Raw genomic sequence first — 57671 nt, 5'->3', positions numbered from 1 at the left:
CGGATCTCATCCGGTGCATAGATAAAAGCCCGGAGGAGCTTGATATCTTTGCTGTCCTTTAAGATGTAATCCGCGGATCGTCCGATGATGACGCAGGCCTCTTTTTCTGCCAGTTTCCGGATGATCTGCTTCTGTACATGAATCGCACGCTCGGTCAGGTCCGCATATTTGGAGAAGGATCCACGGACATCGCCCTCGGCTCCTTTTCCGGCAATCGTACCGCCCTCTTCTACACGGTTCATGATGTCTTTCGGAATTCCGACTTCTTCAATAATCTGATCCACCAGTTCGCGGTCGTAGAACTTAATTCCGAGATCCTCCGCAATTTTCCTGCCGATGGCATTTCCTTTGGCTCCGTACTCGCAGCCGATTGTGATAACCAGATGTCCCATACCGTTTTCCTCTCACATTTAATTTCTCTGTTTTACCTGTTGTTTCCGATTCACAGAATGAAAAGAAAAACAGGACAGGGGCGAAGCATGGTTCTTTGCTTTTTGACGTCCTTGTCCTGTTCTTTTCACGCTATGAGATTTTCTTTGTTTCTATAAGAATTCTTTATTTTTCCAGAGCTTTTACGGTTTCTTCGATGATAGCAACTGCCTTGTCGCAGTCCTCCTCGGTTACGATAAGCGGAGGGATCAGACGAATGATGTGCGCTCCGATGGCTGTGATCAGCAGATGGCGGTCAAGGCAGCCATGTTTGACTTCTACGCCGCTGATGGTATCATCAAACTCTACGCCGACCAGCAGTCCCTGATGTCTGACTTCTTTGACATGCGGCAGTTTTGCTAATTTTTCTGCGAAGTAATCACCGACTTTCTTTGCATTTCCGGCAAGGTCGCGGTCGATCAGTTCGTTGACTTCTGCCAGTGCTGCTGCACAGCTGACTGGATGGCCGCCGAAGGTAGTTCCGTGAGATCCCGGGGTAAAGGCTTTTGCTACTTCAGCTGTTGCGCAGATTGCGCCAATCGGCATTCCGCCGCCAAGACCTTTTGCCATGGATACGATATCCGGTTTGATGCCGTAATTCATGTAAGACATTACCGCACCGGTTCTGCACCAGCCGGTCTGTACTTCATCAATCAGAAGCAGCATGTCGTTCTCATCACAGAACTTCCGGAGTCCCTGCATGAACTCTTTCGTTGCCGGATGAACACCGCCTTCGCCCTGTACCGGCTCAACCATGATGGCAATGGTGTTTTCGGTACATGCATCTTTGAAGGCCTGCAGATCATTGTACGGTGCGTAGGAGAATCCGTAGGTCATCGGTCCGAATCCAACCTGGCATCCGTTGCCCGGCTGACCGGTTGCAGACATGGCACCGAAGGTTCTTCCATGGAAGCCCATCTTTGCGGTTACGATGTGGTAACGGTTCGGGCCGTATTTCTCGATGCCGTACTTTCTTGCCATTTTGATCATGGCCTCGTTCGCCTCGGTACCGGAGTTCTGATAGAAAATCTTGTCCATGCCGATGGTCTCGCAGACTTTCTCAGCAAGCAGTGCCTGCGGGATGGTGTATGGATAGTTGAAGGTATGCATGATATCGTCGAGCTGCTCTTTTGCTGCTGCAACAACTTTCGGGTTTCTGTTTCCGGCGTTGTTTACGGCGATGCCTGCGTAAAAGTCAAGATACGGCGCTCCGTTTTCGTCGTACATATACATCCCCTCTGCGGTTTCTGCAAGGAAATCGAAACGCTCGTAAGTCTCGATCATGTACTTGTTTACTTTGTCTTTGATGTCCTGAACCGTTAATCCTGTGTCTTTTAATCTCATAGTGTTATCCTCCCATAGCGTTGAAAAGATTTTTTAAATAAAAAACAAAAAAGCAAAGACTACTCGTTGGTAAGCGTCTTTGCTTTGTTTTTCGTTTATTATTTTGTACAACCATACAATAGCACCACTCCCTATATTTGTCAATTACTTTTTTTAAAAAAGTTTTTTATTTTTGCTTTTTCTTTAACACCCGCTTTTTCTATTCTTTTTTGATGTTTTTTCGTCTTCCACCGTATTTTTTTCATATCCGTTGTTTTTTATTCTGATGTTCCAGTGGACTTCTGTCCATTATATTGAACAGTTCATTCAAAAAAAGAAAGCCTGTTATTCTGCGGCTTTTAGTGATAGTCGAGAAAGAAACACATGCAGCTCGTCTTCTCCGTCCCTCTGTTGCGGTAGATGTGGGTCTGGTCTGTCTCGAAACGGAATGCCTGCTTCAAGTGGATCTCATGCTCTTTTCCATTGCACTCCACGGTCATCACGCCGTCTGTCACCACCAGGTACTCTCTTGTTTTCTCTCCGTGGCCGCCGCTCACATACGTTCCGCCCGGTTCGATGTCGATGCGGTAGATTTCCACAAGCCGCGTGTCCTCATACGGAAAGCACGTCCACACAGTGTACTGCCCCTCCAGCTCTTTCGTCGGAACCAGATCCTCCGGTGTCACAAGATAACTATCCACCAGCGGCGTTGCAATCAGCTCCTGAAATTCAATCCGCAGGCCGCTCGTAATCTTCCCGAGCACGCCAAGCGACGGGTTCGCCGTTCCCTTTTCGATCTGCGAGAGCATACTCTTGCTGACCCCGGTCTGCTCCGAGGCCTGGTCGAGACTCATCCCTTTCGACTGCCGGATCCGTTTCAGATTGACCGCCACATTTTCTGTCAGATAATCCATGTTCTTCCACCTGCCTTTCCTCGTATTTCGCTTATTGTAGCACACCTTCCTCCGATATTCCAGTGAATATTTTCAAACTTTCTGCCGCCTTTTCCCGCTTCGCCTTTCTTTTCTTCCTTTATCCGCCCGGGTTTCAGGCGCTTTTCTCTGCCTTTCCCAGGAAAAGCGCCCTTCCGCCGGATTTGTATTTTTGTCAGACCTTTTCCATCCGCATCTGCCGCAGAATCTTCTTTTCCATCCGCGACACCTGCACCTGCGAAATCCCCAGTTTTCCGGCGATCTGCGCCTGCGTCATGTCCTGAAAATAGCGCATGTAGATGAGCTGCCGCTCCTTCGCGGGCAGTCGTCCCAACAGCTCTTCCAAGAAAATCCGGTTCAGCAGCTTTTCCTGTCCGTTCTCTTTTTCCGGAATGCGGTCCATCAGAGAAATATCGTGGTTTTCCCCCTGATAGATGGTCTTCTGCAGCGATTCCACCTCCGCACCGGACTCCATCGCCTCCACGATTTCCTCCACGGTAACATCAAGCTCCCCCGCTATCTCCGCCAGCGTCGGATCGCGCCCGTTCTCCCGCTCCAGCCGCTCCCGCACCGCATACGCTTTCCACGCCAGTTCCCGGATCGGGCGGCTCACCTTCACCATCCCCTCCGACCGCAGAAACCGCCGGATCTCCCCCGCAATCATCGGAACCGCATACGTCGAAAAACAGACTTCAAACGAAGGATCAAATTTATCAATCGCCTTCAACAGCCCAATGCTCCCGATCTGGCACAGATCCTCCATCTCCACCCCGCGGTTTGCAAACCGCCTCACCATGCTCCAGACCAGTCCCATATTTTCCTCTGCCAGTGTATCCCTTGCCGCTTTATCCCCTTCGTGTGCCTTTTCGATCAGGGCAAGCGTATGTTCCATGCATTCTGACTCCTATGACTTCCGATCCGGCCCTTACATTTCCGGATGCACACCGATTTTCCGTTTCATCACCACTTCCGTCCCCCATCCCGGATGCGACCTTACTTCCAGCTCATCCATAAACGCCTCCATAAACGAAAACCCCATCCCCGACCGCTCCAGCTCCGGGCAGGTCGTAAACATCGGCTCCATCGCCTTCTCCACATTTTCAATCCCGACGCCGGTATCTTTTACCGTCACCTGAAACACCTTCTCCTCCAGATCCAGCACACACTTCATCTGAATTTTCCCTTTTTCCTGCCGGTATCCGTGAATCATCGCATTCGTAACCGCCTCCGAAATCGCCGTCTTGACATCCGCCACTTCCTCCACCGTCGGATTCAGCTGCGCCAGAAACGCCGCCGCAGACACCCGCGCAAAACTCTCATTGCAGGGACGGCTCTCAAATTCCAGCGTCATCGTATTCCACCGCATCTTCTCTTCTGTTTTCATCCTTTCTCGCATCATCCCATTCCCCTTTCTGCCCACTCCCCGTCCAAAACCTACTTCCACGTCTTCTCCTCTTCCACCTCAATCACCCGCGTCACCCCCGACATCACCAGAATCCTCCGCATCCGCTCTCCCACATGCACCGCTCTCACCTTCCCGCCAATCAGCTCCATCTCCCGAAACCTTCCCATCACCAGTCCAATCCCCGAACTGTCCATAAACACCGTCTTCCGAAAATCAAACACCACCTCCCTCACATTCCTCTCCACCAAAATCTCCCCCGCCTCCTCCCGAAGCCGGTCAGCCACAAAATGATCCACCTCTTCCGGAAGCCGAATCGTCATCACCGCATCCTTCACCCAAACACGATTATCCATTTCCCATCCTCCCTCTTTCCTGTCATAAAATAAAAAACACAAAAGATTTTTCGCCGTAAAGCGAATTTCATCTTTTGTGTTTTATCTTCTCACTTTTATACTTTTTTGCCCTTCGTCCCACGCACCCTCCGCGTAGTCAGTGGTATCAGCCCGACGAAACAGCGCCGCATCTCCTGCGGCATTCTGACCCGTGGGCGTCCGTCCTCACTATTCCTCCGTCTTCACAGTCCCCCCCAGCGCCTCAATCTGCTGCTCGGCCTTAGTAGCCTTCTGGGTTCCCGGGAACTTATCGATGATCTCCTGGAACACCGAAATCGCATTATCGGTATCCCCACTCAGCCGATACGCATGCGCCAGATAGTTAAGCACCGTATAGTCACTGTCGTTGATATTCTTAGCCTTCGAAAGCTTATCAATCGCCTCAGTGTAATTCGCATCGTCAAATGCATTCACACCCGACTGCGAAAGCTCCTGGAACATAGACGACTGCATGCTCTTGTAAATAGTGTCATACACAGCCTTTGCGTCCACAGAAAGCACCTCCGGGTTGACCTCGGTCAGTGCGTTTGTTGCGTTGCTCGTGTTGCCCTGCTGCTGCGCTTCCACAGCCTTTAAAAGGTTCTCATAGGAAGCCGCCGTATCCTGTGCCGTCTGGATCTGCTGCTGCGCAGAAGCCGTCGTTTCGTTCAGAGAATCCACCTGGCTCTGGAGCTGGTTCAGCTGGGCCTCCTGGCTCGCCATCTTGCCGCTGTATTCCACAACCTTCTCGTCCGCCTGCCGGTTAATTCGCTGCGTATTCGCAGGCCCGATCAGAAACCACACAACCAGTGCGCCAAGCACCAGCCCAATACCGATATTCAGCATCGTTGCCGCTGTAGACGTCTCGCGGAACGTCGGCGGAATAATCACCGTATCCCCGCTTACCACACGCTCACGCTCGTCCTCGCGCTGCTCCTCCGTGCGCTCCCTGCGGCCGAACCGCCGCGGCTCCAGCGACGTCTGCGTACCCGTCTGGAAATCAACCTCCTTCAGGAAACGAAGCGTCGTCGAGTTCGTCTTGTCAATTTTCGCCGCCTTTTTCAGAATCTTCCGCGCTTTCTCATACTCACCCTTGTGAATATAAATCAGCGCCAGCAGATGATATCCCTTGATCAGCTTCGGATTCTGGTTCAGAATCTTGCGCAGCTGGATCGCAGCCACATCCTCATTGTTCTCGCGGCAGCATTTCAGCGCACTGTTGTATTTCTTGATCGTCTGATTGATCATATCCAGCTTCGCCTGCTCCGCCTGCAGCGTCGCAATATACTCCGTCGCCACATTATTCTCCGGCATAATATTCTTGCTGATGATCCACTCACTTAACGCCGCAACCGCTTCACCCGTCTCAAAATAGACAAGGCCTAACAAGTTCCGCGCATGGATATTGTATTTGTTAAACTTCAGGCTCCGCCGCAGCATATCGATCGCTCCGGAAAGATCCCGGATCTCTGCCTTGTCGAGGCCCAGATTGTAGTACATATTCGAAAGAGAAAAACATTTTCTCTGTACTCTCAGGTTAAAACCACAGTTGGGACAGATCTCCATTCCGACGTCCACAACCGATTTACAATTCATACAGTTCATTCCGGCACCTTACTCTTCCTTTTCCGCTTCTGTCTCGTTTTCCTGTTCCGGCTTGTCGTTTTTCATCATTTCTTTTAAGATGTCGATCACATCCGTCAGATCACGGCTGTAAATCGCATCCTCCACCTCGTCCACATCGAGACACGGTTTAAACTTCTTCAGTTCTTCTTCGTAATTTAACATAAACAAAAAATTCCTTCCTGTATTCGCTAACCATTCCGCTTTGCAAGATATGCTTTCAGTTCGCCCGCCAGATACAGAGAACCCACGCAGAACAGCATGCCGCTGCCCTTTTTGCCCAGTGCCTTCTCATACGCTGCCCCGATCTCCGGTTCCGCGCAGACATCCGTGCATCCTGCTTTTCTGAAGTCCTCTGCAAGCACTTCCGCCGGTACGACGCGGCTTCCGTCGATCTGCGTTGCAACAACATGGGACGGATGGATGCCCTCGCAGATTTCACCGATCATCTCATGATAGTGCTTGTCTGCAACTGCCGTGAACAGAATCGTGATCTCGTTTTCTTTCGCAAAATAGCCTGCCGTGCTGACAAACTGTGCAATGCCGTCCTCGTTGTGCGCGCCGTCGATGATGACGCCCGGCGCAGCCATTTCCATACGGCACGGCCATTTGATCTTCGAAAGACCTTCCGCAAGCACGTTCTTAGGAATGTCGTGCACGTCCTGCAGAATATGCATCGTGTAGAACGCAAGGCTTGCATTCATCATCTGGTATTTTGCCACGTACGGAATCGCAAGCTCTGCTTTTTCGCCGCCCGGGTATGCAAAGGTAAAGGTGATGCCCTCGCGGCTCTGTGTTTTCATCTCATAGAACGACGGCTCCATCGGCCATGCCGGGCTTCCCATCTCTTTCGCCTTTGCGGCAATGACAGAAGCCGGACCTGGCTGGCTGGCGTCGTAGATCACCGGGACACCGGCTTTGATGATGCCGGCTTTCTCTCCCGCAATCGCCTCGAGGGTGTCGCCGAGATACTCGGTGTGGTCGCGGCTGATGGACGTGATGATGCATGCCAGCGGCTTTTCGACCACATTTGTCGCATCCAGCCGTCCGCCAAGGCCGGTCTCCATGACCAGGTATTCCACGCCGGCTTCTTTGAAAATCAGCATTCCCATCAGGAACAGCGTCTCAAAATAGCTCGGATGGCCTTCGCCCTCCGCCTCGTATTCTTTGGCTGCTTTTTCCACTTTGAGAAATGCGTCAAGAAACTGCTCATCCGACACATCTTCCCCGTTGATCTGGAACCGCTCGTTGATGCGTACAAGGTGCGGGGAGGTAAAAAGTCCTGTCTTTTTGCCGCCTGCAAGCAGCATCGCATTCAAGTACGCGCAGACGCTTCCCTTTCCGTTCGTGCCCGCCACATGGATAATTTTGATCCCTTCCTGCGGATTCCCAAGGCGCGAAAGAAGCTCCCTCGTATGTTCCGGCGGATGCTTCACCGTAAATTTCGGTATTGTTTCGATATAATCAACTGCTTCTGTATAATTCACCTTATTTCACCATTCTTCAGTATTTTAGGGCTGCTTTCAGACCCTAGTATCATTATAATCGAGTGACCGGATATGTCCATAGCAATTTTCAAAATTTTGTCCCGACTTTTCGACTTTCCCCGTAAAAAGATACAGTGGGACGTCAAAATCCGCCCCACTGTATGATCTTTCGGACACTCTTTTTAATTCTGCAGACCGCCGTCTTCGGCCGGTTTATCGCTGTTTTCTGTTTTTGACGGCTCAATCTTGTCGCCTTCGCCCTCCGGCGCACCGGACGGCGCTGCCGTCAGTTCATCCTGCGGCGCAGTGCTCGTATTGGCATTTTCCTGCGTCACATCTGTTTTCGTGCTGTCCGGGTTCGGCGTCGACGTCGGTGTAGATACCGTTTTTGGCTCTTCATACATCATCGGCTCTGTCCTTGTCAGCACCTTCTTCGTCGAGCTGTTGCTCTGCTGCGCGATTGTAATCTGATCACCGTCTTCCAGGGTCAGACTATGCACCATCAGAATCGACGGGCTGACATAGACGGTATCCTGTATCTCCTCGTTGACTTCCACACGGCTCGATGCCGTAAAGTTTTCTCCGTAAAAATACCAGGTATCTTCTCCGGATTTTTCGATTCGTTCCAGTGTTACCGGCAAAGCACCCATCTGCAGCTTCACACGCTCATACGGTGTCTCTCCGTCTTCTCCGTAAACGTACCGTTTTCCATACAGCATATCATACTGCAGCACCTCGAGATCCACCTGATAATTCTTCGTATTCCGTCTCGTCTGATGATACCGGAAAATGGTTCCGTCATGAATTCCCACACGGTTCATAACCTCTGCTGCAATCTGGTAGGAAGCAATGTTTTCCTGTTTTCTTTTCAGTCCCATATTATCCCAGATTACGTATTCGGTCTGATACAGATAGCGGTTCTCCAGATCTTCTACTTTCAGTCCCATCGTTGGCAGATGGTCCCCGTACATCACAAGTACCACCGGCTCCGGATAATCCGCAAGCTTTGTCGTCAGCTCTTTGACAAATATGTCCATCTCATGAATCTGATTTACATAATATTCCCAGGAGTAATTATTTTTTTCCCGGTCTTCCGCGCCTGTCACTGTAATCTCCGGATCGTCAAGCACCGGCTCTGTCGGATAATCACCGTGGCCCTGTACCGAAATCGTATAGATATAATCCGGTTCGTCTGTCGCATCGAGCGTTTTTATGATCTCTTTTGTCAGAATATGGTCTTTTACCCATCCTGTCGCCGTCACATCCGAGATATCCGGCATATATTCCTCCGAGGTAAAGGTATCAAAACCAAGACGTGAGAACACACTTCTTCTGGAATAGAAGTTTGCTTCATTGTTGTGGATCGCATGGGTCGCATAGCCAAGATTCTTTAAAACATACGGCGCACTCTCACACGTCTCCTCTGAAAGCACCGATTTGTACGGATACTCACCCGCTCCGAAATACCGGAGGCTCATGCCGGAAATAGTTTCAAACTCTGTGTTTGCTGTTCCGGCTCCCACCACCGGCACGCGGAGATAACCGGAAGAATAATCCTTCATCAGCTGCCGGTAATACGGGATCGGATCCTCGGAAATGTTGAGGAAATTAACCAGCTCCGGATCGAAAAAGGACTCCAGCTGCAAAAAGATAATATTCGGTTTTACCGTATCATCCTCTTTTTGTTCGCCTTCACTCGTCTCAATCTGTTTCACGAGCTGTTCGGAATAGCCGTTCGGCTCTGAAATTCCCGTATCAAACAGGGTGACTGCCAGACAGTACGGATAGCCGTAATCCTGGTAGGCAAATGCGATGTTGACGAAATAGCTGGAAAGCACACGCTTTGCAAGCGCCAGATTCGTTGCTCCCGTAAAGAGTACAATTACCAGAGCAATCAACGGCACATTCAGATACCAGCGGATTTTCCCCTGAAATTTCGGTCCTTTGATCCAGACCCATACAAAAAATGCCAATAATGCCACAAGAGCTGCCGCAACGAGAATCATGGTACCTTTCGACAGATACTTCGTCACGACCTTGGCACCATCGCTTAAGTTCCGCAAATCCGGCCCGGTAAACGGTGTGACGCGGTTCGCCAGAATCACACCGTTGATGATACCGAGCAGCAGCCAGAAACAGCTCATCACCAGCCGTACCAGCACACGTCTGCGGAACAGATAAACTACCATAAAAGTAGTGAAGATCAAAAATGCATTGTACAAAAAGACCCATGGGCTTTCCACCATGTAGCTCCATGCAGATGCCAGCGAATGGCGGGAAAATGCTTCAATCACCAGATACAGAATACAGCATCCCAGGGCCTGCAGCGGCAAAGAGAGCCAGTTGCAGACTTTCACTACGGTTTCCTTGTTTCCATGCAGTTTTTTTCCTTTTTTCATTTATTTTTTCAGCTGCTCCAATCTTGTCTGAACCTGCTCCATCATCTGCTGATAGTTCGCCAGTTTTTCTTTCTCTGCCTGAACCTTTGCCTCCGGAGCTTTGTTAATAAAGTTCGGGTTGCCAAGCATGCCGTTGGAACGTGCGATCTCTTTTGTCAGACGCTCTTCCTCTTTCGTAAGGCGGGCGATCTCTTTTTCCAGGTCAACCAGCTCGGCAAATGGAATGTAGATCGTTGCCTGCGGGATCACTGCGGATACCGCATCGTCTGCGATGCCGGCTTTGTCTGCCTGTACGTGAACTTCGCTTGCTCCTGCCAGAGTTCCGAAGAATACAGCACCATTTTTGAAGGTTTCCTGTACAGCAGCATCTTCGGTTACAACGAATACGCTTGCTTTCTTTGACGGCGGTACATTCATGCTGGTGCGTACACCACGGATGCTTCTTACGGCCTCTTTCATCATCTCAACAGCTGCCTCATCCTCTGCGTATGCAAAGTCTTCGGTCTCTTTCGGCCATGCGGCGATCATGATGGAATCCTCGTCCGGATTCAGTGTGCAGTAGATTTCCTCTGTGATGAACGGCATGAACGGATGCAGCAGCTTTAATGCATTGCCAAGAACGGTTTTTAAGGTCCACAGTGCAGCGCCCTTCGTCTCGTCGGTCTCGCTGTACAGACGCGGTTTTACCATCTCGATGTACCAGTCGCAGAATTCCTCCCAGATGAAGTCGTAAACTTTCTGTACGGCGATGCCGAGCTCGTAGCGGTCCATGTTGTCCGTTACTTCCGTTGCCAGGGTATTGACTTTGGAGAGAATCCATTTGTCTGCCAGTGTCAGTTTGTCTTTTGGCATCTTGGACGGAACCTCTGCTTTTTCCAGGTTCATCATGATGAAACGGGAAGCGTTCCATACTTTGTTTGCGAAGTTACGACTGGCTTCTACACGCTCCCAGTAGAAACGCATATCGTTTCCAGGTGCATTACCGGTCATCAAAGTCAGACGGAGCGCATCTGCACCGTATTTGTCAATGACTTCGAGCGGATCGATACCGTTTCCGAGGGATTTACTCATCTTGCGTCCCTGGGAATCGCGAACGAGTCCGTGAATCAGTACGTGGTGGAACGGAACCTGTTTGGTCTGCTCCAGTGCGGAGAATACCATACGGATAACCCAGAAGAAAATGATGTCATATCCGGTTACGAGAACATCCGTCGGATAGAAGTAATCAAATTCCGGTGTTTTCTCCGGCCATCCTAACGTGGAGAACGGCCACAGAGCAGAACTGAACCAGGTGTCCAGGGTATCCGGGTCCTGAGTGAGATGGGTGCTGCCGCATTTCGGGCATTTTTCCGGCATTCCGCCTCTTACAACCGTGATCTCGCCACAGTCATCACAGGTATAGGCCGGGATACGATGACCCCACCAGAGCTGACGGGAAATACACCAGTCGTGGATATTGTTCAGCCAGTTCTGATAAATCTTGCTGAAACGATCCGGGATGAAGTTTACTTCCCCGTTCTTCTCTGCTTCGCTGGCAGCGGCAGCCATATCCGCCATTTTTACAAACCACTGTGGTTTGATCATCGGCTCTACGGTTGTCTTACATCTGTCGTGGGTTCCTACGTTGTGAACGTGATCCACTACTTTTACAAGAAGGCCAAGCTTCTCGAGATCCTCTACCATGGCTTTTCTTGCCTCGTAGCGGTCCATGCCGGCGTATTTGCCGCACTTGTTGTTCATGGTTCCGTCATCGTTTAAGATGTTGATCTCTTCGAGGTTGTGGCGTTTTCCTACCTCAAAATCGTTCGGGTCGTGTGCCGGTGTGATTTTTACGCATCCGGTTCCGAACTCTTTGTCTACGTAAGCATCTGCGATAACCGGGATCTCACGGTCGGTCAGCGGAAGCTTCAGCATTTTTCCTACAATATCTGTATATCTTTCATCCTCCGGATTGACAGCTACGGCAGTATCGCCGAGCAGAGTCTCCGGACGGGTCGTTGCGATTTCTACGAAGCGGCCTTCTTCTCCAACTACCGGGTAGTTGATGTGCCAGAAGTGGCCTGCCTGCTCCTGATATTCAACCTCTGCATCGGAGATGGAAGTCTGGCATACCGGGCACCAGTTGATGATGCGGCTTCCTTTGTAGATCCATCCTTTTTCATACAGACGGCAGAATACTTCTTCTACGGCTTTGGAGCATCCCTCGTCCATGGTGAAGCGTTCTCTCTCCCAGTCTGCGGAGGAGCCGATCTTTCTTAACTGGCTGTTGATGCGTCCGCCGTACTCTTTTTTCCACTCCCAGCAATGCTCCAGGAATTTTTCGCGTCCGATTTCATCTTTGTCGATGCCCTGCTCTTTGAGCATATTGGTAACCTTTACCTCGGTTGCAATCGCCGCATGGTCGGTTCCCGGCTGCCAGAGGACTTCATATCCCTCCATCCGTTTGAAACGGCAGAGAATATCCTGCATGGTGTTGTCGAGTGCATGGCCCATGTGAAGCTGTCCGGTTACGTTCGGAGGCGGCATCATAATGGTAAACGGTTTTTTGTTCGGGTTTACAGTGGCGTGGAAATATCCTTTATCCAGCCATTTCTGATACAGTCTGTCCTCGAGTCCTTTCGGATCGTAGGTCTTTGCGAGTTCTTTGCTCATGAGATCCTCCTTTTATGTTTGGTGTATTGTGGTATTTATTCCCGCAGAGGCTTGTCTTAAATCAAAAACGCCCTTCACATACACATAACATGCATGCAAAGGGCGAAAATTCCGCGGTACCACCTTAATTTGTATCTCGTTTCGGAGTCTGTAACGTGACTCATGCGTGAGAACCTAATCATCACATCTTCTGTGCTTTTCAGCTCTCCGGTTCAGAAGCTACCTTCCATGACCACCTTCCCGGACAGCCTTTCAGCCGGTGAACCGTCCTCTCTTTTGGGGCCTGCCATGTACTCCTCTTCCTCATAACCTTTTCTTTTTCTGTTGGAATAGAAACTGCATTTATCATAATCGCGTTTTTTTATTTTGTCAAGCCGCCGCGGGCAAAAACCTTTCTTCTTATGGAAGTTTTAAGATTTCACGCGCTTATTTTCGGTGAATCCGCGATGCACAGTACTGCATTTCTGCGCGGCCGTACGACGCGTAGCGGACCTGTTCTTTCGAAAACGGCTTCGCATTGCTTGGCCGTCCTAGGTTTTCGCCGTGGATCACCTGATCCACAAGGTCGATGAGATCTGCGAGAACGCCGAGGCTGAGCGGATTGTAAACCGGATGCGCCGTCGATTCAAACACCTGCGTGTGATGACCGCCGAAGAATTTCATGCGGCCGCCCTTTTTCACCAGCCACGCCATCAGACCAACCAGACCATCGTAATACTCTTCCAGGCTCGTTCCGCCCGGCACCTGCATCCAGACACCGCAGCCGCTTCCGATCGCATCTCCGGTGAACAGGTAATTCTGTTTCGTCTCCAGCACGACAACACTGCCCGGCGTATGGCCCGGTGTCTGACAGACGGCCAGCTCTGTGCCGCCGAGCGGAATCACGGAATCGGTACGGATGTCATGAATCTCCTCCCACGGTTTTAATTTTCCCGCTGTCAGTACGCTGAGCGTCTCCGGGTCCATCTTCTTTTCGTCGTGGCACATGTAAACCTCGTTGAACTCATCGATATGATACATGTGATCCGGGTGCGCATGCGTGATAACCAGCAGCAGAGGCTTATCTGTCAACTCCCTTATCACCGGCAGAATCTTTGCGCCTGCTGTGATGCCGGTATCAATCACAGCCGCTTTCTCTTCTCCTTCTACCACATAGAATGACGAATTTCCCGCGTCAAGAATACAGTAAATTTTTTCTCCGATTTCTGTTACCTGAAAACCTTCCATTTTGTAAAACCTCCCTTTTGTTCACCGGAACATACTGAACCCTATGTTAAATAAAATCCCCATAACAATAATAATAACCCAGATCAGAGCTGCAATTCTTGCTTTTGGCGTATGGGACTGTGTTCGGAGCGGCTCAGGAAATTCCCCTTTTTTCTCCCAGTCGGCAATCCGTTTTTTTGCCTCCTCTGCCTGCTCTTCCTTCACATAAACAACGCGTCCCTGATACGGTATTCCAGTTGTAATCTGCAGAATTTCTCCGGCTCCTTCGCTTTTTCCATAAGCCATGATTCCATGACGCTGCAGCATCTTTACCATCTTTTTTGTAGTCTGTTCATCTACCGTACGATACACCTTTCGATACCCCATATCTTTCCCTCCTGTGCTTTGTGCCTTAGATCCACCTTCCGCTATTTTATGCTATTTTCTTTTTTTCTCTCAGCATCATCACCCACGCAATCCGTAATCGAAGTTGATTGTGAGCAGCATCGTAATCTGGCCAAGTGAAATATGATATCAATGTCCTGCATTCTCTTCTCCGATGATAATCGAAAGCAGCGTATGATCCAGCATGATCGTGCGGTTCCACGGATTGAAAATCACACCGCTGATCTCCTTTGTTTCGGATGCCATGTGGATCAGCTGTTCCAGACTCACGAGAAACGTAGATTTCACGCTGCTGCTCCCCTTTAATTCCTCATCAAAGCTCGTAAACGCGGCCCACCAGACTTTTCCGTCTGCGCTCTTTACCGTTCCGATCCGGATCTGATCGTCGCCGGATGGCGGTTCCACGGAAAGAATCGCCTGTCCGCCCTCTTTCATTCTGCGGCGGATTACCGTCAGCACATGTGCCAGCAGTTCCGGCGTCGGCTCCTTTTGCAGTCCCAGAATTGCTTCCTCTATCGTTTCATTCCCCTGCAGCCCTTCGTCCTTTGGAGTTTCCATTTTTTTTGCCATTGCTCTTGTCCTTTCTTTTTCGCTTTTCCCACACAGAATCTGTGTACCATCATCCCCGGCAGCTTCGGCACTTCCGATGACCTTTACTCTGCGCCTACCCAGATGCCATCTTCCCCGCAGAATCTGCACTCTTTTGATAAATCCAAAACGTTTTCCATCCGCTTTAAGATCTGATCGTACTTCCCTTCCCGCATCAATGCAATCGTCACCTGATCCGTTCCGATCTGCAGATGGCGGAAGCCGCGTTTTCCTTCCTCCGTCCACGGCAGAGTCAGCTCCAGTTCAAAGCCGCCGCTGCTTCCGTACAGCTCACCCGGCTGTTCGTCCGCAAACAGCTCGAAAAGCGGCTGATAATATGCTTTGAAATAATTCTCCTCTGGAAACCAAAGTGTCCCGTCCCCGGTCCGCTCCGGCTCTTTTACAACGGCATTCAGATAGCCTCTCTCGTAATACGTCATGCACGCCGCGCTCTTCGCCAGCGGATTTTCATTGATCTTCTCGATCTCCGACGCCGCCCGGCATCCGTTTCCAAAGGCCGCCTGGCTGTTCTCGCTCCTGCCGACCGGCTCCCAGACGCTCCATGCGTTCTGCTTTCCGTATCCGATCAGATCCTGGCGGTATGCACCGTTGTATTTTACAAATTTTTTCTCCCCCGGCTGCTCGATCAGGTTCAGCGGTACCATACAGTCAATTCCGTACAGCTTCTGCGCAATCAGCCGCGTGTAGATGATGCCGAGATAATGACAGATTGCACTGCGCTCCGCCGTGTCGAGATACATAATCTGCTCCGCTTTTGTCAGCTGGTCGCCGCGTGTTTCGAGCACACTCTCCACCATCGCAATCCGTGACTGCAGCTCCGCCTTCCGTTTTCCGCGGTAGCGCGCCGACAGACGGCCGTACGGCATCGTGCTTGCAAGAACCGCGTGCAGCAGCTCCAGATTCGTGTATTTGATCATAATATCTTTCTTATTTAAACCGAGCTCTGCGTCGGTATCGACTTCCGTCACATTGATGATATATGTTTTTTCTTCGGTCAGTATCATTTGTTTTGCCTCTCTTTTTCAGTACTCTCTTCCATGCTCCTTCAGCCAGCTCTGCCACACTTTGTAATCGGGCATCTGCTGTGCCACCACCGCGTAAAACCGCGCGGAATGGTCCATCTCTTTCCGGTGCGCCAGCTCGTGGATAACGACGTAATCCATCACGTGCTCCGGCATCAGCACCAGCTTCCAGTTGTAGTTCAGGTTTCCGGCGCTGCTGCAGCTGCCCCAGCGGGTTTTCTGCTCACGAATTGTGATTCTGCCATACGTTACGCCCATCTCTTTTGCAAAATGTGCCGTCTTTTCCGCCAGCATCTGCGCCGCACGTTTAACCGCCGCTTTTCGTTCTGCTTCCGTCAGACGGTTCGCTGCTTTCTGCTCTGCGGCCGCCAACGCTTTTTCCCGGTGTGTGTGAATCCAATCCTGTTTTTCTTTTAAGAATGCTTCGATTTTGTATTTTGCCATCCGTTTCGGTGCGCGCACCACCACGCTTCCATCCGCTTTGACCTGGACGGCGAGCGTTTTACGGGCGGAATACACGATCTCATAGGGAATCTGTTTTAAAATCCGTTCTGCGCTGTCTTTCTGTTCCATTTATTTTTCCTCAAAAGCTGTCTGTTTTACCATTTTTTTGCCTGTTTTTCATTATACCTTTTTCCCGGCGGAAACGCAATCGGATTGCTCACAGAAAAAAACGCGAGCAGAATCACCGTTTTTCTTCCGGCAATTCTGCTCACATTTTTCCTTCTCTTATTTCAGCTCAATTTTTTTCTGCTTTCTTCGGATGCACAGCCTCACAAATAAAATCGCCGCCTGCACACAGAGAATCATCACCAAAATTCCAATCATGGACAGCGCTGTTGCCCCCAGTCTGATCAGTTTTCCCATTCTTTTTTCCTCACTTTTCTTTCTATCGTGCCAGAACCGGATCGGCTGCCGCATCCCACAGCAGGCTGTCCGTCTCACTTTGTTCCAGGTATCCATATTTTACCATTGCCGCCAGCACCTGCTTTTCCCGCTGCAGCGCCAGATCCGCGTGGCGCGACGGTGCGTAGGCGGACGGTGCATTCGGGATTCCGGCGAGGAGAACGGCTTCGCTGTCGGTCAGATCCTGCGGCTCTTTTCCGAAATAACCACGCGATGCTTCTTTGAGTCCGTAATAGCCATCCCCGAAATAAATAGTGTTGATGTACAGCTCCAGAATTTCTTCCTTGGAGAGCTGTCGTTCCACATAGAGTGCTGTCCACGCCTCTGCCGCTTTTCTGGCAAGTGTCTTATTCTGATCGTAATACATGTTTTTTACCAGCTGCTGTGTGATAGTACTGCCTCCCTGCTCCGGTTTCATCACGCGGATGTCATGTACAACCGCGCGCGCCATGCTGATCCAGTCTATCCCGTGATGTGTGTAATACCGGTGATCCTCGACAGCAAGCACCGCTTTTTTGTACAGCTCCGGCACCTGTTTCAGGGGAACCCACTGTGCTTCGCTTCTGATTTCCTCTACCGCCTGCGCGAGCGGCTTTTCCTTCACTGCCTTCTGATAGGAAACATATCCCTGGATTGCCCAGAACATTCCGGCCATCAGCAGGATCAGGCAGAAAAATGCCAGAAAACCTCCAACCATTTTTCCCGCTGTTCCCCGGTGTTTTCGTGTTCTTTTTCTCATAGTTTCAAACCCCTTTGTTGTTCTTTCCTGCTTTCTATCCTACCATATCTCCCTTAACGCCTTCTTGCCTCTTTCTTAGGAATTCATTAAAATTTTGAAACTGTATGAAATGCATTTTGCACGTTTTTTCAAATAACCGCTGCTGCTGCGGAATACTTTAACCGAATCAGGCAAGTAGCGAAGCGGATTGCGAATATCCGCTTGACAAAACAGAAAAAGACAGACACCTGGCAGATTGTCAGGATGCCTGTCTCTTGTTTTTATCTTTTGGTTTTTCAGAAACGCTCTGTGATTATGCTGCGGTTCCGTAGTTCATTACATGAGCTGCTGACAGTGCTTTTCGAACGGCTACACCGAGAATTTCAGCTACTACAACGGAAATCACATCTTTTACGATGTACGGAACGGAAACTGCCAGGAACGAAGCCGGGATCGTGTTTCCTGTTACAATGGAAAACTGTACCACACCGAATGCGTGACATACCGCAAGACCTGCGATTCCAAGAACGAATGGTTTGCCCGGGAAGCCTTTTTTAATTCCGGCACCGCAGAGCATTGCCATCGGAATAAATCCGAAAATAAAGCCGCCGGCCGGTCCGAGAAGAGCGCCGAATCCACCGCTCATGCCGGCATAAACCGGAACGCCGATCGCGCCGAGGATCAGATAAAGAGCGGACGATGCACCTCCCAATTTCCAGCCAAGCACGTAGCCGCAAAATGCCATTGCAAAGGTCTGCAGCGTCACCGGAACGCCGGTCGGAAGCGGAATCGTCACAATGGACAGTACCGCAAGCACTGCCGTCATCATGCCGGTCAGTACAATCTGTTTTGTGGTAAGTTTTGATTTTTTCATGAATGTAAATCCTCCTCGCAGGTTCTTGTATCCAATTCTTTCTGCTTTTGAATTGTTAACCTTGTTTCAATATAGGTTAATATTTTATTTTTGTCAATCCCTTTTTTTAAAAACACAGAGTGTTCTGCTACGATTCTGTTACACTTCCTGAAAATAACGGTCACCCTCTTGTTTTCTGTTTTCTTTCTATGGTATACTGTATAGTCTCGGAGTTTTTCCGTGAATGTTCACCCGATACAAACGATGAATTTTTATTCCATTTGAAAGGAGATACCCTCTATGAAACCTTCCGAAAATCCTCTCGGCTCGGAACCGGTCAGCTCTCTTTTGCGGCGTTTTGCGATTCCGAGCGTCATCGCGATGCTCGTCAGCGCCCTCTATAACATGGTAGACCAGCTCTTTATCGGTCACAGCATCGGCGTGCTCGGAAACGCAGCGACCAACGTAGCGTTCCCACTCAGCATGGTCTGCACATCCATCGGTCTGCTCTGCGGCATCGGCGGTGCTGCAAATTTCAATCTCTGCATGGGCAGAAAGGATCCGGAGCACGCGAAATCCTATGTTGGAAATGCCATCTCCATGCTGGCAATCCTCGGTGTGATCCTCTGCGTTGCCGTTCAGCTTTTTCTGCGTCCGATGATGCTTCTCTTTGGTGCAACGCCGGATGTCATTGATTATGCCTGTACTTACACCAGAATTACCTCCATCGGATTCCCGTTTCTGATCATCACAATCGGCGGCTCCAACCTGATCCGCGCGGATGGCAGCCCGAAATTTTCCATGCTGTGTAACCTGATCGGCGCGATCGTCAACACGATTCTCGACCCGCTGTTCATCTTCGTTTTCCACATGGGCATGGCAGGTGCAGCGCTCGCCACGATCACCGGACAGATTTTATCGTTCGCGCTCGTTGTCTTCTATCTGCGCGGTTTTAAAACGCTGCCGCTTTCTCTTTCCGATCTGAAGCCGAAAATAGCCTGCTGGGCACGGATCGCTGCGCTTGGTGCAACTCCGGCATTCAACCAGGTGGCAATGATGGTTGTTCAGATCGTTATGAACAACACACTGACCTACTACGGCTCCAATTCCGTCTATGGAAGCGACATTCCGCTTGCATGCGCCGGTATTATTTCAAAGGTGAATATGCTGTTCTTCTCCTTTGTCATCGGCATTTCCCAGGGACTTCAGCCGATTGTCAGCTTCAACTTCGGTGCACAGAAATATGACCGCGTGAAGGACGCCTATAAAAAAGCAGTTTTTGCGGCGACTGCCATTTCCATCGTCGCCTTCCTCTGCTTCCAGTTCTTTCCGCGCCAGATTATCGGCATTTTTGGTTCCGGTTCAGAAGAGTACCTGCATTTTGCAGAGCGGTACTTCCGCATTTTCCTGTTTTTCACATTCCTGAACGGTATCCAGCCGGTCAGCTCGAATTTCTTTACCTCAATCGGAGCACCGAAGAAGGGTATTTTTCTTTCGCTGACGAGACAGATTATTTTCCTGCTTCCGCTGCTGCTGATTTTTCCGTATCTCTTCGGCATTGACGGCGTGATGTACACTGCACCGATTGCAGACCTTGCAGCCGCATCAGTCAGCATCGTTATGGTCGTGCGGGAATTTAAGATTATGGCAGAGCTACAGAAGGCTGCCGCCTGAAAACAGTTTTTTTCCTGTAGTTTCCGCTCGTTTTTACTGCGCTGCGGTCGCCAGAGTCTTGCTACAGATCATTGCCGTGTAAACAGGAAAGAATCCTGTCCGGAAAGTAAAAAATCGTATGCTGTTGCTTTTTCCACAACAGCATACGATTTTTTTATGTGTTATCCACACTTTTCTTTATTTATTCACATGCATCCACATCAGTCCATGCGAAGAATCATGGTCAGGATTCGTTTTGCACAAAGAGCGATTTCGTCGCGGGTGATGTATCCCTTCTCAAATGCCTCCTGTACGCGCTCCTCGTATCCGTTTGCCATCTTGATATCATTTCCGGCTTTTGTCTCACGGTAATGCTCGCCGTGGGTCCACCAATCGGTCGTTACCATTCCCTTAAAGTCCCACTCACCGCGCAGAATACCGGTCAAAAGATCCTTGTTCTCAGATGCCTGAACGCCGTTGATCAGGTTGTAGGACGACATGATTGTGTATGGATCTGCCTCTTTTACGATGATTTCGAAGGCTTTCAGGTAAATCTCACGCAGCGCACGCTCGGAAACGCGGGAATCGCTGTCTTTTCGGTTTGTTTCTTTGTTGTTGCAGCAGAAGTGTTTCACACTTGCCCCGATATGCTCGGACTGCATACCGCGTACCATTGCCGCACCGGATTTTCCGGCTACAAGCGGATCCTCGGAATAATACTCAAAGTTTCTTCCGCAGAGCGGGCTTCTGTGAATGTTGACAGCCGGGGTCAGCCAGATGCCGATGTTGTTTTCTTTGACTTCCTCTCCGCCGGCTTTACCGATTTCTTCGATCAGCTCCGGATCCCAGGTGCAGGCAAGCAATGTTGCGCACGGCCATGCGGTCGTGTTGACGCCACACTGCGGCTGAATGCGAAGGCCTGCCGGTCCGTCTGCGGTCATGATATTCGGGATGCCGTACTCAGGCAGATTTCCCATGCCAAACGTATTGGCAACTCCTGTGTTCGGCTGACCGCCGAGCAGATGAATAAGTGCTTCTGTCGGAAGCTTATCTACAAACTCGTCGAGCGTTTCTTTTCCTTCGACCACATTCATCAGGTTCGGATTCGTCTTTGCTGCTTCCATAAGCTCGCCAAAGCTCTTTCTCTCCTGTGCTTTGACTGCCGGGAGGAAGCCTTCCAGAGTCAGCTTATCCTGACGCTCCAGTCCTTCTTCCTCGACAGGGCCGTTATCGGTCGGAAGCGCTTCGTAGGTTCCATCCGCAAGGAGACGTTTTTCCAGCTTATGCGGAGCGGCAAGGCTGGTGTACTGTGCAGTCACTTCTGCCTCTGCCAGATCGTAGGTGAAGTCCAGTTTCTTCGCATCTCTTACATTGTTTCCAACGTAGAAGACGTAGCTTCCTGCCTCAAGAACATAGGCAGATTTTGCAACCTTTCCAAGGTCATCAAAAGATGCCATATCTTCCACTGTAAAGGAAAGAACGACTCTCTGTGTCTCGCCTGGCTGCAGCAGTCTTGTTTTCCGGTAAGCGCCAAGCTCTTTGGCCGGCTTGCCAAGCTTGCCCTGCGGTGCGCCATAGTAGAGCTGTACAACTTCTTTTCCGGCACGTTTTCCGGTGTTGGTAACAGCTGCTTTTACAACAATCTTTCCATCCTTCTCTTCTGCCCCCAGAACTTCTGTCTCAAAGCTGGTGTAGGAAAGGCCGAAGCCGAACGGATAATTGACCTTCTCCGCTGCGCCAGGAATCGTCTCGAAATAACGGTAGCCAACGTAGATATCCTCGTTGTAATCCACGTAATAAACGGATTTATGGAAGTTCTCGGTGGATGGATAATCCTCGAGGGTTGCTGCGTAGGTATCAACCAGTTTACCGGATGGGTTGACGTCGCCTGTTACAACGTCCGCTGCCGCGAGGCCGCCTTCCATGCCGCCCTGCCATGCCATCAGCACCGCCGGAATCTCTTTGCAGTCTTTGAACCAGCTGGTATCAACCATACCGCCGACGTTCATGACAACGATGACATTTTTAAAGTTTGCTTTTACTTTTTCTACCATGGCTGCTTCGCCGTTTGTCAGGCAGAAGTCGCCGTTTTCGAAGATGCTGGCGCTCAGCTCGATCTGTTTTTTCTCATCCTCAAACAGCTCATAGCCTTCCTCGGTGATCTGGCATTTGCGGTCCCAGCCCTCGCCGGAGAAACGGCAGATGGTGATGATTGCGGTATCGGTATATGCTTTTGCTTTCTGTACCAGCTCGTCCGGTACTTCCGGCTCTCTTGTCATGCCCGGTACAGCGCCTGCAGCATACTGCTCTTTTACATTTTTCTCATAGAATTCCGGCAGCTCATGGAACAGAGAAACCTCCCCCTCGGCTTCTTTGATCTTCATGCCTTCGTAGAAGTTGCGGATATACTCGACCGTAACGTCACCGCTTCCGCCGCCGCCTTTTACGTAATCAATCGTTCCTTTTCCAAATAAAGCTACTTTTGTGCCTTTTGCGAGCGGCAGTGTGTCGTTCTCGTTTTTCACCAGAACCATACCTTCTCCTGCTGCTTTTCTGGAAAGTGCGATATGTTCCGCGCTTCCTGTTACTCTTTTTCCGTCTTTTCCCAGCGGCAGAACCGGCTGGTAAAGACTTCTCTGCCATTTACCCATTTTAAGCTTACCTCCTGTATTTTCCGGTGCGCAGATTGCTTTCCGAACGCGCCCCATTCTGTCTTTATGATACGAAGTTTTGGAGTGGATGTCAATTGATTTTTCAGCATTTTATCCTGTTTTTCGTTTCTTTTTCTTTCGATTTTATTCTATTTTGCCAATTTTTCAGGCATCCGTCGTTTCTTTCCTTTCTCTCAATATCTTGATCCGTAGGTGGATGCTCCGTCTGCGTCTCCCCGGTGTTTCTGCTGCCTGCCGCTTTTCTGTTATATCAGACACTTTTCTCATTTTGTGGATTGTCCGAAAAATAACAGCGTTCTATACTAAAGCGTGTCTGAAAACAAAACATCGGCATCCCCTTTTTCAGGTTCTCTTCGGGATACAACAAAAGAATGGAGTTTTCTTATGAAGGTACTGATTTTATCCTGCAATACTGGCGGTGGCCACAATGCTGCGGCCTCTGCATTAAAAGAAAGTCTGAATTTTTATCACCACGAAGCCGAGGTTCTGGATCTGATGAGCCTCGGGCGAAAGCATACCTCCGCACTGGTCGGCGGAGCTTATGTGAAGCTTGTCTCCGTTTTTCCGGCCGGCTTCGGCGCACTCTATCAGCTTGGTGAGCTGGTACGGAAATTTCCCTGGAAATCCCCCGTTTACTATGCAAATGCGCGGCTTGGAAATGCGCTTGCAGATTATATTGATCAAAACCATTTTAATGCCGTTGTCACCACACATCTTTATCCGGCGGAAACACTGACCTGGATGAAACAGAAAGGACGGCTGACGATTCCCTGCGTTGCCGTTGCCACCGATTACGCGTGCATTCCGTTCTGGGAAGAGACGAACTGCGATTACTATGTGGTTCCGCACAAGGATCTGATCCCGGAGTTTGCATCCTGCGGTATCCCGGAAGAAAAACTGCTTCCTCTCGGTATTCCGGTGCGGCCCGCATTTGCGCGCCCTGCATCCAAAGAGGATGTGCGCCGCCATCTCGGTCTTCCCGAGAATGCTCCGCTGTTTCTCGTCATGAGCGGCAGTATGGGATTCGGCAAAGTGCATCTGCTCGCACATGAACTCGTTTCCCGGCTGGAAAACGGCGAACAGGCTGTGATCATCTGCGGAAATAATAAAAAACGGATGCGTTCGCTCCGGCTGCAGTTCCATAAGAACCCAAATGTACATATCATCGGTTTTACACGCCACGTTGCGGAATATATGGCCGCTGCCGATGTGCTGTTTACAAAGCCCGGGGGCTTAAGCAGTACCGAGGCCGCTGTGCGGCGCGTTCCGCTCGTACACACTGATCCGATTCCGGGTTGCGAAACAAAAAACCGTGCTTTTTTTGTCTCACGCGGAATGTCCGTGACCGGCGCACATCAGAAAGAGCTGGCAGAGGCCGGTATTTCGCTTGCCTGCGATGATGCACGTCAGATTGCGATGCGCGATGCCCAGCATCAAAACAGCCATCCGCAGGCGGGAACGTCAATTACACACCTTTTGGAAAAATTAATTTCGGAGTAACTGCTTATGATGCTTACTGCTTATCTGTTTTATAGTTTCTTCGGGTACCTCTCGGGCAGCGTACTGTATTCGTACCTGATTCCAAAATACTTCTGCCACGTGGATGTCCGAACTGTGAATGAAGATCAGAATCCCGGTGCCTTCAACGCCTTTTCAGTGGCCGGACCGCGGATTGGACTGCTCTGCGTCCTGTGCGATATCGGGAAGGGATTTCTGCCGGTGTTTCTGGCGGCGCACAGTTCCGCTGTTTCGATGGGTTCCTGGATTTTCGCCCTGATTCTGCTCGCCCCGGTGGCCGGACACGCATGGCCGTTTCTGCAGCCTGCGAAAGGCGGAAAGGCGATCTCTGTCTCGTTCGGCGTGCTGCTCGGCCTCCTGCCGGATCTGCGGCCGGCGCTTCTTCTGGCGGCGTTTTATCTGACGTTTTCGTTGATTCTCATTATCCAGCCACACAGTCTGCGCTCGATCGTTTCGTTCTCCGGGTTTGCCGTTGCCGCACAAATTTCCCGCTTTCTTCCGTCCGTGCGGCTCGGCAGTCTGCTGATATCACTCGTGGTGTGCTTCCGCCATCTTTTCAGCCTGCGGGAGCATGAGACCGAAAATGCTGCATTTACAATTCAGTCTTTGTCTGCTAAAATAAGGAAAAAGCAGAAAAAAGAATAATATTTACAGTTCATTTAAAACAGCGGCAAACAATTTACTTCAGGAGGATTGACACATGATTTCAGAAAAAATGGTAACTCTCGGCACAAAAAAATCGGTAATCCGCGAGATTTTCGAATACAGTAAAAAACGCGCTGCCGAGATCGGATCAGAAAATGTCTTTGATTTCAGTATCGGAAATCCAAACGTCCCGGCTCCGGTCTCCGTTCATGAGACCATCAAGGAGCTGCTTGATTCCAAAGACGATTACTATCTCTTCGGCTACACCTCCGCGCAGGGCGATGCCGATACCCGCGCCGCCGTTGCAGCCGACCTGAACAAACGCTTTGGTACCGCGTTCCATGCCGACAACTTCTATATGACCTGCGGTGCAGCCGCTTCGCTCCGCATCGTCCTTGGCGCTTTAACCGTTCCGGGCGACGAGTATATCGTATTTACCCCGTACTTTCCGGAATACCGTGTTTTCATCGAATCTGCAGGCGCAGCCATGATCGAAACGCCGGCTGATTCTTCCACGTTCCAGATCGACTTTGACCGCCTCTCGGCCGCTGTCACAGCGCACACCAAAGGCGTTTTCGTCAATTCTCCGAACAATCCGTCCGGCGTTGTCTACACAGAAGAAAGCATTCAGAAGCTCGCTGCTTTTCTGGAAGCAAAATCTGCCGAATACGGCCATCCGATTTATCTGATCGTTGATGAACCGTACCGCGAGCTTGTCTACGGAGACGTGGAAGTTCCGTATCTGACAAAATATTACAAAAACACGCTGGTCTGCTACTCCTACAGCAAATCCCTCTCCCTGCCGGGCGAGCGTATCGGCTACGTTCTCGTTCCGGATGAGGTCGATGATGCAAGAACCATCTACGCAGCCGTCTGCGGTGCCGGACGCGCCCTCGGCTTCGTCTGCGCACCAAGCCTGATCCAACACGTCATCGCCAAATGCGCAGGACAGGTTTCGGATCTTTCGGTCTACAAGAAAAACCGCGATCTGCTGTATGATTCATTAACCGCCTACGGCTTCACCTGCGTTCACCCGGACGGCGCTTTCTATCTCTTCATGAAAACTCCGGAACCGGACGCGTATGCATTCTGCGAGAAAGCGAAAAAACACGAACTTCTTCTTGTACCCGGCGATGACTTCGGTGCACCGGGATTCGTACGGATCGCGTACTGCGTTACTACTGCGCAGATCGAGCGGGCACTGCCGGCGTTTAAGAGGCTGGCTGGAGAGTATTTTGCATAATTTTTCAACTGTCAACTTTTCTTAAATAGATGTTGGGGGCAAAGGGCTTTTTGACCTTTTGACCCCGGTATCTTACATATAGTAAAAAACGGACACTGCTTCATCTTTGAAACGCAGCGTCCGTTTTTCTTTTATTCTCCTACATCCTGTTTTCCAATCACAACTTTACATCTTTTCTTCCACATCCCTGTTCTGACACACGCATACCGCTCGCTTTCGATGATCTGTTCCATCGCTGCCGCTCCTTTCTTCTGAGCTATCTCAATCGCATAAGGCGGGCAGGACTTGAACCTGCATTCTGTGCCTTATCCTCTACGAAAAATTTGCTGTACGTTCCACAAACATGAAACATTTTTCTGCACAGGTTTTGCCCGGTCAAGCGGATATTCGCAATCCGCTTCGCTACTTGCTCATAACCGAATAACTGCTCCGCAGTTTATCAGAAGGAGCTTACACTCCTCCTGATACAAGCAAGTCCCCACCCACTGCTTATTGCTTTTCGCACTGGAAACAGGGGACTTACTTGATTCGGTTAAACTACCGCCTTATTTTCAGCCACATTTTTTGTGGATACTGATGTGTATCAAATGCTGTTCCACTCTGACTTGCTTTATATCATCGGTGGAGATGCTATTTTCCTGCCTCAGCCTTCTCTCTAAAGCTCAGGATTTCCTTCAGAGACCTTGGTTCATAATTCATCCATGGCTTCATACATCCCACATTGTATGCCTGCGGTCTGCACTCATAAATGTGTCTGCTGCTTTCTGCACGTCTCTGTTCTTTTTGTGAATGTCCGTGCTTTGTTCTGTATATACTATATTACATATTTTCGATTTTTGCCTTTAACTTCTGGTTTAATTTTTCATGTGATATATTTTCTGGTTTTTCCCAGCTCCACACAGTACTGTCCAGACCTGATTTTCCTTTGGACAGTGCTTTTAGCTCTTCCACGCAGAATTCCGTCGCGCGTACGATGTACTCGTCGGCCATTTGTCTGGTAAGGATGGACAATTTCTCTTCTTTTCTCTGGACGAATTCCCCGCGGACTTCTTTTATAAGACCTTTCACATCGAATTCAGCAAGCTGTGCCAATGGCTCTTCTGTAAGATCCAGCTCCTGGATCATTTCCTGGGAAAGGCCATATTTTTTCGAAACATATTCATTTAATATCTCGTAGTCCCGATGCAGTTTTTCTACATTTCCAGGAACGCTCGAATTCCAGCCATGCTCCCCGTACATAAATCTCCGATATAGCATATCCTGGATCAGATGAAAATAATAGCCGAGATATAAATCATCCTTCTCCATGTATTTCCCGTATCTGTCGCGGAAACATTCGAGATCGTACGTGTATCTGGTATTTTCGCAGATTTTCTTCTTTAAATGGCTATTTCCCGCCACCGCCCCATCCGGCAGAATCACCCCAAGAAACAGGCAGTTAATATCTCGAAATGATACTTCCTTTCTCATCCCCTGTACAATTGCCAAGTGAATCATGCTTGATGCCATAGTGTCCTCTTTTCCTTTATTCTTCTACATTCTATTTTCCAATATCAGCTTTACATCTTTTGAAAGCTTTCTATCCATACTGCTAACTTTAACATTTCCTCTATGTATTTCATATCTTTTCTGCTTGCTTTGTGAATTTTTCTTTTTATTAAAGTTGACTTTATAACACTGTTCCTTCTATTCTATGATTATATCAAGATATCTTGATATAATTCAAGATATCTTGAATGAAATAGCAGCTATCGTTAATATTTTTTTCAACTCCTTTTTCCCTTCCAGTCCCTCAGCCGTATCCATCATATCCCAATTTTTCTTGCAAATGATACGATCTCGGAGTGTATATCAAAAAAACAAGGATAACAAGTACGAAAGATTTTCTATTTTCAATGTTTCATGTGCAAAAAGGGCGGAGGAGGATCTTTCGGTTCTTCGGATCCTCCTCCGTCCTTTTTATGCCGCATTTCCAGTTCTGACGCATGCGTACCGCTCACTCTCAATCACTTTTTCCATCGATTTGACCGGTGTGCTGTCAATATTGTTCAGGAGATTCTGGAATGTCGTAACCGACTGGCCGCTGTATAGCTGGACACCTTTTCTCCGACTGTCGGCATGGAAAATATCGTTTCGGCTGTCTACATTCCAGAAAATAATATTCGGCAATTGGTAGCCGCAATACTCGTACTTTTCTTTCATATGATCATAAAACATCCAATTGCGGTCTCCGCATCTGTCGATCTCCATGTCAGATACAACGATCAGCGCTTTCGGCATTTCTTCCGGCGGTACATCGTGATCCATCGCTGTTTCCAGAACCCGCTCAAATGCAGCCTGAAGATTAGTATTCATCCCCCATTCCGTACGCTCGACGTATTTGATTTTCTGCAACAGGGTTTCCCCTCTCAGAGAAACAAATTCCGGCTTCTGGCTGAACGTCATGAAAAGATTGTGGTAAGCGCCCCGGTTCCGCTCTGCAAAGTAAATAGCAAGACCAATGGATGTCGCCAAGGGTCTTCCACTCATGGAACCGGAAACATCTGCAATGACAATTGCATTCGTTTCCTGCGCCACATAATCCGGCAGCTGCCTCCACTGCGCCTCCAATACCTGATTCCATTGACGTCCATACAGAACTTTTTCCACGAGATCATACGGGTACAGCGTCTCCGCATGAATCTTTTCTTTTCCATCCAGTGCCTTCGCCAGATACTGGTTAAAACGCTTTTCATCATGTTTTCGAAATGCGTTCCTGTAAATCATCATGGCTCTTCCGGAGACCTCCGGGTAAACGATCTCCTCCCACTTTCTTTCTGACATTTTCACTTCCAGCACACCGATATATTTCCGCAGAGAACGGACGATTCTTTTGAAGTTGTAAACAGGATAGCCGAGTTTCTGCGCCGTCAGAATGCCGAGTTTTCTCGTCTCCGTATTTTTAGAGTCTGCCGTTTTGATCCATTTAGCAAGCAGGGAAACGCTTTTTCCCTCCTGAAAGTTTTTCAGATCTGCTTCCAGCTGCTGCTTCATGGCACTCCACATCTCGTCCTCAACGCCAGTTCCGATCAGGCAGTACCAGTCGTCAAAACGGCCGAAAACACCAATCAGATCAAGGTTGGCAATAACTGCCTGCGGATGGTACTCGGCAAGATACTGTAGTAGAATCCGAAAGACACGTCTCTCGCCGAGACCTTCCCGGATATCACGCGCATAAAACAGGATTTTCAATGCGAACAGCGGGTCTGCCTGATATGCTTCCGCAAACAGAAGCTCAATTCTTTCCGGATCCGCTCTGCGCAGGGATCCAATTGTCGCAAACAGATCCAGCCGCGCATCGCCGGTTGTGTTCCGTGCTGTTGCTCCATTTTCTGTATAAGTTTTTGTCGCCTGCTCCCGTATCCATTCTGCAAAATCCATCGCTGCCGCTCCTTTCCTTCGTTCCACTGTTTTCTCCAGACATCCTTTTCTGGATCTATGGACTCCATTCTTTCTCGTTTGCTCTTCTGTTTTTTTCTGAGTGAGGGCCGGATTTGAACCGGCATCTTCGCCATTACCACTGGAAAAAAGTTTGCCGTTACGGTCACGCACATGACCGTTTTTTCGCGCTCTTTCTTTTAAGCTACCTCACTCGCGTAAGGCGGGCAGGACTTGAACCTGCATTCTGTGCCTCCCTATTCTCCTCAAAAAGTTGCTGTGTGTTCCACAAACATGAAACCTTTTTTTCTGCACAGGTTTTGCCCGTTAAACTACCGCCTTATTCTGTTATTTTAGTGTTTCTGTCTTCTGTCCCCAGCTCAGGATTTCCTTTCGGGATCTTGATTCATAATTCATCCATGGTTTCATGCATCTTTTCCAGATCATTTTCTGTAATAGCATTTTTCCCAGTGATTTTTTTCTTCCCGATTCGGATTTCAGGGTCTCTCACCGTAAAATTTTCAGTCGCAGATATCCCATGTCTCAGAAATTTTTCGAAATGCTTTTGATTTTCCCCACAGTGTTTTCGCCCGTCGAACCCTCTTATTTGCCGCGCGCTTTGCCCAACGGGAATTTTTGCATCGGCCTTTGCTGACGGGCGTTTTTTTACAGCTTCGGCTCATCAGCCTACTCCCCATCCAGAATTTTCCGATAGAGAAGTCTGCCTTCCTCACCGGCAAGCCGTCCGCAGATTTCTGCACGTTCGGCGATAACAGGGATCTGGATATGTGCTTTGGCATCTGCCGTCTGCAGCAGCATCAGGTTTTGAAACATCGCAAAGCTGGCCATTTTTTTGTGGCGTCTGACGTGCTTTAATTTCACACTGACATGATCATCGTGATATTTCACGTAATAAAGGAGTTCCTGTACATCGAAACACGGAATCACATACCCCTGCCGGTCCAGCTCCGGGATTACGATGTCGCGCACGATTTCCATACTTTTTTCGGGATGACCGTAGTAATGCATGTCCGGATCACACTCGCGTTTTCCCCTGCCTTGAGCTTCCGGCTTTCCGATATCGTGCAGCAGCGCAGCCAGATAGACCATATCATTTTCCATCCTCCGCGGAAGATTGCAGACCACATGGAGGGAATGCATCCATAAGTCATACTGATGTGCACTGTTCTTCTGATCATAGCCGAACATGGTTCGTACGGCCGGAATCAGTGCTGCGATTTCTTCTCGTCTCACATCCATCTCTTCCGCAGTTTCTGCTGTTTTCAACACATTCAACAGCTCGCTTAACTTCATGTGTTCATTCCCCCTTTCTGGTCTTTTTGTGAATATCCGTGTTTTGTTATGTATAGATGTTGGGGTCAAAAGATTTTTTGACCCCTTTGATACCAGATTGCTACGTGCTTTGCACTCCCGCAATCTTCATGTATATACTGTATCACATGTTTTCGTTTTCTGCACTTAACCGCTGGTTTAATTTTTATGCTGTTCGCCCGGCGCAGAACCCGATCTGCCGGATCTGCGGTTTCTTTTTCAGGCCGATCATCTCGAAATCGTCCGCCGTCAGAAGACAGGCCTCCTCTTTTCCCAGCATACCATTCTGATGTTCCCGAATCAGGCGGTCTGCCTGGCGCATGATAGCGTGATCCAGCAGGTTTCTGACAAACCGTCCATTGCCGTAATTTTCTTCCCGACATGCATTGACGCAGATGGAAAAGCATTTTTCCCTTGTTCTTTCGTCCATCCGGTATTCCGATTTTTCCAGCATCAGATCCAGAATCTGCGTCAGCTCTTCCGGCGAGTAATCCGGGAAATTCAGGTGAAAGGCAATGCGGCTTGCAAGACCTTCATTCTGCTCCAGAAATCCCTTCATCTTCTCCGGATATCCTGCAAAAATGACAATGACCTCATCCCGGTAATTCTCCATCTCCTGCACAATGGTATTGATTGCCTCGGCGCCATACGTGCGGTTGTCTTCTACAAGAGAATACGCCTCATCGATAAACAGAATGCCGCCACGCGCCGCCTGAAATTTATTCTCAACAATCTGTGCTGTCCAGCCGACGTACTTTCCGACCAGATCCTGCCTGCCGCACTCGACAATGTGGCCATATTTCAGCACTTCCTCTTCCTTCAAGACCTGGGATAGCAGACGCGCCACGGTTGTCTTTGCTGTCCCTGGATTTCCGGAAAACAGCATATGCATGGATGACTGAACCCCCGGAAGACCCATCTGTTTCCGCATTTTCTGCATTTTGGCCGCCGCCAGAATCTCATCTGTCACTTTCTTTACCTCCGACAGGCCTACCATTTTCTGCAGCTCCAGGTAAGGCTTATCTGTCTTCTTTTTCAGCTCAATTTTGATCAGGTCTTTTTCCTTATAGGCCTTGTAGATATGGGTTTTCAATCCGCGGCCATACCAGCGGTTGTAAGCGTTATAAATATCCGAAACCGAATACAGCTTCTTCTCTTTCGGGAGATACTGCGTCAGCTCGTCTATCGTGTAATCGTGATACTCCGTTTTCTCCGCCAGACGTTTCAGATAAGCAGACGCCCGCTTCAGATCTCCCTGGCCTTCCTGAATCTGAATCAGATCCGCATTGGAAAGGATTTCCGCTATCGTATCATCCGATACACTGCGATTTCCGGAAATATCTACAAAGATAAATAAGGTAGAATTTCCATACTCATTCAGCTTATTCCCAAGTGCTTTCGCCAGATCATAGTTGCCGGTGGCATACATTCCGGTACTCTTTTCGCCTTCCAGACTTAAGATCACCATACCACCTTTGGCACCGGAGAAAATATTTTCAAAATTTCCTTCCCGTTCTGCTTTATGTGTCATCTTCTGTACATCATAAGCCCTGCCGCTCAGCAGTCTCTGATTCTCCAGAAGGGCTGGAATCAGAATATCCATCATATCATCCGCAGCCGCTTTGTCCCCGGCTGTGATCAGATAATGCACGGGATGCACAACAAAACGTTTTTCATTTTCCGGAGCATAAATCCGCTCCATCTCTTCATAGAAGCTCTCCGATGCCATAATTTCCTGCATCTGCTCCGCCTGCTTTTGTCTGGTTATGTTTTGAGCGGTATAAATCCGTTCACTTACCTGATACGCAACAGGTTCATAATAGCTGTGCTCCGGTTCCGTAGCAAGCTTTAAGTCCTCCTTCATTGACCGGATGTAGCACTCCGTCCAGTTATTCCGTTCTGTCCGGACCATTTCTTTGTAAAACTCATCACTTGTGATCTCCTCACATGCAAGCAGCTCCATTTCCGGCAGTATCTTCCGAATATAATCCACACATTCCCGAGGATCCACTTCCATTTCAAGTTCAGCTACAATCGTCATCTTATCCTTCCGAATATCACTGATCATAATGAAAAACTTCTTTTCTGTACGGTAGGCTGTGTAAAATTTACTGTTCCATTCCGCAATGTCACTTCGCCGGGGATAGAGGCCCTCATATCTTTCCTTCGTTGCATCTTCCTGTTCCAGATTCAGTTTTGAACAGTCTGCCGTGTATTTGTAAAGAATCATTCGATGATACCTCCCTGGTCCTGTCCGGTTTTTTTGTATTCCTTGAGTATCTTATCTGCAAGTATTTTCTTACTGTTTCGTTTCCTGTTTTTCAGTCTCTGTCTTTTCCGTGTTCGGCTTTTCCAGCAGAAAATAATGCAATACCAGTGCACCGTCATACAATAATGCCGTTCCAATATAACCATCACGTGATAGAACATGCCCCCAGTCATGCCCTGTCCCGATCGCCATTACCAAAAATGAGTTCTTTTTCCCGCTGATCAAGCATTGTTCCTCCGCATCTGCCTGATACCACATACACGGAGTGCCATACTGCATGTCTATTTTTAAAACTGCTTTTCTTGCTGCTTCCACCGTTGAAAACGGCAGTTCCAGCAGCCGGACATCCATGGTATCTTCTGGTAATTGTTCTTTGTAAATCAGCATTTGCTTTCCTCCATCCCTACGAACTCCTATTGTTCCGATTCACTGTTTTTTGAAACCGGAACATTTTATTATCTTTTTCTATCTGTCATCTTACCACCAGCCGTATTCCGTATGTGGACAGGTTCTTGTCTATACGAAAACCAGACAATTTTCTGGTTTTTCTATTTCTCCATAACAGGTACTCACTTCTTTTTTCTTCTGCATTTCTGTACAGTATTTCGATACCGGAATAACAGCTACAATCACAACACGTTCTTTTTTCTCACATTTTTTCAGCAGACCAATCATATACCGCAGCTCTTCTTTTCTGTCGGTAAAGTTTTTCCTGCTCGTCATCATCGGCACTTCATCAATCACAAAAACAGAAATTGCTCCATTCTCTGCTTTCTGCGCTATGATTTCTGCCATTCTCTCCACCATTATCGCTGGTGTATCATCAATTTCTATCTTGGAAAGCTCCTCCTGCCCGTACATGCTCTGCAGAATCTTCCACATCTCCTTCTTTTCATGCTGCAGTGAAAAAAGGAGAACTCCATCCTCGCTGGTTTTTCGCTCTTTCCAGCCATATGCAAACGCTTTTTTCGTTTTTCCGCTCGCCTCAGATCCCGCCAGGAAAATCATCCTTCTTTTCCCCCATCCTTTTTCTCTTATCTATGCTTCCGGATATAGTTCTCACTGAACTGCTTTTCCCGTTCAATCCATTCCTGCGTTCTCTTCTCGAGCACAAATGGAAGTTCTCTCCAGATTATCCTGAGCTGTTCTTCTGTGATTTCTGGTACTTTCTTTAAAATTGCATCACGCAGATACACACCGCCTCCGCTGCAGGAATCCGGGAAACAGTTTTCTTCGCTGATAGCATCCAGAATTTCTTTATAATGCTTTCGATACATCTGATATGCCTCGTAATGCGCAATGCGGTTTGCATGGTCTTCCATTCTGGATTCCTCTTCCTGTTTCAGAATTGTTTTCCTGTTGATTCCGCCGCTGTTCACGTTGGCATAATACATCGCGTATTCTTTGGCTTCTTCCAGACTCTGGAATGTGCGGAGAAATCTGCCGAAATTGTGAATATCACCATCCGAAAACGTGATCCAGTCATAATATGCCAGCTCTGGTGGGAAATGATTTTCTTTTCCGTAAAGCTCTGCACATTCCTGTCTGCTGACGGAATGATAGTCCCACGGACCAATGATATCATCGTAATCCTCACAGAAAAGAATATACGCTTCTATCTCTGCATCACTGTCAAACAGCATAGGACTGATTTCCTCGTACTGATACAGAATTGAGTATTTTACACCCTTGATTTTTCCGTCATCCCTTCTCATCAGCAGTGCGTAAACACCCATCTCGGGATTGTCCGGAATATTGTTCATATGCATCGGTTTCCAGTCAAATTCGTTCTCCGTCAGCTTGTCTTTTTCCCATGTTTTCTGATGCTCCGCCATTTCCTGTTCTATTTTTTCCATGTAAAGAACGCTTCCAATATAATCATACCGTTCCAGATGATCCACACCAATTGCCAGTCCTGCCAGCTTGGGTCCATACAAATACCAGAACTTTTCATTTGTCTGTTTCTCCTCTGCAGCCGCTTTGCTGTAAGCATCCAGAATATCTTCCCGGATCAGTGCATTTTCTTTCTCCAGATATTTCCATCCGTGATCTTCTGCTTTGTATTTGTAATGCCGGCCAATTCTTTCATCGGTCGTCTCAAAGATCGGAAAAAGCTCGTCGCATTTGTAAAATGGTGTCTCTTCAAAACCGAAAAAGTATACTTTGCCGTCTTCGCTGACCAGCCATACACAGCCCGGGCCTCCCATTCCAGAAGGATGTTCCTTCTGTGCAAACACAACTGTTTTCCAGAAATCTTCTGTTAAATCCGGTAAATCAAAAGTATGATCTCTATCCATATGTCTAGCCTTCTTTCCTTTTTGTTGAATGAAAAATGTTTGACTACTCTGTTCCCAGCTCGTCCCAGTTCACTCGGCCCCAGCGAACTGGAACATTCACAGCTCTCATTTAAAATTTTGCTTCGCAAAGGGAGGGTTGCTCACATCTGAATCACATTCTTACGCATCGAAACAGTAAGTATTTCACTGCTGCATGAACATTGACCTCAGATCTTCTCTCAGCTGATTAGAAAGCACAATTACCATCTGCTTCCTGCGAACCGTTTCATACTGAACATCCATCCACGTTTTCTCAACATGTAGACACTCTTCCATTCCGATGCCGTACACATACATATCATCGTATTTCTCCGGTATCTCACTCCGATATTCATAGTATTCAGATGACCAGTCATTTCGATTTACGATAGAAAAATGTCTGCCGATCTGCAGATACGGTTTTAGGTCACGGAACAAAAGCTTCTGTTCCACACTCCGTTTGATATCCCGCGGTTCTTCCGAAATCATAAGTTCCATCGCAGGTTTCATTGTATCATCTTTGCTACACCAGCATTCTCCTTCCGGTTCCGGCAAAGCCATATAGACATCTCTGGAAAATTCCACATCCACCATTCCGACTCCATAGATGTAAAAGCCAGCATATTTCTGTTCCGGAATGTCTGACATCATCAGATAATCGTGGTAATAACCATCCTCAAAACAGATGGATAAGCGGACATTGCGTGCAACATATTTTCTCAGTTCTTCAAATTTAATTGCCATCAGAAAACTCTTCCTTTGTCAGTACCAGTTTTACTACTTCGTGTGCGAAAAAATTATCTTCTTTTTCGAAAATGTTACCCAGCACAACCATGACCGGGCCGTCCTCTACTTCTCTGAACCCCAGCTTCCGCAGCAGGCTGATCGTTGGTTCATTTTCTGTCTGGGTTGTCACATACAGCTTATCGATGAAAAGATTCTTTCCGTTTGCAGAAACCCCATCACCAAAGAGCTGATTAATCAGCTCTCGGCTGGCTTCTTCACAGTAGCCGTTTCTTCGGTATTCTCTGGCGATATAAAATTCAATTTCGTATTCGTCTTCCATTTCTCTATGTACGCCTACGTAACCAATAAACTTGTCTTTCTGCTGTTTGGGAAAAATGGAATAGGTGCAAAGCTCATGATCGGTTCTCTCAAAGTAGTTGGCAAACCCCATCACATGTTTTTCGGATGGGCTGACTCCGCAGAATATGTAGAAGTCGCCATCATCCCGCAGCATTTGTAAAAATGCCTCGGAGTCTCTGTCCGTCCGGCTTGGGAGAAGGAATAATCTTTCAGTTTCGATTGCAGATCCTGTGTTCATTTGTGATCTCGTCTCCATTCTTTTGTACGTTGACTGTGAGTTTTCATGTTTCAGGAGTGAGGGCTGGAATCGAACCAGCGACAATAGATCTTTTGCTGTACCGACCACACCCATGATCGGCTTGGTTTCTCTGCTCTACCATGGCTGAGCTACCTCACTCATATTTCTCTTTTAACTTTTGTATTCCTTATGTGATTCCACTCTGTCAGGAACCAGCCTGCTCCGCCGGAATATCTCCGCCGGTTCTTCTGCGATCTCACTCCAGCCGGCTTTCAACAGGAATTCTTTTGTTACGTCTGCTTCCTGAATTGCGAAAAGTTCGTTCAACGTCATATCGAGTTGTTCCTCCTGATCTGTTCGGTATTCTGATGCATCCGCCGGTGTTCTGATGTACTCCTATTATTCCACTTCTCTCCGGCATTTGCATTGAACTTGTGGTTTACTTTCCGGGTATGCCTTATCTTATCATGGAACCGTTCCTGCATGTGGACACTCTTTTGGCCACTTTTCTGTTTCACAGGATTTTACTTTCACTGTTCCCGAATCTTCAGATACTGCTCTGCCATGCAGCTAAGACTCTCTTCATCGATATTTTCAAGGAACGCATTTTGATTCCCGTACAGCGCTTTTCCAATCCGTTTAATCGCCTGAATTCCGACCACAAGCTTCTCATCTGGATATTCACAATAATTGAGTAATCTGCGAAGCGTCTTAAGACTTGGAATCTCTTCTTCCTCCACATACTCTGATAATTCGATGTCTCTCATCATGCTTGAAACTGTAAAGTTGTATTCTTCCGCTGTCCGCAGAAATCTCTCCGCATTGAACCAGTAATTTTTCCCATCCTCGCGGAGAATATTGGTGAATTTCTGAAGCAGATGCTTTTCCTGCAGGGTCACAGCACTTTCTCTCTTCACATCAGCTGGGATACGATAGACGGTTTCTTTTGTAATTTGATTTTTCATTTTGCTCCTCCTTCAGTATCTGGCGCAGAAAAACTTTTTTGTCACTTTACAATATATTTCCTATCATTCTGCTGATTCTCTTTCTCATTTGAGTACTCCTGTTTCAAAACAGCTTCAGATAATCCCTAAACACGATTGCCTCCACCGCCGGGGTTTCCGATGCAAATTGTGCGTTTTCGATTCCATTGGTGAGCAGCAGATGTTCCCAGAGTTTTCGGTCCTTTTGAAAGTCAAATCTGCAGTCATCCAGAACTACATACTCTTCAATCTCCGGATGTGCTTTCAGGTATTTCAAAATCCCTTCTCCCCTTTTGTACATCTGATCCTGTGTCTGCCCATCGATCGACAGCCCGCACAAAGCAAGTTTAGAAATGAGATACACATAATCATCATCTGTCGGTTTCATTTCTTTCCAGTCGGAAGACAAAACAAGATCTGCTCCACCAATTTTTTCAATTGTCTTTGCCAGGACTTCCACTCGTGCATCATCAATCCCCGTATATCCATCCGGGGTTTTCTGGACTGTGGTTGTGGTATTCAGCACTCCGTCAACATCCAGAAATATCACAAAACGTTTATGTCTTTTACACATGTATCTTTCCTCCCTGACCTTGGATCTGAAACAGCTTTTTGTTATGTGCCTATTCTATCCGCAATAGGCGTTGTTTGTGTAACGCTTCTTGCGGAACAAAAAAATAATTCATACTACAATTCCATTTTTCATTTCTGCAGATTTTCTTTTGACTGGAGATGGTATCGCCATCTTCCCGTCGTTTCCTCAAAGCTGTGAATCTGGATTTCTTCACGCATGGCAAGCTGCATAGCCCGTTCGCCAAAGGTTTCCAGATCTCTCGCCTTTTCTCTTTCCAGCGCAGCATGTTCTCTCTCATATGCAGCAATTGCATTTTCCCAAGTGGAATAAATTCCAAGCCACTCATCCTCATCATGAAATTCCTCATAGCCACGCACCAGTAGATAATGAACCTTACCTTGTTCTGTCATCGTAACAAACGCCTCCTTACGCACCCTGCAAAAATTTTTATATTTCCCTATTTTTACACACTTTCCAGAATTTTTCATTGAACTTCTGGTTTATTCATTGGTCTGATAAAGCCCTTCCAGTTCTTTCATTTTATTCCGAATCAGCTCCTGTACCGCCGGTGTCTCCACGATGACATCCCGTGAATTCATCATCGCCCAGTTTGCAATGAAATACGCGGTTCGATATACCAGCACCCGATCATATTCCTCAGTTCCGCCTTTCAGAAAATAGAATTCGTCATCAAACGTGTGGTACATGACGGTATAAGCATTTGGCGTTTTCCGCACCCGTAAAATAATGGGTTCCACACTGCCATAGCTGCCGCCCTGGTGTTCCGCTACATAACGATACTTATCCAGCTTCCTGTTCTCGTCTTCCAGTTCAGACATCGGACGGTATCTTCCCTCACCCGGCTCAAGCACCTGAATTTCGTCCATGCGTTCAATCGGATAATTGGACAAACCCTGATACGGCTCATGGTTTCCAACCAGCCACAGTTTCCCATTTGAACTGCTGATGAAATAAGGTGAAATGACATAGACCTTTCCACCATCGACATAAGCACGCTCCCCTGATTTCGTATACTGTATGAGTTTAAATGAGATTTTCCGAAAAAACTGTCCTGTCTGATTGCTCAGTGCTTCAAAGATTCTGCTCATATTCTCATGCAGATTTGTATAGTGGCACGGTTCTGCCCGGCGGACGACCTCTTCGCCTTCCATCTGCGGTATTTTCGGATATTTCCGTTCTTTTGAAACCTTCGCTTTTCCCACATCATCTAATAAATATTCCGGGGAAAACCTTTCCAGATAGCAATGATATTTCTTAATATTTCCTACTCCGGCACAGGTGATCAGATCTCGAATAATTTCCTGTTTTTCCTCCATCGTTGCTGTCATGGTAAAAGTATGTTCAATCAGAAATGGCAGTTTTTTCTGACTCAGTGGATGATTGTAATAGATAATATTCTTTTTATTATCTATCTTTCCATCCTCATCCATCTCGGTGATCGTAACAATGCCTTCCGCTTCCAGTTCAAAGACATCCTTTTTTACAGTTCTGATCTGGTTATCGCGTTTGTTCTTTTTCTTCTCTTTGTCTCCCTCTACGGAAATTTCCCCATAAACAGCATCGCGCAGTTTCCAAATGGATATTGGTCTTTCTATATTTGTCTCTTGCATTAGCTCCTGTAAAATTTTAAATTTTATATCGTTCTTTAAGCCCATTGTTTGTATTCCTCCACTTAATCTGAGTATCCAGTTGCTGGATTTTTCCTTGATCCTATTTCATTTTCGGTCTTTTTTTCTTTGTTGAGGCCATTCTAGCATTCGCAAGCGTTGTTTGTGTAACGCCTTATGAATTTTAAAAAATCATGCTGCCCATTCTCCGGGCAGCATGCATAACATCATCAAATTGCTTTTCTTTTTTCTATTGTCCTTCTTTCGGGAGTTTCTGTCCATTACCAGATTCTTGTTTTTTCAATCGCAGCAAGAAATGCGAGCATAGAAATTCTGCTATTGGTCAGCGTGCCTGATTCCGACAGAAAATCGTAAATCACGGTGCATTCCTTTCTTTTCATGACAGCTTCTGCCAAAGTATACAAAGATTTCACAAATTCCTGTTCGGCGCGGTCATATTCTCCTAATGCTTCTTTATCCTCACGTCCGTTAACCGGATCAAAACATGCCCTCACATACGCTGCCCTGGCTGCTTTTCGCTGCATCTCAAGATATTCTGCCTGTACCTGATCCGCAATTCCATCCAGTTCTTTTTGTAGCGTGTTATAAATTTCATTCAGCTCTGTGCGTTCGTACTTCTCTTTCGTGTCGTAAGACGGTACCTTGGGTTTCCATTGGGATGCCAGTTTGAAACTTTTGTTTTTCAAATCGACAACATACGCATAGCGTAGACGCATGGTTCCGCTCCATAAACCTGTCCGCAAAAACGGATGATTGGAATAGAAAAACTCGTAGGAACAGGATGAAAAATCTGCTCCGGATTGATCATATTTTTCCTGGTTGTATTTATGTTCGAACATGATAAGGACTTTATCTTGTTTGACTAACTCATCTGCATTCATTTTAAATCCTTTTTATGATTTAAGCAGATAGATACTTAACAATTTCTTCATAAAATTCTTTGTTAGTTTATATCCCTATTTATTAATTTTGTTTCTACTTTTTCCCATGGTAAATATTTACGTATAATTTCTTTCCAGCTTTTTCCTGTTCTTTTTGCTTCTTTTACTTCATTAATACAACAAGACAATTTTTTTTCATCTAATATCTCAAAAGCTTCTGCAATATAAAAATACATTTCTGGCCTTTGCATATGATTAAAAATTTTTTTAGCGTTTATTTCCTGATTACAATCCACTCGTTTTCCAGAACTCACAAAATAACATTCTGGACATTTATATGTAAAATTGTCATCAATACATTTTTGCGTACTTCCATTTTCATAAGTTTTCCGCATAAACCAGCACACTAAATGTTCTTTTTGGCTTCCGGTTGACTCATCCCACCATCTTTCACCTTTCTGTGCATATTTTCTAATTCCATTTTCATCTTTTTCATTTTCAAACTTGTCTGTTAATGGTGTGTCTTTATTATTATTTAACAACATATTTGCAAATTCATACGCTTTCATTATTAATTTCTCACTTATATTTTCTTTAATATCTTCACTCCATATTTTTTTCTCCCTAACCAAATGTTATTCTTTTAGAATTTCTAAAAGTTCATTTATAATCCTGTCAACTATTTCCTGTCCATTGCCTTTAATATCACATACTGTATATTTTGAATTATATACTCCTCTTCCATCAGGCTGTTCATTTTTATCCATATTTTTCATTGGATAACAGCAATCGAATTCTCCTTTTTTATTTTGATTTATATTTCTTATTACACCATCTTCTATCGGGCATTTATAATATTGAATTCTACCCGGAGCACACCACACTTTGTCCTTTTCAACAAACATCTGTTCAAAACATATCATCCCCAGACATTTCTTATAGCATATTGCAACATAACATTCCATTTGTAACGGATCAATTTTTAAACTCGATCTATTTCCTAAACTACAAATATAAGCTGGTTTATTGCTTTCCTTAATATCACCAATTGATCGCTTACATTGAATTGTATTTCCCTGTTTTTTTATTTCGTCCACCAAAATTTTTCGACTTTCTTTTATTAATGTTGCTATTTCATTTTCATTCTTAGATATAATATGAAAATTATAGGAACTTGTATCAAAACTAGATTCCTCTGCCTCAATTTCACGATTTTCTAAGTCACATATATTTCCAAAGTCATACGATCTTGTAATTTCTTTTATTTTTTCCTCAGCATTTTTATAGTAAATCATAGTTTTTCCTCCAAACCAAGTATCAAATTTCAAATAATCTCGTTATTTTTACTCTTGTTTTCTATTTTTTTGAAATAGTATAAGGTGATTGTCAAAATACCACTCACAGCACCAACAAATCCCCCAATCATCACCCCTTTCCCTGAACTCAAATAATCTAATATCTGCAACGCCGCCGCGACAATGGAAACGAATCCAAATACCGCAATAATCATACTCACGCGTGATTCCCGCCTGCTGTCGATGTGATCCTGTTCTTCGTTTAACAGTTCGATTTTTTCTTTGATCTCATCCAGTGCTTCATTCACGCCATTTTCTTTCTGCAGCGCTCGATATGTCTCACAGACATTATTCCATTTTGACACCTGGGATGGTGTCAGTGTTCCGTATGCGATGAATTCCAATGCTTCTTTTTTCAGTCCTCGAATACTCTGAGCTGAAATCCCCTGAAATCTCTCATGGATTTTTTCATTCAACAGCATACAAGTATATTTTTGATACATTACAATCATCGTTAGTTCCAGATCGTCTTCTGCTCGTTCTGGCAATGCTTCTGCTGTAATTGGAACTGTTTTCCCCGGTTTTGGACCATACGCATAGGCAATCTCCTGTGATGTAATTGCACATGCCCATCCATAATGGCTGTCATTTACATCCCTTGCCCCAGATGCATACTCAACATCTTTCTCCGATAAATCGGAAAACTCCTTCGTTACATCAATCAGCTGATGTTCATTATAGGCAATTTTCTCCGCAATCTTCCGTTCTTCAAAACGTTTCGGAAGTGCCGCCACATTCAGTCGGTAAGCTTCTTTCATCATGTAGATTTTTGTTTTTTCGCTTTGGCCGAACCATTTTAACTGAACGCCATATTCCTTATGCCATGATTCAAATACTTCCTGTTCTAAAATTGCTAACAGACTGTCCTGAATTTCCTGTTTTTTATCATCTATGTATCCCGGATTGATTAACTGATAAATTTCCTGGACGTCTTTATTTTTATATGCCAGATACACAGTTAAAAAGGCAATTCCATTGTTGAAAGAAAATACTTGCAATTGCGTCAGATCATAAGGAAAGGGGATCTTTACTGCTTCTTTCCATTTTCTCTTTACCGTTGCAACCGTCTCCTCCAGCATACACCTTTTGACAAATTCACCAGAACGGCATTTTATAGATAGAATTTCCAGAAAATCATCGGAATCAAATCCGGAGCGATCCCTTTCTTCATCTGATTTATTATTCTGGTCTGTATTTGTTTTTTTCGCACTAAACGGTATTTTCTGAAAATCTCCCTGGTACCGCAGAGGAAGTATAATATAGAGCCCTCTGTCTATTTCTTCTGTATTTTTAACACCTTCCCAATATTTTTCCATTTCTCACCTATCCACTCAAAGAAATTCTCCTAATTTTTCGCACATTTTAATAATTATGTCGTTCTCTATATTCATCAGGGTCTATTCCATCTGACCTCAATTTTTCATCTTCTGCCATAGAATTTCGCCTTGTTCCCTTGTATCCTTTCCATCATCTTTATGATTTTCTTCATATATTCTGATTTTCTCATAATCTTCATCATCTAAGCCATTATTATCTTTAAACAACGTCCCAATTCCCCATAGTACAACCACAATGCCGATAATGATGAAAAAAGCTTTTAAGGAATCCTCCTCACCTTTTACAATTCCATAATACCCAAGGAGTAAAACAAATAATATAATTGCAAATACCATCTTTTTTTCCATCCCCTCAAAGGATTACCGTAGTCCCTACTTCTATATTTTCCAGCAGCCACTCTACATCTTTCTGGCTGACCCGAATGCAGCCTGCCGTGCCGGTATCTCCGTTGCTGATTGGCTCTGCCTGCTCAAATGTTTCAGATGTCACTCTGTCCATATAAAGATCACTGTGAATAAAGTAGTCTTCGAAAATCACCAGATAGCCAAAAAATTTTATCCGTTCATACTTTTTATGATAGCCGCTGATATATTCTTCTTTTACCTTTGATTTTTTTACAATATCAAACACACCATAAGGAGTTGGGGAATCTTCGCGGCCGAACAGGCATGGCATTTCCTTGATTTTTTCATAAATCGTATATTCACACGGGACAAAATCCTTTCGGATGCTGTAGTTCTTCCGCAGAGCCTGCCCATCTGCTTTTTTATAAACTTCAAGCTGATGTGCCTGTCGATTCAGTTTCAACAAAAAATTTTCTGTACTGATTCTCTTTTTGGCGATATAAATGTCATTTTCCATTACTTTTCTGTTTTCTCCTAGACTCATTTCATTAATTTTTCATTACACACTTTAATTATTTTTTATTATAACGCAGCTCGCTTTCTTTTGCCATTCTTTTTTTCATTATTTTAATATAAATTTGTTTTTTTCTCGTTTATTCATCTTTTATCTGATAATTCACTCTATCCGCGACCATGCACTTGAAAAGTATGATTTATATTCTTGCTTTCCATCTTCTACCCCAAGAATTTTTCCCGTCACATCATAACAAAAAACATCATGGATCAGCTGTTCCAGTTCGCATTCTTTTGCTCTTTGCAGCATTTACCTCGCATAATATTCTTTCCCTGTATCCAGGCAGATTGCCGCCAGTCTTCCATTGCTTTTCCCTGCTCCGCAGTCGATCGCAATGTGATGGTTTTCTTTAAAAATATACCCCGGACGGCTGTTTCCAAGGATGTTCTGTGTCGGTGTATGCCCGCTGACTACAATGATATCATCGAAATATGGAATTTCGTAATCAATCCGCGTCCATACCAGATCATCTACAGAATATTCTTCCAGACGTTTTGTTTCCGAAAAATGATCCAGTCCGGCATGCACCAGCCAGTATTCCTGCCCATTAACAATTTCTTTTCCGTATGGGCGGAACGATTTCATATATTGTACTACCTGGTGCCGTTCTTCCTGCGGCAGTTTACGAAAATCCTGGATTGTACTGGTACTGCCGTTCTGCGTCCAGTCGGCAAAATCCTGATACACCTTCGACGGCAGTTTATCCAGAAAATCCCCCGAAATTTCCGGCACCAGAAGTTTCAAATTCGGCAGCGCCATGACTTCATGATTTCCTATGATCGGAATGATATTGGAATGTGCCATCATGTATTTCAGGATTTTCATTGGCTCTGGTCCACGATCGACTACATCGCCTAAGATATAAAGAGTATCTTCTTTCCGAATACCAATCTGCTCCAACAGCGTCAGAAACTGCTCATACTGTCCATGAATATCGCTCATCGCGTAAATCATCGATTCTTCTCCATTTCTCTTACCAGATCGCACAGCTCTTCTTCCCAGTCACTGATTTCTGAATACCAGATGCACCCATACACTCCGGGAAGCTTCATATTTCTGGATGAGCATACGATAACCTTTGTCTGTTTGCCCTGCTCCTGCAGGAGCTGAACCAGCTTTTCTCCCGCCTCCGTATCACTGACAGCTCCCTGCTTCATGGGATAATGCATATCTGTGATAATCAAATCGAACGGTTCCCCAGTGTCTTCTGCATTCTTCAGCATCTACAGACCATCCTCGACATTTGACACCAGTTCAATTTTAGTCACGCCGCATTGGTTCAATACCTTGCGGATTGCATTTGCTTTGTAAATGCTGTCTTCAAAGTTCAGAACCTTCATTTATCCTCTTCCCCTCTCCTGTTTGTCATAGCTTATTCTACTTATTACAGGCGACATTTGTATAACGCTTTTTATTCTTAAAAAATTAATCTTGTCTGCCTTTCATGAAATCATATTTTTTGTTCGCTTTTACGTTCTTTCAGAGCCCAGTTTATAGAAAAACCCGAAAATAATGCAAAAAAGACAATGCTGCAAAATGCGAATCGCAAGGAACAAATTTTAAAGCGCACCAGGGTACGACGAAAATCTGTGACACAATAATTCACACTCTGTGGTACTGAATTTTTTGCATTCTTTTCGGGGTTGCTATAAATTCTATTTTCTACCTCCAAGCACCTGATTGAATGTATCATAATTCAACGTATCATTTCTGCCGCAGAACACCGCATATTCTATCGTTTCAAAATAGGATGCATATTTTTCCTGTACACTCTGAAATGCCCGTGCTACAATTCTTGGCGGGTTACAGAAAGCGCCACAGCCAAACGCGCCTAAAATCAGAACTTCCGCTCCGTTCGATGCTGCCGCCTGAAAAACACGTTCCAGTCTTTGCATCTGAAGTTCGTACAGTGCTTTCTCATTAATCTTAACCGGCGCATTTCCTGCGGACGGGTTCATGGCATTGCTTGGTTTCTTTCGGAGGTTCGGGGCTGCGCAGGTAATGATGTCTACCTGATACCAGTCTTTTTCTTCCATTCGTTCCGACGCAGAGGTATCGGTCTTAAATACGACAATTCCTGGTGTATACAGCAGATCATCATTATAGAGTGGATCACCTGCTTTCCGATGCGGTTGATAGAACTGATGCCACATCGTTTCTGTGTCTAGGCATGGATACAGTGTGCTGCATCGGCAAAGGCATTCTTCCTGCGCCGTACTTCCCCGTGTTACACCGCCGCCGGGATTAGTTGCAGATGCAAAATTCAGGACGCAGACTCGCTTTCCGGCTTTTGCGTATGCAGAGGCGGCTTCGAAGCTTCTTTTAGATGAAACAATCGTTTTGCAAGATGATTCTCCAGGTTCTGGAAGTGCAATTGCCTGCGATGGAACATACAGCTTTTGGTTCTGAATCGAAAACTGAACTGCCTGCTGGAGCTTCTGGTTTGCTTTTATCAAATCCATGGAGTCCTGAAAGATCGCGATATTATTACTTCTTCTATCCATTGCAATTCTCCTCTCGTATCCCAGTCACACAATGCTGTTCTGCTGAAAATTATACACCTTATCCTCCAACTTCGTTCAGGCTTTTACATAGTCCGCATCGATAAAGTAGCCCCTTGCCTGTCGGAATGCACCTGGCTGCTTGCCGCCTTCCGTGGCATATAATCCTGTATCCCAGCAGCCTGCTGCTAAGCTGTTGTCTTTCAGGATCAGTAAGCATACCTCGAAGTCATTTGGATAATCACCATCCTTTATGTAGTGGAATCCGGTGAATGTAACGCGAATATTCTCTGCCATGTTTGCTGTCTTTTCTTCCATCTTTTTTCTCCTCATGATAGGCTTTTTCTTTTGAATATTGCCCTTTTATCTCATATTGAACAGAAAATGTTGACAGAAACTTGTCCGTATATAAAATTCAGGGCAATATCTCTGCCCTGAATTTTATAACAAATTGTAACTATTCAGAGCTCCATCTCGATTCCGCTTACGCTGCATCCCTTCCTCCATCACACAACACTGTTTCAAATGAAATGAAATCCCATACTGCACCATTTTCTTATAGCCATCCTGCCACAGTGTCTGTGTATAATCTTTATCTCGAATCTGCTCCAATGCCTTCCGGCAATCTCTTTCCAGATTTTTTTTCTCATCTGTATACTTCACTTCTATCACAATTCCTGTTTCTGCATTTCCCGTTTCAATCACAATATCGCTGAATCCTTCTCCCGATTCTCGATTGGAAGATACACGCCAGTCATTTTTATAGCTTAAGATTCCAAGCAGAATTCCATGATAGAAATTTTCTTTCAGTGATTTCCGCACAAAGGTATCGCGTACGCTGACCGTCATCTGCAAATACAAATTCAAAAGGCTTTCCACCTCTGCTGCTTCTCCGTCAAAAAGTGCCTGGCAGAACTGTTCTGCCATTTTTCCGTCTTTTTTTACTTCCTGCTGAAACAGTGTAAGAATCCGTTCTGTTATGATATTTCGAATTTCCCGGTTTGGAATTGCTAGGCAATAGCGGCCATTACTTTCTCTTCCGCGCTGCGTCAGGTATCCTGTCATGAAAAGTGTACTCCACAGGTGATCCATGGTCGAATACAGGTCATTGTAGGTAACCATTTCGTCGATTTGTTTGATCACTGTTTTTCCATTTACCAGCCATTCCAGTTCTGTTTTTGTGAGCATATCCGGTTCATTGATACTGTCGATAAAATGATGAATCACACTGTTCCCGCTTGTATTCATCCAGTAATTTTCCGGCTCGACCTCTGGATTATGGATATGATCATTGCAGTAATTCACAACATCCCATGGACAGTACACATCTGCTTTTCCGAATCGGTATCCGTCATACCATTCTTTTACCTCGTCATATCGGTCATCCATTTCATAGTCATGTAGCATGGTCTTTACTTCTTCATCTGTAAAACCGAAGGTTTCATCAAATTCTGTATTTGTAATCGAATATACTTTGAAATTGTTCAGTCCGGTAAAGATGCTTTCTTTTGCAATTCGCAGGCAGCCCGTCAAAACAGCAAAGGCAAGACTGCTGTTTGTCTTTAGAACATTTCCGAACATATTTCGAAGCAGCAATACCATTTCATCATAATATCCATTTTCATGGGCTTTTGCCATCGGAACATCGTATTCGTCAATCAGGACAACCACTTGCTGTTCATAGTGAACTTCCAACAGTTCTGTCAGTTCCTGAAGACTGCTGGTAATGGTGTCTTCTTCCATATTTCTTGTCAGAAGTTCTGAAAAAAGTGCTTTATCAACCCGGCTCAATTTGTCACTTTCCAGAAGAAATTGAAATCTTCTTGCCTCACGATTGATTGTTTTTATGAGCTGCGCACGGGCTTTTTCATAGGAATCGGCATCAATTCCTTTTAAGCTGATGGAAATAACGGGATATTTTCCCATATATTGTTCACAAACCTCTGTATTCTTATAAATCTTCAAGCCGTCAAAAAGTGCTGGATCCGTTCCAATTTCAAAGAAATGCTGAATCATACTCATATTCAGGGATTTTCCAAAACGGCGTGGGCGCGTAAAAAGCGTGACCTCACTTCCGTTATTTAAAATCTGTTCTACAAGGGAAGTTTTATCTACATAATAGTAATTTCCATTGCGAATCTTTTTAAAGTTGTCAATCCCGGTCGGGAGTTTTGGTTTTCTCATCTTGAAACCTTCCTTTCCAACTTTTGCGGCTTTTAACACCTGCGACTGCGCTTATGTTCTGATCTCTATTTTAGCTGGTTTTATTTGCTTTGGCAATGGTTCTTATCGGTTTCTAATCTGTCCAATTTTTTATGATCTTATATTGGCTCCTGTCACTAAAAAGAGCTGAATAGGAAAGCAAAATAAAAGCATTAAACTTTTCCTATTTAAATAATTTAATTAAAAATTTATATTACTTAATTATAAATATTAATCCCAAAGCCAATCATTTACATTTCCTTCATAATTTCCATTTGAATCCCAAGAATCACCAGTCGAAGGATTATAAGAACCTTCAGTTCTATTTCCGTTACTATCTTCTTGCCAAAAATTAATATTATCAGAACTTCCATAATAACTTCCACCAGATGAACTCGATCCACCATTGTAATCATTTCCAGAACTAGAATCATAGCTAGAACCACCAGAATAATCAGAGCTTGAGCTTCCACCACTGTAACTATAATCATTACTGTCGTCATAGTAACTAGAACCACTTGAAGATGATCCGGAACTTTGTTCAGCAGCTTCTTCAGCAGCTTTTCTTTCTGCTTCTTCCTGAGCAACTTTGGCAGCAGCCTCTTCTTCTGCTTTCTTCTTTGCTTCCTCTTCAGCTTTCTTTTTAGCCTCTTCTTCAGCTTTCTTACGAGCTTCTTCCTCGGCTTTTTCAATAGCATTTACTCTGTCATTGTATTTTGTTACATAATCATCAATCGTACTGTTATATTTGTCAAAGCTGTCCTGCTCAACGGTATTATAATTTTCGAAGTCATTTTTCAAAGTATCTTTGAATGTCGTAAATTCGCTGGTAGCGTTTTTGAGTGCTTCCTTATCGTCCACTTTTTCAACATCATCACCAATTTTATCCGCAATTATTTTGATCGTGTCGTCATATTCGGATACAAAGGAATTCTTCATCTGCGCAATGATTTTTTCATAGTGTACAGAGCATTCCTTATAAGCACCTTCTGTCTTTTTATACTTTTCCGCACTCTCCATCTCTTGTTTCAATGCTTCCAGTTTTTTATTTCTGTCTTCTTCTTTTTCAAATCTCTGATATTCCCCATCAATCTCACTGTTTTTTGTCTCAATCGCCTGTAAGCGAAGCTCCTCCTGATGACGTTCATACGCTTTCTTTGCAAAAACTCCGATGACACAGACGCAGATAATTGCAATACCAGTCGCAGCAAGTATGATGGCTTTCTTTTTGTTTTTGTTCTTTGTTTCCATCTCGAAACACTCCTCCCTTTTTCTTTCTGTTTCCCGAAAAATCCATGTTTTCTATGTTCTTTTCCATATTTTTATTGATTCTTCGTTACTCATTTTTCATCACATTCATTATATCGCAGCTCGTTTCTCTTTACTATTTCTTTTTATGTAATTTCAAAAAAATCCTCACTCTTTGATCTCACAAGATTTTAAAATAGTACTTTCCTTCCATCTTATCTTACGTGATGTTGAAATACCCCGGAACACAGTTCATCTCTTCCTGCCCTCCGGGGTACCTCTTAATCTAATTCAGCCACTTTAAAGCTCTTCAAAATGCGAATCACCTGTTCTTCTTCTTTTTCTGTAAATGTACCGTCTGGTGCTTCTGCGATAAATGCAACTGGTGTCGGATAGTCAAAAGAAAATTCGTCTACGTCCCCAGCCTGACCTGCAAATTCAATCTCGCCAAGACGGGATGTCGGTATCACTGCGAACAACGTGCTGTCTACAGGAACATAATCATCATCAATGCCAGCCATCATCTCGCCTGTGATATGTACTCGTGCTACCATAAATTCGCCAAGATCTGAACAGTCACGATCGGTTCCCCATGGATATCCAGGCACAAAATTAGAAGTGTCTGCCTGTGAAACCTGTGCCTTCAGCATATCACGCGAATAGCCGCCAAGCGCGCCTTGGCAGTACCAAAATGAAACGGTAACACCTCTATCGTTTGTCAGAACAACGTTTTCTCTGACCGCATCCATGGGACCGCCAACTTCCTCCGTCTGAATTTCCCAGCCTTTTGGGATTTCAAACTGGAATGCCGTGCTGTCACACTGATTTACTTCTCCATACCGTGTAACATAGATATCTCCCTGCTCCCCAGTTTCCGTCCATTCCATATCCTTCTGCCAGTCTGCACTTGACTCCCAGTGTTTTGACCAGATTGGATCAAAGGTCCGGTCAAAAAGATCTGTTTCCTGCATTTTTTTATCAATGACCGGGATATCAACCACTGCTTTTCCTTTGATTCTCGGGCTGATGGAAAGCTCCAGTGAGCCCGCATATCCACCCAGGTCGTCCTTCATGGATACCTTTGCCTGGCCTTCTGCTTTTCCAACTGCTCCGCCGGAAAGATTCAGGCCAGCGCTGTCATATAATTTTGCGCTCAGCCGGATGTCAATGTATGCTTCCAGCCTTCCGTTCACCTCAACCGTACTCCACTCAAGTCCGTCTGAATTCAGATTTCCTTCTTTGACTTCTTCTACTTTGCCTGTTCTGCTGTCATACTGGAATCCCAGGGTGCTGTCGGCTGTTGCGCCGTAAGAGCTGTGAATACCGCCCTCCAGACTTCCCGCTGCCCCGACAACGGCTTCCAGATGATTTGTAATAACAATCGGTACAATACCGGCGTTGAACTCGATATTCGGCAGTTTTCGTTCGTAAACGGTTTTTTCCTTTTCAAATTCTTTCTCGCTGTTTGCGCCGCATTCCAGGGCAATACCGGCTTTGCTCCTTACTGCAATTCCACACTGGACTTCACCGTCTTCGATATCAATCTGAAGTTCCAGCCAGCATCCCCATCCTGCCTCTCCGGAAAACTGAACGGGTTCTTCTTCAACATTGATTGAGACACTGTAATCGTAATCACTGTTTTCTTCCTCTGTCTCTTCTTCCGATTCATCTTCGGACAGTCTTTTAATGGTATAAGCGCTGTTATTTTCTGTTTCACTTGCACCATCCTCCGTCAGCCGGAACTGTTTGATAATATGTGCCTTTTCGAATACATCCAGCAGGGTCGCCGGCTCTGTTTCTACCCGGTAACCCTGATTCGTTTTTTCTTTCTGCACTACTTTTCGAATAAATCCAGAAGGCGCTGCACTGATTTCTCCCGCAACAAGAACATCTCCGGTCTGGTAACCAGGATCTTTTTCAAAGGTAAGACTGTTGTCAGAAACTTCCGTTGGCTGATCTTCTGATTTCATCTCATTGGTAATCACCTTTACATTGTCTTTTACAATGATGTCAGGATCATCCGTACTGTTTTCTGCTGTGTTCTCATCCGATGTGCTGTTTTCCGATACACTTATATTCTGTTCTTCCGGATTCTGTTCCGGCTTTATACTCTTCTGTGTATTTTGAGCAGCAAAAATTCCAAACAGAATCAATGCCAGAATGATTATGCCTGCCAATACTGCGCGGATCCATTTTTTCATCTGTACCTGCTCCTTATTCTGCCTGTCAAAGCGGATATTCGCAATCCGCTTCGCTACTTACTTGATTCGTTTAAAATGTGGTGCATCAGATTTATTGATTCACCACATTTTAAACTTCTTTGTATTACGGAGTTACCGTTTCATCTTCTGCCACGTTTTCATCATCTGGCTCTGATTCTGATTTGGATACTGCTTCACCAGGTTTTTCTGCTTCCGACTCTGAAATCACGCTCTCTGCAGTTGTTTCCGGTAATGGAGTTTCCTCAACAACCACTTTCTGCTCTGGCTGTTTTTTGTTTCGTACCTTTCCAGCGTACATTTCAATCTCTTCTGTGTCATCCACATCATCCATTTCCTGATCAATTCCACCGATGGTGTATGGGTCATTCTGATATTCAAGCGTGTTTACAGATTTAATGGTTTTGGTCGCTCCATCGAAATCAAAAACATGCCATAAGGTTCCTGGCTGATTTGTCGGAATCGTGTATGTTGCAATGTTTTTGCCTTCGAGATAAACCTGAACTTTTGCTCCGGAAAGAGACATTTCATTGGCCACTTCACTGTAACTGTTGGTATAATCGTGTACGAAATAGCTGAACTTTTCGTCTGCTTTTACGTTACGTACTGTAATGGTTTCCGGACCATAACTACTTGTATCATCTACGTCTAAGTTTCCAACAGAATTTCCTTCGAAATCTGTCTGTCCGAACCAGATATGATACGGTTTGTCCGACGAGTAGCATGCAAGATGAGAATCCAGATCCCACGGCTCTTCGCCCCAGGTTAATACGATGCGGAGTTCTCCTGCGGTTTCACCGTTCCCATCTCCCGGTACAAGAACAATATTTGCTGTTTCAATCTGGTCTCCCGCTACTGTGATATTTTTGTAATTCGTCACATAGCCTTCTTTGCTGATTTCAAGCGTATAATTTCCATTTTCCATTGAAAGAGTATAGTCTGCATTTTCAAATACTCCTTCTGTCACAGCATCACCCGTTTGATTGTTCCAGCCTTTGCGTACAATGTAGGCTGTTTCTGTAATACCATCTCCCGTGACTGCATCGGTTATCGTTCCCTCTACAGAACCTGTATTAAAATCATCATGGCGCTCCACCATATAGATATCTTCTACATATCTGATTTCACTGTTCTGAACCAGAACTTCCGCAACCTTGTACGTCTGATAAGACGTTGCGGATACTGTAATTTCATAAGTTCCATCCTGCAGATTTTTGGTGCTGTACTTGCCAAACACATCGGTATAGAGAATTCTTTCTGTTTCTGTTCCTTCCTCTCTCCAGGCTCCGGCTCCTCCTGAAAAAACAGCAATTTCATTTTCTTCTGTTTCAAGGTTCCAGGCTCCATGGCTTCCGCCTCCACTGCCGCCTCCGGCTACGCTGTTTCCACCATTGCCGCTGCCTGCTCTGACTTTTCTGGAAATTCTGACTCTCGCGTTTTCTATCGGCAAACGTGTTTTGCTCGAGTAAACATATCCTGTGATACCGCCGCTGGCGTACGTACATTTTTCAACGCGGACTCCATTTTCCTTATGCATTTTTATTCTCAAGTTGTTGTTTTCATCATTTTGAAGCGGTTTGAATTCCAGATCAAAATCGAAATATTTCTTCAATACATCTCCAAGCAGGGAATCTGTATCCAGTCCATTTGTTGAGTATGGATATACCTTGATATCCTCGCATGCAAGACTTCCATTTTCTAAATCATGGTATGCAAATTCTGCCTCAACGCCTAAGCCTAAATCTGCATAATAGCCTGCTAAATCAAAAACACTGTACAAAGTCAACAGACCTTTTATACCAATACCGCCTTCCATATTTCCCTTTGCCTCAAGGGTATCAACACCATGATGAAAATCGAAAATGCCTCTCCATGTTCCATCTTTATATTCAAATCCCTGTGTTGATTCAACGCTATATGAAATATGTAAGGATCCATCTGCTTTGTATGAACAGAAAAGTACAATATCAAAGGTAAAACCGGTAGCCCCTATTGCAATTGGAAAACGCATTAATTCTACCTGACCACTGTCAGCAAATTCTTTTTCCGCCGTAATATCTTCATTTGCATTTTCCGTGACAGCAAGTTTAAGTTCATTTACCGAAACACCATTTACTCCAACGTCAACATTTACAACGCACAGAATTTCAGGAATTTCAAAATCAATTTTTCCTTTTCCTTCATCATTCGAACCAATATTAAATTCAAAATTCTTTTCGTAGCCAACATCAATAACACCACCTGCTCCTATATTAGCCTGTGTTGCAATTCCGTATTCATCCGTGTCGGCAGCTCCTCCGATAAGTGCTGTACCGCCTCCGACAAAATCAATTTTGCTGACCACTTCCCATAATTCTGGCTTTATGCATGTCAGAATCAGTTTCTCGCCATCCTCTGTTACCGTAGTTGCTTTGAGCGCGATACCTGAAATATAAACTTCATTCGCAGGAAGGATCATAACACTTCCTTCTCCGATTTTTTCTGTCTCGGTTGTTTTCGGAAGTGTAACTGTATAGGTTCCATCCGCATTCTCTACAACTGTATAATCTGTGATATTTTCCAGTTCTTTTTTCAATACACCATCTACGTACTGTGTATTATCATGCGGCTCTTCACCAATTGTTGTGTCTTCCTGTCTGATTTCATCAATTTCACAGAAAATCGATTTAACATCTTTCTTGGAAAGCAACGCATGCGGCTGGAACTGGTTTTCTGTATTTAATTCCAGAAATCCTTTCCCTACTGCAATTGCTGCTTCATTTTGATATGTAATACTATCCCAATCCGTCCAACTGTTCGTATCATACGAATGTATTCCATTGAATCCCATTGCATGTACTGCCGTATAAGCCGCAAATTCACGTGTTGCCGGTTCATCTGGATAGAAAAACGGGATATCCTGCTCCAGATCTTCGATATCCGGTGGCGGCAGGATTCCATATTTCTCTGCGATTTCGATTGCTGCTTCATACGCATTTCCTGCCGTATCCGCATAATAATGGTTTAAGGAATCCGGATCTGTATCCAGGTTCATTTCAACCTTTTCAGCGAGCATCTGCACCCACTCACCGCGTGTATATGTTTTGGTGTCGTCCGATGGATCATCTGACTTCACGTAGGTATATTCAACTTTTGCTTTCAGCTCCACGGTAGTCTGATCCACAAGAATATTCTTGGAAAGCTCCATGACCTTTCCTATGTTTACACTTTGTGCTTCTGCTCTTGCCCGTTCCGGAAATACGCCTGCAACGGTGCTTCCCGTCATAATCAGGCACAGAAACCACGCCAACATTTTATTTCTTCTGTTTTTTTTCTTCAGTGCAACAACAATGGCTGCTCCTGCCAGCACCAGCAGTACAACCCAAACAATAATTTTGGTGTTGTCACCCATTTTCGGTGCAGATTTCAATTTCTCAGCCTTTAAGGACTGGCCATTTTGCTTTGCGTTTCCAGTTCCCTGATCTTTTGTTAATGTCGTTCCGGAATCCTTGCTGCCCGTTGTCGTACCAGGATTTTTCGTGTCATTTGCTACGTTTCCATTTCCTGGCTTTTCATTATCTGTCGGATTCTTTTTGTCATCTCCAGAAGGATTTTCCTTATTTTCATCATCCTTCTTGTCATCTGATGCTTTTACCGTACAAACCGTTGTCAACGTAACGGTTTCTCCAGCCTGCAGAGATTCCATCTTTTTTGTTGTCTCCGTATTTTCGGCCAGCACAAAATTTTCCGGCAAAATATTTTCCAGTGACAGATTCGTTACTGCTGTATCATTTGTATTGGTTACAGTTAAAGTAACTTTGATTTCTTCACCCTGCTGGTAAGTTTCTTTGTCTGTTGTCAAGGCTGCTTCGATTCCATCCTGAAGCAGCGATGCTGCAAGAGCAGGCTGTGTCATCATTCCGGTGCATAAAAGCAGTGCCAGAAAGACAACTTGTAATTTCTTCCACACTTTCATACGTCTTCTCCCTCGTAAATGTAAAATTTCGATCCTTTTTCTCTGAATATCTGCCGCTTATGCTGTCTTCAGGATCCCTGGTGCCTTCCGTCAATGGAAAGGCGGCTTTTCTTGCTCTGCATCTCAATCATTAGCCGAGCAGAGCAACGAACATTTCATTTTCCTCCTTCTTCTATTGTATTTCTTTTAGTGTAATACATCCTCCCTTTATTTGCAATATATTTTGTCATGCATTTTGCAATGCATATTTCATTATTATTATGCAATACAATAAAACAGACTGGGCTTCCAGTACTCTTTAAAATCAGAATACAGCCAGAAAAAAGCGCACTGAAATAAGCTGTCCCCAAAACAGCTTTTTCTTCATTTTTCGATTTCGCAGATTCGAAAAATTTATTTTTTGTCGAACTTTTTTTGAAACACCTTTGTTATGTTTTATGCTGCCCGTAGTTTCCACATAAGATCCGGAAGCATGCTCCGTTCTTATATTCTCCGGCAGCAGAATGGAGTTTGATATGGCATTTCAGTTAAAAGGCAACCGCAAGGAAACGGAAAACAAAACCATCCGTTTCCCCATTCACCTGATTGATCAGATCGAACAGGCAATTTCCGATTCTGACCAGGACATTACCTTTTCCAGTTTTGTGATTCAGGCGTGTGAGTATGCGCTGGATCACATGGACGCCCCGTCAGAAGAACACAATTAACTTTTATTTTTTCAAAGCAGATTTTTATGGTTCGACGTGCATTTTCTGGCTGTTCTCTGCTTCTATTTTATCTTACCATGCTTCTTATTTTTTTCAGGACAAGATCCTGTCCTAACTCAACTCCACAATCTCATCATACAGACACACAAACACCTCTTCCACTTCCGCATCTTCATGAAAGTGTCCGAAATACCATTTCTGAAACTCTGTCTCATCCGCCACGCGCTGCAGGTACTGGCGGAGTTCCACCTCATCGTCAGACAGCTCTCCATACCCCATTGCCGCGGCCACATCTCTTGGGGCTGTGTGGGTCAGTATGTAGTCCACCTGGAAATCTTCTTTTTCCAGATTTTTCCATCCTTCTTCGTACTCTTCCCGTGACGGAATTTCTTCCGGGAACCACGAAATTCCCT

Annotated in this window: 54 protein-coding genes, 2 tRNA genes and 1 other annotated feature (2 of these 57 cut by a window edge); of the genes, 5 read left to right on the top strand and 51 right to left on the bottom strand. The window is 45.8% G+C overall.

Annotated elements, in window-relative coordinates:
- The 19 genes from DW769_RS05125 to DW769_RS05045 all read right to left on the bottom strand — a co-directional run.
- A protein-coding gene (locus tag DW769_RS05125; RefSeq protein WP_118750063.1) for a cytidylate kinase-like family protein crosses the window boundary here: on the bottom strand, positions 1–392 show its 5' portion. It extends 229 nt beyond the left edge of the window; the window shows 392 of its 621 coding nt (coding positions 1–392); it begins with the start codon at positions 390–392; its stop codon lies beyond the left edge, outside the window.
- Positions 393–555: 163 nt separating this feature from the next.
- The gene (locus DW769_RS05120) at positions 556–1773 is read right to left on the bottom strand and encodes an aspartate aminotransferase family protein (protein ID WP_118750062.1); all 1218 of its coding nucleotides are present in this window, start codon (positions 1771–1773) and stop codon (positions 556–558) included.
- Between the two features lie 338 nt (positions 1774–2111).
- Positions 2112–2666, bottom strand: coding sequence for a helix-turn-helix domain-containing protein (locus DW769_RS05115; protein WP_055228043.1), 555 nt, complete (start codon positions 2664–2666; stop codon positions 2112–2114).
- Positions 2667–2859: 193 nt separating this feature from the next.
- Positions 2860–3576 carry a SigB/SigF/SigG family RNA polymerase sigma factor gene (locus DW769_RS05110; protein WP_055220004.1) on the bottom strand — a complete coding sequence of 239 codons (717 nt, stop codon included), beginning with the start codon at positions 3574–3576 and terminating at the stop codon, positions 2860–2862.
- A 33-nt stretch (positions 3577–3609) separates the two neighbouring features.
- Positions 3610–4080 (bottom strand): anti-sigma F factor, encoded by a 471-nt coding sequence (gene spoIIAB, locus DW769_RS05105; protein ID WP_270423031.1) that lies wholly within the window; start codon positions 4078–4080, stop codon positions 3610–3612.
- 38 nt (positions 4081–4118) lie between these two features.
- Positions 4119–4442 (bottom strand): anti-sigma factor antagonist, encoded by a 324-nt coding sequence (locus tag DW769_RS05100; protein WP_022461763.1) that lies wholly within the window; start codon positions 4440–4442, stop codon positions 4119–4121.
- Between the two features lie 207 nt (positions 4443–4649).
- Positions 4650–6065, bottom strand: a complete 1416-nt coding sequence (locus DW769_RS05095; protein WP_022461762.1) for a tetratricopeptide repeat protein — start codon at positions 6063–6065, stop codon at positions 4650–4652.
- Positions 6066–6074: 9 nt separating this feature from the next.
- Entirely contained in the window at positions 6075–6248 is a 174-nt protein-coding gene (locus DW769_RS16555) for a hypothetical protein (RefSeq protein ID WP_022461761.1), read from the bottom strand.
- A 26-nt stretch (positions 6249–6274) separates the two neighbouring features.
- A complete protein-coding gene (locus DW769_RS05090) occupies positions 6275–7570 on the bottom strand; it encodes a bifunctional folylpolyglutamate synthase/dihydrofolate synthase (protein WP_055228045.1) in 1296 nt (431 codons plus the stop codon).
- 182 nt (positions 7571–7752) lie between these two features.
- Positions 7753–9969 carry an LTA synthase family protein gene (locus DW769_RS05085; RefSeq protein ID WP_118750061.1) on the bottom strand — a complete coding sequence of 739 codons (2217 nt, stop codon included), beginning with the start codon at positions 9967–9969 and terminating at the stop codon, positions 7753–7755.
- The gene (locus DW769_RS05080; RefSeq protein WP_118750060.1) at positions 9970–12621 is read right to left on the bottom strand and encodes a valine--tRNA ligase; all 2652 of its coding nucleotides are present in this window, start codon (positions 12619–12621) and stop codon (positions 9970–9972) included.
- Positions 12622–12716: 95 nt separating this feature from the next.
- Positions 12717–12937 (bottom strand) — a binding site (T-box leader).
- A 110-nt stretch (positions 12938–13047) separates the two neighbouring features.
- Positions 13048–13848 carry an MBL fold metallo-hydrolase gene (locus DW769_RS05075; RefSeq protein WP_117761614.1) on the bottom strand — a complete coding sequence of 267 codons (801 nt, stop codon included), beginning with the start codon at positions 13846–13848 and terminating at the stop codon, positions 13048–13050.
- A gap of 21 nt (positions 13849–13869) precedes the next feature.
- Positions 13870–14214, bottom strand: a complete 345-nt coding sequence (locus DW769_RS05070) for a putative signal transducing protein (RefSeq protein WP_117509828.1) — start codon at positions 14212–14214, stop codon at positions 13870–13872.
- Positions 14215–14361: 147 nt separating this feature from the next.
- Positions 14362–14802, bottom strand: coding sequence for an SseB family protein (locus DW769_RS05065; protein ID WP_243002073.1), 441 nt, complete (start codon positions 14800–14802; stop codon positions 14362–14364).
- A gap of 83 nt (positions 14803–14885) precedes the next feature.
- Positions 14886–15845 carry a hypothetical protein gene (locus DW769_RS05060; RefSeq protein ID WP_117761613.1) on the bottom strand — a complete coding sequence of 320 codons (960 nt, stop codon included), beginning with the start codon at positions 15843–15845 and terminating at the stop codon, positions 14886–14888.
- Positions 15846–15863: 18 nt separating this feature from the next.
- The gene (locus tag DW769_RS05055) at positions 15864–16436 is read right to left on the bottom strand and encodes a M48 family metallopeptidase (protein WP_117761612.1); all 573 of its coding nucleotides are present in this window, start codon (positions 16434–16436) and stop codon (positions 15864–15866) included.
- Between the two features lie 156 nt (positions 16437–16592).
- The gene (locus tag DW769_RS16375; protein ID WP_156327580.1) at positions 16593–16730 is read right to left on the bottom strand and encodes a hypothetical protein; all 138 of its coding nucleotides are present in this window, start codon (positions 16728–16730) and stop codon (positions 16593–16595) included.
- A gap of 22 nt (positions 16731–16752) precedes the next feature.
- Positions 16753–17508 (bottom strand): transglycosylase domain-containing protein, encoded by a 756-nt coding sequence (locus DW769_RS05050; RefSeq protein WP_330411459.1) that lies wholly within the window; start codon positions 17506–17508, stop codon positions 16753–16755.
- A 292-nt stretch (positions 17509–17800) separates the two neighbouring features.
- Entirely contained in the window at positions 17801–18361 is a 561-nt protein-coding gene (locus DW769_RS05045; RefSeq protein ID WP_022461328.1) for a biotin transporter BioY, read from the bottom strand.
- 279 nt (positions 18362–18640) lie between these two features.
- On the opposite strand from DW769_RS05045, the gene DW769_RS05040 reads away from it, so the two are divergent.
- On the top strand, positions 18641–20014 hold the full coding sequence (locus tag DW769_RS05040; RefSeq protein ID WP_117804920.1) for an MATE family efflux transporter: 1374 nt from the start codon (positions 18641–18643) through the stop codon (positions 20012–20014).
- Positions 20015–20214: 200 nt separating this feature from the next.
- Here the strand turns inward: DW769_RS05040 and DW769_RS05035 are convergent, their stop codons facing one another.
- Positions 20215–22644: a glycoside hydrolase family 3 protein gene (locus tag DW769_RS05035; protein WP_117804919.1), complete on the bottom strand. Its 2430-nt coding sequence runs from the start codon at positions 22642–22644 to the stop codon at positions 20215–20217.
- Between the two features lie 405 nt (positions 22645–23049).
- On the opposite strand from DW769_RS05035, the gene DW769_RS05030 reads away from it, so the two are divergent.
- The 3 genes from DW769_RS05030 to DW769_RS05020 are packed head-to-tail and all read left to right on the top strand — an operon-like array spanning position 23050 to position 26071.
- Entirely contained in the window at positions 23050–24165 is a 1116-nt protein-coding gene (locus DW769_RS05030) for an MGDG synthase family glycosyltransferase (RefSeq protein ID WP_118750059.1), read from the top strand.
- A gap of 6 nt (positions 24166–24171) precedes the next feature.
- Entirely contained in the window at positions 24172–24828 is a 657-nt protein-coding gene (locus DW769_RS05025) for a glycerol-3-phosphate acyltransferase (RefSeq protein WP_242856430.1), read from the top strand.
- A 55-nt stretch (positions 24829–24883) separates the two neighbouring features.
- A complete protein-coding gene (locus DW769_RS05020) occupies positions 24884–26071 on the top strand; it encodes a pyridoxal phosphate-dependent aminotransferase (protein ID WP_118750058.1) in 1188 nt (395 codons plus the stop codon).
- 819 nt (positions 26072–26890) lie between these two features.
- Here DW769_RS05020 and DW769_RS05015 read toward each other — a convergent pair.
- From DW769_RS05015 to DW769_RS04885, 30 genes are all read right to left on the bottom strand, one after another.
- On the bottom strand, positions 26891–27580 hold the full coding sequence (locus tag DW769_RS05015) for a hypothetical protein (protein ID WP_118750057.1): 690 nt from the start codon (positions 27578–27580) through the stop codon (positions 26891–26893).
- A gap of 450 nt (positions 27581–28030) precedes the next feature.
- Entirely contained in the window at positions 28031–29518 is a 1488-nt protein-coding gene (locus DW769_RS05010) for a DUF2828 family protein (RefSeq protein ID WP_242998490.1), read from the bottom strand.
- A 189-nt stretch (positions 29519–29707) separates the two neighbouring features.
- Positions 29708–29830: transfer RNA gene (locus tag DW769_RS16370), tRNA-Phe, on the bottom strand.
- A gap of 345 nt (positions 29831–30175) precedes the next feature.
- Positions 30176–30802, bottom strand: coding sequence for an HD domain-containing protein (locus DW769_RS05005; protein WP_118750056.1), 627 nt, complete (start codon positions 30800–30802; stop codon positions 30176–30178).
- Between the two features lie 184 nt (positions 30803–30986).
- On the bottom strand, positions 30987–33050 hold the full coding sequence (locus DW769_RS05000; protein ID WP_118750055.1) for an AAA family ATPase: 2064 nt from the start codon (positions 33048–33050) through the stop codon (positions 30987–30989).
- A gap of 69 nt (positions 33051–33119) precedes the next feature.
- Positions 33120–33476, bottom strand: a complete 357-nt coding sequence (locus tag DW769_RS04995; RefSeq protein ID WP_055220036.1) for a DUF7352 domain-containing protein — start codon at positions 33474–33476, stop codon at positions 33120–33122.
- Between the two features lie 129 nt (positions 33477–33605).
- Positions 33606–34097, bottom strand: a complete 492-nt coding sequence (locus DW769_RS04990; RefSeq protein WP_055220038.1) for a DnaB-like helicase C-terminal domain-containing protein — start codon at positions 34095–34097, stop codon at positions 33606–33608.
- Between the two features lie 26 nt (positions 34098–34123).
- Complete coding sequence (locus tag DW769_RS04985) at positions 34124–35386, bottom strand: hypothetical protein (RefSeq protein ID WP_118750054.1); 1263 nt, start codon at positions 35384–35386, stop codon at positions 34124–34126.
- A gap of 183 nt (positions 35387–35569) precedes the next feature.
- Positions 35570–36148: a hypothetical protein gene (locus tag DW769_RS04980; protein ID WP_118750053.1), complete on the bottom strand. Its 579-nt coding sequence runs from the start codon at positions 36146–36148 to the stop codon at positions 35570–35572.
- Positions 36138–36728 carry a GNAT family N-acetyltransferase gene (locus tag DW769_RS04975; RefSeq protein WP_055228064.1) on the bottom strand — a complete coding sequence of 197 codons (591 nt, stop codon included), beginning with the start codon at positions 36726–36728 and terminating at the stop codon, positions 36138–36140. Before DW769_RS04975 ends, DW769_RS04980 begins: the two co-directional genes overlap by 11 nt.
- A 54-nt stretch (positions 36729–36782) precedes the next feature.
- Positions 36783–36887: transfer RNA gene (locus DW769_RS16365), tRNA-OTHER, on the bottom strand.
- A gap of 12 nt (positions 36888–36899) precedes the next feature.
- Positions 36900–37061: a hypothetical protein gene (locus DW769_RS16360; RefSeq protein ID WP_156327583.1), complete on the bottom strand. Its 162-nt coding sequence runs from the start codon at positions 37059–37061 to the stop codon at positions 36900–36902.
- A gap of 197 nt (positions 37062–37258) precedes the next feature.
- Entirely contained in the window at positions 37259–37693 is a 435-nt protein-coding gene (locus DW769_RS04970; RefSeq protein ID WP_117509816.1) for a hypothetical protein, read from the bottom strand.
- A 103-nt stretch (positions 37694–37796) separates the two neighbouring features.
- On the bottom strand, positions 37797–38285 hold the full coding sequence (locus tag DW769_RS04965; protein WP_117509815.1) for an HAD domain-containing protein: 489 nt from the start codon (positions 38283–38285) through the stop codon (positions 37797–37799).
- Positions 38286–38413: 128 nt separating this feature from the next.
- A complete protein-coding gene (locus DW769_RS04960; protein WP_117509814.1) occupies positions 38414–38695 on the bottom strand; it encodes a hypothetical protein in 282 nt (93 codons plus the stop codon).
- A 90-nt stretch (positions 38696–38785) separates the two neighbouring features.
- Positions 38786–39916, bottom strand: coding sequence for a WYL domain-containing protein (locus tag DW769_RS04955; RefSeq protein WP_158554996.1), 1131 nt, complete (start codon positions 39914–39916; stop codon positions 38786–38788).
- 278 nt (positions 39917–40194) lie between these two features.
- Positions 40195–40815 carry a hypothetical protein gene (locus DW769_RS04950; RefSeq protein ID WP_118750052.1) on the bottom strand — a complete coding sequence of 207 codons (621 nt, stop codon included), beginning with the start codon at positions 40813–40815 and terminating at the stop codon, positions 40195–40197.
- Between the two features lie 62 nt (positions 40816–40877).
- Positions 40878–41447 (bottom strand): hypothetical protein, encoded by a 570-nt coding sequence (locus tag DW769_RS04945; protein WP_118750051.1) that lies wholly within the window; start codon positions 41445–41447, stop codon positions 40878–40880.
- A gap of 3 nt (positions 41448–41450) precedes the next feature.
- Positions 41451–42110, bottom strand: coding sequence for a hypothetical protein (locus tag DW769_RS04940; RefSeq protein ID WP_118750050.1), 660 nt, complete (start codon positions 42108–42110; stop codon positions 41451–41453).
- A gap of 29 nt (positions 42111–42139) precedes the next feature.
- Positions 42140–43486 (bottom strand): DUF308 domain-containing protein, encoded by a 1347-nt coding sequence (locus tag DW769_RS04935; RefSeq protein WP_118750049.1) that lies wholly within the window; start codon positions 43484–43486, stop codon positions 42140–42142.
- A gap of 96 nt (positions 43487–43582) precedes the next feature.
- Entirely contained in the window at positions 43583–43843 is a 261-nt protein-coding gene (locus DW769_RS04930; protein ID WP_117814648.1) for a hypothetical protein, read from the bottom strand.
- Between the two features lie 16 nt (positions 43844–43859).
- Complete coding sequence (locus tag DW769_RS04925; protein ID WP_158579796.1) at positions 43860–44369, bottom strand: L,D-transpeptidase; 510 nt, start codon at positions 44367–44369, stop codon at positions 43860–43862.
- A gap of 306 nt (positions 44370–44675) precedes the next feature.
- Positions 44676–45380, bottom strand: a complete 705-nt coding sequence (locus DW769_RS04920; protein WP_118750047.1) for a metallophosphoesterase — start codon at positions 45378–45380, stop codon at positions 44676–44678.
- Positions 45377–45649: a hypothetical protein gene (locus DW769_RS04915; protein ID WP_118750046.1), complete on the bottom strand. Its 273-nt coding sequence runs from the start codon at positions 45647–45649 to the stop codon at positions 45377–45379. Before DW769_RS04915 ends, DW769_RS04920 begins: the two co-directional genes overlap by 4 nt.
- 432 nt (positions 45650–46081) lie before the next feature.
- A complete protein-coding gene (locus tag DW769_RS04910; RefSeq protein WP_118750045.1) occupies positions 46082–46930 on the bottom strand; it encodes a TIGR02452 family protein in 849 nt (282 codons plus the stop codon).
- Positions 46931–47005: 75 nt separating this feature from the next.
- Positions 47006–47245 carry a hypothetical protein gene (locus tag DW769_RS04905; RefSeq protein WP_118700045.1) on the bottom strand — a complete coding sequence of 80 codons (240 nt, stop codon included), beginning with the start codon at positions 47243–47245 and terminating at the stop codon, positions 47006–47008.
- Positions 47246–47368: 123 nt separating this feature from the next.
- The gene (locus DW769_RS04900) at positions 47369–49111 is read right to left on the bottom strand and encodes an AAA family ATPase (RefSeq protein WP_118750044.1); all 1743 of its coding nucleotides are present in this window, start codon (positions 49109–49111) and stop codon (positions 47369–47371) included.
- 249 nt (positions 49112–49360) lie between these two features.
- The gene (locus tag DW769_RS16550; RefSeq protein ID WP_199688473.1) at positions 49361–50380 is read right to left on the bottom strand and encodes a hypothetical protein; all 1020 of its coding nucleotides are present in this window, start codon (positions 50378–50380) and stop codon (positions 49361–49363) included.
- Positions 50381–50658: 278 nt separating this feature from the next.
- Positions 50659–52578 (bottom strand): hypothetical protein, encoded by a 1920-nt coding sequence (locus DW769_RS04890; protein ID WP_055228088.1) that lies wholly within the window; start codon positions 52576–52578, stop codon positions 50659–50661.
- A gap of 124 nt (positions 52579–52702) precedes the next feature.
- Positions 52703–56551 (bottom strand): PEGA domain-containing protein, encoded by a 3849-nt coding sequence (locus DW769_RS04885; protein WP_118750043.1) that lies wholly within the window; start codon positions 56549–56551, stop codon positions 52703–52705.
- 515 nt (positions 56552–57066) lie between these two features.
- Here DW769_RS04885 and DW769_RS04880 point away from each other — a divergent pair.
- Positions 57067–57258, top strand: a complete 192-nt coding sequence (locus DW769_RS04880; protein WP_055220177.1) for a YlcI/YnfO family protein — start codon at positions 57067–57069, stop codon at positions 57256–57258.
- Positions 57259–57369: 111 nt separating this feature from the next.
- Here the strand turns inward: DW769_RS04880 and DW769_RS04875 are convergent, their stop codons facing one another.
- A protein-coding gene (locus DW769_RS04875) for a metallophosphoesterase family protein (protein ID WP_118750042.1) crosses the window boundary here: on the bottom strand, positions 57370–57671 show its 3' end. It continues 388 nt past the right edge of the window; only the last 302 of its 690 coding nucleotides appear in the window; the start codon falls outside the window, past its right edge; its stop codon occupies positions 57370–57372.

It is taken from the genome of Blautia sp. AM29-29 (assembly GCF_003480555.1).
Taxonomy (GTDB): Bacteria; Bacillota; Clostridia; order Lachnospirales; family Lachnospiraceae; genus Fusicatenibacter; species Fusicatenibacter saccharivorans.
Note: the sequence above shows the minus strand (reverse complement) of the source record. Positions and strands in the feature narration are given on the sequence as shown.

What these genes read in the sequence shown, in the direction of transcription:
- DW769_RS04990 (WP_055220038.1), bottom strand. Translation starts at nt 34,097, where the DNA reads ATGATTTTCCTGGCGGGATCTGAGGCGAGCGGAAAAACGAAAAAAGCG.
- DW769_RS16360 (WP_156327583.1), bottom strand. Translation starts at nt 37,061, where the DNA reads ATGACGTTGAACGAACTTTTCGCAATTCAGGAAGCAGACGTAACAAAA.
- DW769_RS16555 (WP_022461761.1), bottom strand. Translation starts at nt 6,248, where the DNA reads ATGTTAAATTACGAAGAAGAACTGAAGAAGTTTAAACCGTGTCTCGAT.
- DW769_RS04985 (WP_118750054.1), bottom strand. Translation starts at nt 35,386, where the DNA reads ATGGATAGAGATCATACTTTTGATTTACCGGATTTAACAGAAGATTTC.
- DW769_RS05030 (WP_118750059.1), top strand. Translation starts at nt 23,050, where the DNA reads ATGAAGGTACTGATTTTATCCTGCAATACTGGCGGTGGCCACAATGCT.
- DW769_RS05040 (WP_117804920.1), top strand. Translation starts at nt 18,641, where the DNA reads ATGAAACCTTCCGAAAATCCTCTCGGCTCGGAACCGGTCAGCTCTCTT.
- DW769_RS05035 (WP_117804919.1), bottom strand. Translation starts at nt 22,644, where the DNA reads ATGGGTAAATGGCAGAGAAGTCTTTACCAGCCGGTTCTGCCGCTGGGA.
- DW769_RS04980 (WP_118750053.1), bottom strand. Translation starts at nt 36,148, where the DNA reads ATGGCAATTAAATTTGAAGAACTGAGAAAATATGTTGCACGCAATGTC.
- DW769_RS04950 (WP_118750052.1), bottom strand. Translation starts at nt 40,815, where the DNA reads ATGAATGCAGATGAGTTAGTCAAACAAGATAAAGTCCTTATCATGTTC.
- DW769_RS04940 (WP_118750050.1), bottom strand. Translation starts at nt 42,110, where the DNA reads ATGATTTACTATAAAAATGCTGAGGAAAAAATAAAAGAAATTACAAGA.
- DW769_RS05085 (WP_118750061.1), bottom strand. Translation starts at nt 9,969, where the DNA reads ATGAAAAAAGGAAAAAAACTGCATGGAAACAAGGAAACCGTAGTGAAA.
- DW769_RS04890 (WP_055228088.1), bottom strand. Translation starts at nt 52,578, where the DNA reads ATGAAAAAATGGATCCGCGCAGTATTGGCAGGCATAATCATTCTGGCA.
- DW769_RS05055 (WP_117761612.1), bottom strand. Translation starts at nt 16,436, where the DNA reads ATGGAACAGAAAGACAGCGCAGAACGGATTTTAAAACAGATTCCCTAT.
- DW769_RS04910 (WP_118750045.1), bottom strand. Translation starts at nt 46,930, where the DNA reads ATGGATAGAAGAAGTAATAATATCGCGATCTTTCAGGACTCCATGGAT.
- DW769_RS04915 (WP_118750046.1), bottom strand. Translation starts at nt 45,649, where the DNA reads ATGCTGAAGAATGCAGAAGACACTGGGGAACCGTTCGATTTGATTATC.
- DW769_RS04930 (WP_117814648.1), bottom strand. Translation starts at nt 43,843, where the DNA reads ATGGTATTTGCAATTATATTATTTGTTTTACTCCTTGGGTATTATGGA.
- DW769_RS05110 (WP_055220004.1), bottom strand. Translation starts at nt 3,576, where the DNA reads ATGGAACATACGCTTGCCCTGATCGAAAAGGCACACGAAGGGGATAAA.
- DW769_RS05080 (WP_118750060.1), bottom strand. Translation starts at nt 12,621, where the DNA reads ATGAGCAAAGAACTCGCAAAGACCTACGATCCGAAAGGACTCGAGGAC.
- DW769_RS04995 (WP_055220036.1), bottom strand. Translation starts at nt 33,476, where the DNA reads ATGCTGATTTACAAAGAACAATTACCAGAAGATACCATGGATGTCCGG.
- DW769_RS04975 (WP_055228064.1), bottom strand. Translation starts at nt 36,728, where the DNA reads ATGAACACAGGATCTGCAATCGAAACTGAAAGATTATTCCTTCTCCCA.
- DW769_RS05095 (WP_022461762.1), bottom strand. Translation starts at nt 6,065, where the DNA reads ATGAACTGTATGAATTGTAAATCGGTTGTGGACGTCGGAATGGAGATC.
- DW769_RS05070 (WP_117509828.1), bottom strand. Translation starts at nt 14,214, where the DNA reads ATGGGGTATCGAAAGGTGTATCGTACGGTAGATGAACAGACTACAAAA.
- DW769_RS05050 (WP_330411459.1), bottom strand. Translation starts at nt 17,508, where the DNA reads ATGAGAAAAAGAACACGAAAACACCGGGGAACAGCGGGAAAAATGGTT.
- DW769_RS05005 (WP_118750056.1), bottom strand. Translation starts at nt 30,802, where the DNA reads ATGAAGTTAAGCGAGCTGTTGAATGTGTTGAAAACAGCAGAAACTGCG.
- DW769_RS05115 (WP_055228043.1), bottom strand. Translation starts at nt 2,666, where the DNA reads ATGGATTATCTGACAGAAAATGTGGCGGTCAATCTGAAACGGATCCGG.
- DW769_RS05000 (WP_118750055.1), bottom strand. Translation starts at nt 33,050, where the DNA reads ATGATTCTTTACAAATACACGGCAGACTGTTCAAAACTGAATCTGGAA.
- DW769_RS05075 (WP_117761614.1), bottom strand. Translation starts at nt 13,848, where the DNA reads ATGGAAGGTTTTCAGGTAACAGAAATCGGAGAAAAAATTTACTGTATT.
- DW769_RS16375 (WP_156327580.1), bottom strand. Translation starts at nt 16,730, where the DNA reads ATGGGAAAACTGATCAGACTGGGGGCAACAGCGCTGTCCATGATTGGA.
- spoIIAB (WP_270423031.1), bottom strand. Translation starts at nt 4,080, where the DNA reads ATGCGAGAAAGGATGAAAACAGAAGAGAAGATGCGGTGGAATACGATG.
- DW769_RS04920 (WP_118750047.1), bottom strand. Translation starts at nt 45,380, where the DNA reads ATGATTTACGCGATGAGCGATATTCATGGACAGTATGAGCAGTTTCTG.
- DW769_RS05020 (WP_118750058.1), top strand. Translation starts at nt 24,884, where the DNA reads ATGATTTCAGAAAAAATGGTAACTCTCGGCACAAAAAAATCGGTAATC.
- DW769_RS05100 (WP_022461763.1), bottom strand. Translation starts at nt 4,442, where the DNA reads ATGGATAATCGTGTTTGGGTGAAGGATGCGGTGATGACGATTCGGCTT.
- DW769_RS04935 (WP_118750049.1), bottom strand. Translation starts at nt 43,486, where the DNA reads ATGGAAAAATATTGGGAAGGTGTTAAAAATACAGAAGAAATAGACAGA.
- DW769_RS05015 (WP_118750057.1), bottom strand. Translation starts at nt 27,580, where the DNA reads ATGGCATCAAGCATGATTCACTTGGCAATTGTACAGGGGATGAGAAAG.
- DW769_RS16550 (WP_199688473.1), bottom strand. Translation starts at nt 50,380, where the DNA reads ATGGAAACAAAGAACAAAAACAAAAAGAAAGCCATCATACTTGCTGCG.
- DW769_RS04960 (WP_117509814.1), bottom strand. Translation starts at nt 38,695, where the DNA reads ATGACAGAACAAGGTAAGGTTCATTATCTACTGGTGCGTGGCTATGAG.
- DW769_RS04965 (WP_117509815.1), bottom strand. Translation starts at nt 38,285, where the DNA reads ATGTGTAAAAGACATAAACGTTTTGTGATATTTCTGGATGTTGACGGA.
- DW769_RS04900 (WP_118750044.1), bottom strand. Translation starts at nt 49,111, where the DNA reads ATGAGAAAACCAAAACTCCCGACCGGGATTGACAACTTTAAAAAGATT.
- DW769_RS05025 (WP_242856430.1), top strand. Translation starts at nt 24,172, where the DNA reads ATGATGCTTACTGCTTATCTGTTTTATAGTTTCTTCGGGTACCTCTCG.
- DW769_RS05060 (WP_117761613.1), bottom strand. Translation starts at nt 15,845, where the DNA reads ATGATACTGACCGAAGAAAAAACATATATCATCAATGTGACGGAAGTC.
- DW769_RS04970 (WP_117509816.1), bottom strand. Translation starts at nt 37,693, where the DNA reads ATGAAAAATCAAATTACAAAAGAAACCGTCTATCGTATCCCAGCTGAT.
- DW769_RS04955 (WP_158554996.1), bottom strand. Translation starts at nt 39,916, where the DNA reads ATGCAAGAGACAAATATAGAAAGACCAATATCCATTTGGAAACTGCGC.
- DW769_RS04880 (WP_055220177.1), top strand. Translation starts at nt 57,067, where the DNA reads ATGGCATTTCAGTTAAAAGGCAACCGCAAGGAAACGGAAAACAAAACC.
- DW769_RS05120 (WP_118750062.1), bottom strand. Translation starts at nt 1,773, where the DNA reads ATGAGATTAAAAGACACAGGATTAACGGTTCAGGACATCAAAGACAAA.
- DW769_RS04885 (WP_118750043.1), bottom strand. Translation starts at nt 56,551, where the DNA reads ATGAAAGTGTGGAAGAAATTACAAGTTGTCTTTCTGGCACTGCTTTTA.
- DW769_RS04905 (WP_118700045.1), bottom strand. Translation starts at nt 47,245, where the DNA reads ATGGAAGAAAAGACAGCAAACATGGCAGAGAATATTCGCGTTACATTC.
- DW769_RS05045 (WP_022461328.1), bottom strand. Translation starts at nt 18,361, where the DNA reads ATGAAAAAATCAAAACTTACCACAAAACAGATTGTACTGACCGGCATG.
- DW769_RS05065 (WP_243002073.1), bottom strand. Translation starts at nt 14,802, where the DNA reads ATGGCAAAAAAAATGGAAACTCCAAAGGACGAAGGGCTGCAGGGGAAT.
- DW769_RS04925 (WP_158579796.1), bottom strand. Translation starts at nt 44,369, where the DNA reads ATGGAAAATGACATTTATATCGCCAAAAAGAGAATCAGTACAGAAAAT.